We start from the raw sequence: 57,671 nt of genomic DNA, 5'->3' as shown, positions 1-57,671 counted from the left end.
GTTTCCTCTTGCATTATTATCCCCCTTTCCTACTTGTCTTTTGGTTCTCCAAACCATTCATACATTGCCTTTCGGCTTATAATCCATTCCTTACGCTTCCCTTCAGGATGCAAAAAATACTTCACTAAACCTTCTTGTAACATGCGTTCTAAATCATTTATTTGCTTCTCGTTCATTAAAGAAGGGCTATATTTATTCTTAATTGTCTCACGAGGAATCCTCCAGTAAAAAGCTGCTTCAGATGGTGTCATGTATTTATCGATTTCTTTCATGAGAATTCTCCTTTGTTTGTGCTTTTCCTTTTATGTTACAATAAATAAAGAAGGAAATGGACGAGATTTCCTTCTTCTACAGTCAATCATTAACTAAGCCCTTTGTTTGCTATTAAGCAAATGAAGGGTTTTTATTTTGCTTGTTTATATTTACTATCTATGACAGCCAAACGAATCAACTTCAGCTTAATATCCTTACTAAGAGAAAGCCATTCAGATGTACCAATTTTCATATCCTTTGCCTCCCCATTCCCTTTTTATACTTCAAGAAAATTAACCCCTTAAAACATTTGTATTTTACACTAATTTAACAACTAGGGAACCCTCATCATATTCGTGAATGTGTAAATCATAGCGCATTTCTGTTGCATCCAGTACTTTACAAAACCTCTGATAGTAAGCCGGATTACTTACTTCCATGCCAATTTCTCCATTCCTGAACAGATACTCTAAATCATCAATGATTTCTTTTACTGTATTCTCTAATATTTTCACTCCTTATCTTTATAAAATAACCTTATAAGGTTATTTTATAACAAAACAAGAAACCCTACAAGGTTATTCTTTTTGTTTTTCAGATATTTCATAAAAAATTCTTAATAACATCCCTAATGTAAAAAGACAATAGAGTTATTAAATTTTAAAACCTAAAACAAGCATAACCCCGTTCTAAATTTAGGACGGGGTTAAAATATAGTCGTTTAATTTTCGACATAAGATACTTCATTGTACTTAAAAATATAACAATAAATTCGTTTAACAACTATTTTCTCTATTTCATGTCGTGGGTTTTCATTTTATCCAATTCTTTTTGTATCTTCTTATGAAAATACTTTCTACCTAGATTCCATTCTATACATAAGAAAAACATCCCTAATAATAGATAAAGGATAAAACCACTAGTACTTTCAATACGACTCGTTATAAACAACCATGTCAGAAATACAATATGTGCTACTGGTAAAATTGCCCCCCAATAGATATTGTTTCTACTTGATAAGAAAAATTGAACAGCTAAAATACCAGCATAAATAAGAACCATTATTCCCCATCTCTTTCTTGTTTATATTTTTCAATAATCAATTTTGCATCTTCTACACTTATCCGATCATCAATCGACAGGCTCTTGATAAATTTAATAAATTCCTCGTTTTCTACGGCATCATTCATTTTTATCTTATCGATTAATCGATCAAGTTTAAGTCTTACTGTTGGGTATGATACCTCATAAACCTTTGCAATCTCTTTTAAAGAACCCGAATGAAGTACTAAGTTTTTAACAAACTCTAAATCCTCATTTTCCAAGGCTAAAATCCAGTTTGGAATATTGTTAATATCCACAGCTTTGCCCTCCATTTACTTTTATTAATATTAGTTTAACATATTTTTGAATAATATTAATAAAATATTGAATTTTATTAAAAATAATTTTTATAATTTTTTTAATTAATTTTAGATTAAAAAGAACCCATTTGAGTTAAGTTACTCAAGTGGGTATTGCTTCACAATCTGGCCCGATTGTTGAATAAAATGACTGGCGTTTTTTAAACAACTTTATTATCTCTGTACACCTAACTCACCTTAAACCGCTTATTTTCACTTACAACACATCCCTTGTTGTTTAGGTCTTATGTCATTCACTTTCAAATAAACATTTGTTATATCGAAATCTGAGAAGCCGTTTTTTGATGAGAGTATGATTTTTAAAAGTTAATTCCTAAAAATAACAAAAGAGCTGGATTTTCATCACAGCTCATGTTTTGATTGGTTCTGTATGTGTACATGTAGGATATTGAGAACAGCCAAAAAACTTATTTCCTGTTTTATTCGAATTTCGAACGACTAAATGATTTTTACATGTTGGGCATTTCCGTTCTTCAGGTTTTACCCCTTGATATACATCTTCAGCCGAATATTCGGGATTAATTTTATTAATCAATTTCTGAAGTTCTACACGATCTATGAGTTTTACATTGCATGCCTCCGCTAATTCTTTCGCTTGCCTTGTATACACGCTGTTCGTTACAACCCAGCCCTCATGTGCTTTGTAATAGGCTTGTGCTGCATATATCTCTTGTACGGCACTAATGCCGACTCTATTTTTCATCCCGTAGCGTTTCGCCTGGATTACAATACGATTCTTCCCCTTCAATACCAAATCCGCTCCAAAATCATTTGACTGCTTTGTGACTGTTGGAGAATAACCCAATTCTCGAAAGAGAGCTTTTAGGTATACTTCGAATTGATGGCCGTCCATTTTGTCTATATAGCGAATACCGGACTTAGCTATTCGCTTCAGTATTCTTCGCTCCCGAAACTTTCGGTACATAAATTTACAAATACGGAAAAGAACATAAAGGATAAAACCATACATCAAAATTTGTAATATGTTTGGCATTTCTGGTAGATTAGACACTTCTCTCCACCTCTTTAATTGGTTTTACTTTCTTTGGTTGTGCTGTTTCTTTTACCTGTTGCTCACTCACTTGTTTCTTCCGGACATCGTTCCAATCTTCTTTTTCATTCTTTGGAATATCCTCTTTAAGATCTACAAAGCATTTCATCGTTTGAATGAAGTCTCTCCCAGCCTTATCATTATCAACTGCCATAATGACCTCTTTAATATCGTGCCCTTCTTTTTTCGCATCCATTAAAGATTCAATCACTGTTTTGGACTTCAAACCATGCATAGAAACCAGGCGAGCGTTTTGGATATTATTTTGTTTAATGCTCCAATGAGATAACATGTCGATTGGATCTTCATAAAAATAAATCTTATCCGGTTTACCTACATCAACCGTAAAACCTGCATGGATTTTTTCATAATTCGGGACAATTTGTTTAAAGCTTCCTCTTTTATTCTCCATTTTTACAGTGCCTTGACGGTTCATTCCAATTACTTTCCCTTTGCCACCTTCTTCTCTCCATTTGAACACGACATTGTTTTTCTTATCTTGGGCGATGAGATCCTTTTTAATCAGCCAGTTCACCAGGCGAGGATCTATTTTCCGCTCATCAATTAAGTATTGCTTGATTTCTGTTTGTTTCGGCACCTCTAAGTGTTTTGGATAACTAAAAGGCTGCTGCTCTTTTTTGCGCTCCTCTTCAGCTTTTGAACGATCAAACTCTTTGTAGTCTCCCTTCTGAATGTCCATCACAGCTTGTGGGAATGTCATGTCATAGTACATCATCGCAAAGCTAATCGCTCCATATCCTTTTTCTCCTCGACTATTCCAGGCGTACTGATTCCCTTTTATGATGAGACTGTCATGCTCCGTATGACGATAATAGTTTCCTTCTTTCTTAAACGTTTCTCCTTTTGCTTCCAGATATGAAATCAAGTCAACTTTTCTTGCTTTCATCGCATCCTCCGTACTGACATGTGCCATTACGGAATCCCCCCTTTACTCTATAAAATGAAATAAAAAAGAGGACTATTCCATTTCCTAGTCCTCTTTTGCTACTTATAGTTGATATATTCAATTTTTAATTGCTGTCTTTAAAAAAAAATCTTTACTAACAAAACGCTTAATCATCGCATTTTTGAATGAGTATAGATTTTTTTATTTCTTACCATATAATTATCTTCGGCTTCAAATTTAACTTTTCATAGGGTTTTACTATATAGGGAAATGAATTGTTCTAATTAATATCTGTGATTCCCAACCATTGTCTCTATAAAATCATTAATAAAGTTTTTTTGATTTAATTTTAATCCAATACGAACTCCTGTAGCTTCTGCACCTGGACGGAAATCAGCAATCGTTTGTCCTCTGAAAGATTTTAAATCAACTTCTACTTTACGATACATATATTGAACAAAACTAGGATTAGCTATTGCACTCATTGCAACTACATCATGTAAAGGAGCCCCTTTAATACTTTTATTCAATTTTTTATAGGCACTGTAATAATAATCATAGATTGGTTTTATTAATGATTTGAATGGACTATTTGTATGTTCCACAATATAATTCACTTCGTTCGGGAGCAATACAGCCGAATTTGTTACATTTAAAGGAATCATTGTTAAATTTTTTGACTGATTAATTACAAACTTTGTTGAAACAGGATCACCATACGCATTGGCTTCTGCTACAGATGTGACATTTCCTGGTTGTAAGAACACTCCGGACATGATATATACTTCCTTTACACTTTGCATTAGTTCTTTCCAAATATTTAATGCCATCGCAAGGGTAGTAGATCTTCCTACATCAATAATTGTTAACTCTTCCTTGTACCTTTCAATAATTTTAGGGATTAAGCTAAAATCATGAACAGGCATAGTTGTTATACTTTCAGGGGGCCGAATAGGACCAAGTCCTTCTGGGCCATGGATTTCTGGATAATAAGTAGTAAACCCATTGAAAAATGGTAAAGTTGCACCACTTATAACAGGGATATCTTGTCTTCCAGCCAATTGCAAAAGATATAAGGCATTTCGAGTTGTTTGTTCTTTGGTAACATTACCGTAACTCGTAACAATTCCAACAATTTCAATCTTAGGATTTTGTAGACCATATATGATAGCTAAAGAATCATCAATACCTGGATCGCAAAATAACAATACTTTCTTCAAGGTATATCTCCTTTCTTACAAAAACTAATTTTATAAGACAAGCCTTATACCATTTATATGTAAGAAATTAGTGTATTTATGACGCATGTTTTGAGATATTCCCTCTAAAAGTAATTTTCTACTTAACCTCGCATAATATGAATGATAATAGGTTTGTTATGTGTGCTTTTGCGTTATTTTTCCTATATAGTAAAGAACTGTTTTATCTTGTTACATTTATAGTTGATCCATTTCATTTTTATTTGCCGAATAAGAATTTTAATCGCTTCTCCTGTACGCTGTATGATAAACGAGCGTCAAATTTCTTCCCGTTTTTATTCGAGATAAACCCTTTGATCTGATCCGTTACATTCTTTTCTAATAACTTTTTTACGTGGTTACTACTTAGATTTTTGCCAGAGAATGTACCAAAAATAATGAAGTCACAGCCTTTTTTGTATTTCTCACATAAGTAGTTACTTTTCCCTACAAGAACTCTACTCTTACATAATGGACATTTGCCAATTGTACGATCTTCAGTCGTTGGAAAACGAAATTTCAAACTTCCGTCCGCCTCCATATAGATAGCTGCCGTAAATTCTCCCTTTTCCCCTTCAAAGCCATTTATAAAATCTGTTGTTTTATACTGAATCAGCTTTTTCATTTGATTACCAGGGATTGCTTTTCCTTTCATCTTTGCTGGTAACATAAAATCACATCCGTTTTTATGCTCCGTGCATCCATAAAACGTTTTTCGATGAAGGATCTCACCTTTTTTACATTTTGGGCATTTACCATATGACAGCTCCTCTTGTGTTGGGAACTGAAATTTGATATTTCCTTCATGTAACACTAGATAAGCGGAAAACTCTTTCTCATTGGACTTAAATCCTTTTAAAAGGTCTGTTTTCTTATCCTCAAACAGCTTTTTCGCTTGTGCCTCCGGAATCGCCTTTTCTTTGATTTTCTTTGGTAGAGAAATTTTACATTCTGGATAATTACTGCACCCATAGAAATTACCTTTATGAAGGATTTTTCCTTTTCTACAAGGGCATTTGCACACCTCAATCTGCTGATTCCAAGTATTAATAATGCTATCCGACACCTTATCATCCATTGCGCCTAATTGCTCTACCGTATCCTTTACAAACGTGTTTGTCTTCTCTACAAATTCCTCATATTTCATTTCATTCTTTTCGATCATGTAGATCATCCCTTCCATTTCAGCCGTATAAGCTGGATTTTTGATTTCATCTACCGGAAAAGCATCTATAAACGCACGACCAATATTAGTGGTTCGAATCTGATTGTTGGTAACATCAATATAGCTTCGCTCTAAAAGTTTCGGAATAAACGTTTCTTCCGTTGCGACTGTCCCAATCCGTTTTCCTTTCATAAGTTCTTTCAAATGTTCATCATCCAACTTACGCCCTGCCGTTTCCATAAAGGTTAAAATGGAACTTTCCGTATGAAAGGCTGGTTTCTTTGTCCGTGACTCAATCAAGTCATACTGAACGATTCTGAAAGAATCTCCTTCTCGTAAAATAGGTATCTGAAATGCTTCAACCGATCCCTCTTCTATATCCTCTTGAAACACACTTAGAAACCCCTTCTCTTGTAGGATCTTTTCTTTTGTACTGTATGTGTTGCCCTCTTGATCTATAAAATGTACTTCTCTTACCAGGTAGATTGCTGGTTTCATAAAATTCCCGATAAATCGTTTTACAATTAAGTCATATAACTGTTTTTCTAATGGATTTCGGTTGGTCCCGACATATAATTTTGTTGTTGGGATGATGGCAAAGTGACTACTGACTAATTCATCATTAAATGTAGTGTGTTTTTGTGTGATAGAAGATGGGATTACTTGTTGTACTAGATTTACATAGGAGCTTTTTTCTAATGCTCCCATTACTTCTTTCACTCGTTCCACTTGTTCTGTAGGTAAGTGCCTGGATGAAGAACGAGGATAAGTAATAAAGCCTTTTTCATACAAACTCTGAATATGTTTTTTTGCTGTTTCTGCATTTATCTTCATCTTAGCGTGAGCATCTTTGTAGATATCCGTTAAGTTATATAATAATTTTGGTTTCTTTTTTCTCGTACTTTCTTTAAATTCCGTTACGATTACATTCGTTTCTTTCAAGCTATCTCCAAGCCTTTGTAGTGGCGATGAATCTATCAGTTGCTCTTCGGTTTTCATTACTGGTGATAAACCATTTTCCGTTAGTAGCTTTAAATTGTAATAGGTTTGTTCTTTATAGTTTTGGATAGCAATTTCCCTTTGACGAATTTCATTCAAGATACACATTTGAACACGACCAGAAGCCAATAAGAATTGGTTTCTTGCTAGTTTTGATGTACAGCCCCTTGTAACATTAATTCCTAGAATATAGTCCAGGTATTGCCGTGCTTTAGCGGATTGTGCAAGCCCGTCATAGTCTGTTCCTGGTTCTAATCGGTTCAAGGCTCCCTCTAGTTCTGCGGCTTCATAAGAAGAGATAAATAGGCGTGATTCTCGCTTGTTAGCACCTGCATATTCATATAATTCACGATAGATAAGCTCGCCCTCTCTATCTGCATCACAGGAGTTGACCACATGATCCACATCGGGACGATTTAACAACTTAACTAATATTTGAATTTGTTCGAGACTATCCGATTTCTCTTTATATTCTGGCTCTAAAATAATGGGTAAGTGATCAAATTTAAATTCTTTGTATCTCTCGTCCATCTCCTCCGGATGTTTTAGTTCTAATAAATGCCCCCGGCACCAACTAATAATGTAATTTTCATTTTCATAGTAGCCATAATACGGCTTGCTTCCTGGATGCTTTTGCGAGTTTCTAAATCTAGGTGATTTTAATAATTCAACAGCTACCTTCGGCTTTTCTGCAATAAATAATGTTTTTCCCATAAGTAGTACCTCCTATTAATCTATAATTTCAGTTTTACGCTTCCATTTCTTGTTTCTCCGCTTTTTTATCATTCTGTGACCAAATAATAGAAACATGTTCAAAAAGACCGCTACAAGGAACATACAGCCTGCAAACAGCCATACATTCATGACATTCACTCCTTTCGTTCTATAAACAAGAAAGAGGGCTTTTCCTTTTACCCTCTTTCATTTCTAGATATAAAAAAATCACTTTCCGTTTTCTCAATTGAGTAACAAAAAATGATTTAATCTGGTGTTCCTGCTATACAATTTTTCATCGTTCCATTTCCATTGTTTCTTTTTTTCTACCCGATTTCTTTGTAGACCTCGACTGATCTACATTACCAGGATCTATTTCCTTGTCTTTTTCTTTATGATTCGTTTGTTTTCCATTCAATGGCTGAAAATTTTTATCAAAATCCATTTCCTTTGAAGTTGTAGACTGATTCACCGTTATACCTTCTTTTCCAAGCTTTTCATCCACTTTATTTTCTAATTTTACTACGTGTTCCTGGCTTACCAGCTCATTATCAATCGAAACATATTTCGTTGTATAATACCGCTCTTCAGCTTTTACACGAGTGACAATACTATCAATATTATCTGGTGTTTCTTCATACTGTGAACGTCTGTATGCTTCGAATTTCCGGCTTAAGTCCTTATCTAATGTAGTTGATTCTTTTTCTTTTGTAGGTTGAATTTGTTGATCTAAAGAGACAATAGGTGCATATCCTTCCTTTTTCATTTCTTTATATAATTCCACTTCTTTTTCATTAAATGAGTAATCTTTTTGTGCCTCCGCTTTATCAACTAAGTGTCCATATCTTTCATCTTTTACGATTTCATCTAGACTCATATTTGCATCCTTTTCATAAACCACAAATGACAAATTTCCTCTTCCATCAAAGATAGAACTTTGAACCTTTTCATATAAATCTGGTTTCAAAATGTTATCTAGATAGACATTTTCTCGTTTCCCGTTCTTTTCCATGAGGGAAACATATAAATCGTCCCGATCTGTTTTATCTTGATTCCATACAGACAAATAATTTATATCTTTCGTAACAGCATCCATCATGTGGATTCTTGCCAGTTCTTCATCTTGCATACCATTTGCTAATACTTCAATTGTTACTAAGTGGTTGGGTGTCTCTTTTGATTTTTCTAATGGATTTTCTTGTACTTTTTCCATCGGTATTTCTTTGTTATTTCTATAATTCATCACTTCATCTCGTAACGCTTGTTTCACTTCATCTGATAGATACCTTTTCTCGTTTAATACTTGCTCATATGGTGTCTTGTAGTCCCCATCCCCCATATTCATACGATCCATACTCACAAGCTCCATTCTCCCAAAATCCCTATCGACTTCTTTTGGAATGGCAATATGATAACGAGCTTGATCGTAAGGGATGGTTTGACCTCTTTCTCTAGCTTCTTCTCTTGCTTTTTCAATACTTGAAATGACTTCAGCCATTTTTTCATTGGCTTCTCCAAATGGGATCAGTTGATTACTCTTAAAATTTTCGTTGTCGCTCCATTGAACTAACATAGTAGGACGATTAATTTCATTTTGATTTAGTGCTGCATACTTTTCTTGATTTGCCACGTTAAATGCATCAATAAATTCTTTATCACTCAATTTTTCTGCACCTTCTACAGGTTCAAATGCTCGATTTCTATCTGCTTGTTCCCTTAACTCTGCAACAGAGACAAGTTCTTGTGTCGTGTTACTTAAACTCATGTATTCCACCAATAAGATATTTTTTTCATCCTGTTTTTCATTTACAAGATTAGGTTGATCGTTTTTTTCTAGTCCAATTGGTGCAAGTATTTTTTCTTCTACATGTTCATATTCAATCGTTGTATAATACCCATCCTCTTTATCTAGACCTTTAAAACTTGCCTCTTCTGCTACTGTATATCCATGACCCTCAACATGAAAAACTTCTTCATTTTGCTGTAATGGCTTACCTGTTTCTTGGCAATAAATCACTTCTGATTCGTCTTTTGGATATAGTCCTTTATATTCAATATCATTATTCATTACTTCTTTATGCGCTGTTGAAATTCGGTGATTAATTACATTCAAAGCTAGGCTCACTGAATTTTGAAACCAAAAATCCTTATGGTTTTCTTTCACATACTCATTAACACAATCGACTTTTAAACTCTTTTCACGATCTAACGAAACCCTAGCAAGTGGTATATCATTGAAACTATCTCCTAACAAATCAGCTTCATAATATGGCTCTAACGTATCTGTAATTTTTTTAAGTGCATCTTGTTCTCTGTTTGTACCAAATTCATAAACGATCTGTTCCATCTCCCTTAAATTCAAACGAACATTAGGGTTTATTTCTTCTAATACACGACTATCTTCTGAAAGTTGAATTTCATAGTTTTCCCAATGTTTTTCAAAATTTATTCCTAGCCTTTCATCAATAAGTCGCTGTGCATTTTGTTGAATGCCTGTTAAAATTTCGAAATTGTCTCTTACATTTCCATCTTTATTTTCAGACACTTCTTTTGCCATATGATCTACTCCTTTTTCATTTGTTTTTTCTTTTTCTTTTTCCAACGTGCTTTCAATTGTTTCGATAAATTCAATTGAAGTTTCATGTACTTCTTTTAGCAACTTCGTTTTATCTTTCATTTCTTTTCCTTGTGTCCAGCTCGCTAAATACCCCAAAGAATATTCGCTTGTATCAATCCCAAAATAAGAAGAAACTGCATAAGCCGTCATTTCTGCTTGGAACTCTTTTTCTGGTGCTGTGTAGTTCATATGTGTCTCTACTGTATGAAGTTTGGCATGCGCCAATTCGTGAAGAAGTGTTTTTACATTTTGTAATTCACTGTTTCGCGGATTCAAGGCAACCTCTTTTGTTAGGGTATAGCTCACACCTTTTGCGACACCCAGTTCTGATTTTGGTGCAATGATTTTTACACCGTTTTTTTCCGCAATGGCTGCCATTCCTTTATACAAACTCTGGTAATCTGTAACGCTCCCTTCTAGCCAACGATTCGGAAAAATACGAGGTAGATCTTTTGCTGTTGCACTTGTTTGAGACGCATCAAACACATGACCCACAGCAAAATATAAGCGACCAGGTATCACTTCTACGTTTTTAGATTCGATTTGTTTTTTCTCTTCCTCATTTGCTTTAGTTACTGTTTTCCAAGTGCCTTCTTTGTCTTTGAATTTTGCTACAGTTCGGTTTGGAACAAGGATTTTAATTCCTTTCTCACCCTTCTTAACCGGAAATCCTTTTTCTTTCCAAAAAGAAAAGGAACCGACTGCTTGGGCTCCCTCGAATTGACTCTGTATTAATGAAATGTTAGATGGTGAATAGTGATAGAACTTTGCCATAAACGATAAATAATCTTTCAAATCTCCTGGTGTACGAAAATAGCCTTCTATGCTTTTTTCCATCTTTTTTGTTAAAGCTTGCACCGCTTCTTTCTTTTCTTCTGGTGATTTCGTTTGATACTTTTTCTTATAACTTTTACTCATGATTTTCTCCTACTCTTTCACTCGCTTTTTGCAATTCCTCCATTTCTTCTTCATTCCATCTCTCAGCTGTATCAAAGAAAAGCTCATGAGTTTTCACATTAACCGGAACTAACATATTTTCTTGATTCATGACATGGATTGCTAGTTCTCTCACTTGTTCTCTTGTAATTTTAATTGTTAGTTCTTCATCTTTTACAAGTAACACAATTTCATCTTCTCCAATTTCTTTAATGACTCCTAATGCGATATCTTCACGAAATAATAACATCTAAATAACCTCCTGTTTTTTTATAAAAAGAAACAATGTAGCTTACGTTACATTGTTCTTTGATGCCTCATGATCTAAACGTTTTTGTCTTGCATGACTAATTCGTTCTTCCACAGTTTTCTTTGCCATCTTCACACTTTCCATCTCCTGTTTATCAGTCGTAATAATGCTATCTACGCCCTCTAAAAAGAAATAACCGTTTAATAACTCAATTAAAACTTGTGTATTTCTATCCGCACTATTTGAACCAAGACGGATTTTTGTTAGTTCACTTTTCAACACATCGTGTAAGTTTTTTGATACCACTTCTGTTATATAATTTAATGACCATTCTGTGTTTTTTGCTGCTTCATGCTCCTTGCAAATTCTTCCCATTGCTTCCCCTGTATATCGAATTCCGTGTTCCTCCATGTAATCATTTATATAATCTTCTGTCTCTTGATCCATCGTTACCTGTCTTCTAATTGTACTCATTTAATAACCCCTCTCATTTTGGTATGCACTTTCTTTTTGCATACGCTCATAATACTTTTGGTTCTTCCAACTCTCATATTCACTTTTAAAAGCACGTTCCACTTTTCTCATAGAATACTGAATAGATACATTCTGTTGAAATTTTTGAAACGGCTTTGATTTTTTCATGTGATGGATTCTCTTTTGTTCTTTATCATATGCCTTCATTTCTTGTAAAAAGGCGTTACCCATTCTTTTATACAGGTCACTGATTTTATTCGTCTTGTAATTTTCATATTGCTTCTTATCATACTTTCCTTCCCCATATGCTTCTTTAAAAACTTGCACTTCTTTATCTAACTTTTGGAGAAACTGATCGTAATCCTTTTTATGATGATGTTGAATATATCTCCTGCTTAATTCATCAATTTCCGGCTTCAATGGCTGAATTGTATTGTAGCTATATTGCCACTGTCTTTTATCACTTGGTAACTGTTTATAGATTTGTAAAAACAATGGTTTCAAATGTTGATTGCGCCAATCAAAAACGGAATCTTCTTTTTTACTTCCCACCATGTTTTTTCGAATCAAATCATTAATTTGTTTTTGTTCCTGCTTACGATCTAACAAATTGTTTACGACTTTTCCTTTCATTGCATCCAATGTTTTTGGTTTTCTTTTGCCACGTTCTCTCGTTGGAAATGGTTCAACAGTTGCTACATGAATATGAATATTATCCGTATTAAAATGAATGGCTGCCGACCAGGTAGAACTTTTTTCTATCCCCTCTCTTTTTTGCATTTCCTTCATCGCAAGCCGTGTTACATCCATCAACTTTTTTTCATCCAACGTTTTCGTTTTCTCATCATAAATGCCTTGTTCCTCTAACCATGGATTATGAAAAGAAATGACATCTTGCCACATGATACTTCCATTCTCATGAGCGGTTTTAAACATTTCCTTTAAGGACTTTTTTTCACTTTCTTTTAAACGATTTGCGTGTTCTGTAAATAGTGCTGATGTCTTTTCTGAATTCCCCATATAGTCTTGATACGTTTCGAACATTTTCGGATTGAGCTTCACTTCACTTTGTGCTTCTTCCCGGTCTACATACTCAATATAGTTCTGAAATGCATCGGAACTCGGTAATACAAATTTTGTTTTTAAAACAACACCAGGTGTAACTGAAGATTGAACAGGGACTGCATTACTCATTTTCATCATCCTGCATCATGAGTTGTATAAACTCATTCATTTTTTTCATTTCGCTATAACAATCATTCATCATATGGATGTTCTTTTGGATGATATTTTCTAATTCCATTTCTCTTTTATTTTGTTGCTGAAAAAAAGCCAGCATTTCAATTTGGTCTTTCAAAAATTTCTGCCTGGATAATCCTTTCCTCTTTGCGATTTCATCTATTTTCTTTACGGCAATTGGATCTACTTCTCTAATTCTAATTTCCACTTTTCTCTCTCCTTTCTGCAATTGTGGGTAGAGATCAAAAAATAGTGAGAAGAGCATAAGGGGTTTTTGTTCCCACCTAAGGTGTGAAGCTAGGCGGAGCCTAGCGAAACGATGGGAACAAGAAAACCTCCAAGGTGAGTACTCACTGATGACACAAATCGAACTGATGAGTACTCACTGACGATACAAAAACCACCAAATGAGCACTCGGTGAGTACTCAAATTTCACTGGTGAGCACTCACTGACGACATGACTTTTTTCACTTTTTATTAATTCCTTGTGCTTTTTCTTCTAGCTTTTTGATCTTATCTCGTGCAATTTTTTGTTCCCCTTTAAACAATTCGACGTTCTTTTCTGATGACTTTATTTTAGATTCTAAGGATGCTATTTTAGATTGTGTTTCCGTTTTTTCCGCTTCAGTTTGGTACTTCATTTCATCTTTTAATTCTTTTACTTTTTCATAGACTGTCTTCGCATTTTCTTCTTCCAGTTTGATTGCTTTCCCATAATTTTTGATTTTTGTTTCGATATCTTTTTTGTCTCTTTCTATAAAATCTAGCTCATATGTTTTTTTATCTTCAGCTAATAATTCATCATTTGCTTTTATTTTTCTCTGATCGGTAAAAATCGTTTGAACGAGTTTATTCGGACTTTTTGTTGATGCATTCTCTTCTTCATATTCGTTAACATCTTGCGTGAATTTACGAATATCCATTTGTTCTTTTTCACCGTTTTCATTGTAAATATCGAAAGCTAATGCTCCCCAATTCGGAGATAACTCTGTTACTTCCACCACATAATTTCCGTTCTCTTCATACAACACTTTGACAGGTAATTGAACACCAGACTTTGCTTTTTCTTGTGCTTTAAACGTAAATCCTGTTTCCTCATACCCTTCTATTCGAAAGCGAATTTGTATAAAGTTTTTGTGTGGATTGTATTCCCTTTGTTCTACAATCAATTTCCCCATACCCGACAACTTAATTACTTTATTTGTCTCTGTATGGAATAGTTTTTCATCGTTTGGCATGTAAATTTTAGATGTCAAGAAAGCGAAAAAACCCAAAAATAGAAAGCTGATAATGGTTAAGTAGATCCACGACTTATTTTTTCTTAGATTGATTCTTTCACTCTTCTTACCAATTGCACCTATCACACTCTCACCCCACCTTTTTCGTTATAAAACTTTCATATTTAACTCTTCCACACTTGTAACTCGCCATGTTTCATTTTCTTTTTTCATGATGATTCGTAACACATTGTTTACTTTTTCTTCTCGGTTTTGCGTTGAATCTGTCGTGACATTTATAAATTCAGCTAACACATTTACTTCCTCTTTATCTGGTTCATTTTCTTGTAAATAAAACTTCATTTCTATTGGTTTCGTTTTATACGTATCTCCTAATTCGTATTTATCAGTTGGATAAAATTGTTGTAAAAGTTCTTCGCTCATAATGGATTTTGCCTTTTCTTTTCGCTCACTGTAGCCTTCTTTTTCTCGATGAAATGATAATTGTATAAACGTTTCGGCTGTCGATAAGTACGCCCTTCTTTGTTGTTCTTGTGCGGAAGGAAGCACCTTATCCAGTCGTTTTTTCAAGTCTTCATTTTGTTTTGTTAGTAATTCATTTGAAAGTTTTAACTGTTTTTCTTTGCCATCACTCATTGACTTTTTGCTCAAATAGATATTAAAAGCTGTCACACCTACAACTAAAATGACAAACACAATAAACAAAGATTTTCGTTTATCTTTCATTCTTTTAGTCTCCTATTCTTTCGGTTTTTAGAACCTTCTTACATGACCAGAAAAGACTTTTTGCCAATACGGATTATTTAAATCTTCAATGAAAACACCTTTATTAGTTTGGCATCCAATGAAAGTATTTTTATCAATTACAATGCCAACGTGTCCGTCATGTTTGTAGGTATCAAAGAAAATAACGTCACCTGGTTTCATATCGTTTGCTGATACTTTTGTACCGATTTTATTTAATGTTTCCGTACTTACAGCTCCTATCGGACTGGTATACATCCCTACTTGTTCGAATGCCCAGCGTACAAAACTTGAACAATCAAAAATTCCTCTTGCAATGTCATTTGTGTTACGTCCTCCACCAAATACATACGTAGAACGCCCTATCCATTGGCGACCTACATCGGCAACTTTTGAACCGCTACTGCCTCCACTTCCTGGATTTCCTCCTCCACCAGAAACGACAGAACCCGGCTGATAATATTTTAAAACTGCGTCAACGTACAAAATATCGCCGTAGCACGCTTGATATGGTACGGCTTCTGGTCTAAGGCAATGATACATACCAGTATTTTTTACTTTTTGATACTGTTGTTGTGAAAATTTAATTGCTAATTCTTTCGTATACTTACCACCATTTGCGCCAACAAAATCAAAAAATCCTGTTCCAAAATTGTAAGCTTGAAGTGCTGTTTTGATATGATCCATGTCACCAGGACTCGTTACACCAGCTCTTTCTATCGCATGTTTAAACTCCTGTACACCAGCCCAAATACTGTAATCTGGATCTGTAATACAGTTTGGTGATTTGCAATATTTCGTATTAAAAGCACCCTCCGATGATTGCATCGGATCGCTGCCACGCCCTCCACTTTCTTGCATCATTTGGGCAAGCATTAAAGCGACAAAGGGTTCCACGCCAAACTCTTTCGCATACTTACGAATCGTAGGTTCCCATTTCAAAACTTCGGGCGATACATTCATCACTTGCCCTTCACCTGTATACGTAATGTCACCCGTGTCTGTTCCTGTTCCACTATCACTTCCCATTGCTGCAATGAAAATACTAACGACTCCAAGTAAAAGAAAAGAAAAAAGACCCATCACAATTAACGCTAAAGTGATGAGCCATTTCTTTGGTATGATCTTTAAAACCAGATGCATGGTATTAAGCACCTCCCCCGAATAACATCAATTCTTCGTCTGTTACTTCTACATGAAAATGAATGTTTTTTACAGCCCCAATACTTAAAATGACATCCCCTGTTGGCAAATGTGGAATGGCTGCAATCTCACTTTCACTTAACTGTCCTGCAAATACTTTTCGTAACATATCTAAACTGTTATTATCTTGCTGCATGATAAATTTGTACTGTGTAAGTTCAAATAGCTTTTTAATTTCATCTATCATTTCTTGTGAAGATCCTTCTGGTACAAAATCTCGAATTGTATGGCTTGCATATAAAAGACCAGCAAAATATTTTCGGTCTTCTCGGCTAAATTTAATTAAAAATTGTAAAGCGTGAGCACTCTCTTTTCGTGTGTTGATAATATGATGTGCTTCGTCAATAATAATGAAATATCGAATGACATCTTCAAAAGCAATTTGTTTTTTGTTAAAGGCTCTTAATTGAGGAGCACCATTTGAAATCATTTCATCCCAAAGAAGATTTAACACATTAAAGATTTGCGCCTGAAACACTTCTGGTTTAGAACTGGATATATTCCGTAAGGAAAAAGATACAACTTGTTCTTTCTTGAAATCTTCAATTGTAGAATGTCCATCGAATAATTGCGCATACACTTCTACTAGGTTCATAAGATTTAATTCAATTAATTCTAAACGATGGATTCTACTGTCTCCTAAATTTTCATGGTGTTTTTTACTTTCTACATCTTGATATAACTCGTTACGAACAAAATTTAAAAAATCAGAGAAGATAGGGTATTCTTTCGGTTTTCTTGTTGTAATTTCATTTGTTACTCCCTTTTTATCATTCCATAATCCCATACGAATATATAATTTTCGAAGCAAATTTTCATACTCTTTAATTTCATCATCTTTTGCTTCTGGTGCAATAAAGCGATAAAAAGTTGTTACTTTGGATAAATGCTGAATGAAACTAACTTCCTCACTTTCTGCTGTCTTATACACTTGAAGTGGGTTAATTTGACCCTGTGATCCATCTAATGCAATTGTTTTTCCATTCAAGTCACGTACTGTTTCCTCAAATTCACCTACAATATCAAAAATACGGATAAAATGTCCCTTACTTGCATAATCCACGGCTTTCTTTTTTAGTAAGGTTGATTTTCCAGCACCAGGCTTTCCAACCATTACACCGTTATAACTCTTTCTTTGTTTGTCTTTATGAAAAATATCAAAAATAACATTTCCTTTTGTTTTCGTTGTCCCATAATACGTACCGTATGGATCGTTCAAATAAGAATAGTGAAATGGACATCCACCAGCCAAACTGACTGCCGGAATTTCTTTTCCTTTTCTTCGGTTCACATAATTTTTTTGTGTATCAAAGCTCGTCACGAGTGCATCCCATTCATACTCTTGTTCATTTAAAAAGACAGCTCCTCGAAAGTTATAAGACTCTAATGTTTCCATAATTTCTTTTACTTGTTTTTCTAACTCATCTAAAGTTCTAGCGGAAACATAGATACGGATATGAATACGTTTCATGACCTCACCTTGTTTCAAATCCGTATAGAGAGCTTCCAGCTCTAAAAATTCATTTTTTGCATCAATCCGATCTATATTATCCTTTGCTGTATCATGCCGAACACTTTGTTCACTCATGGATTTATTAATAGATTCAACAACTTCTTTTCGATCATCACTCATTACATCTAATGTTGTGATCACATTTGGCATATTCATAATTTGCTCTAACCAAAAATCATTTACTTCTGTTGGATAATCAAAAACATGGATACAAGTAGAAAACCCATCACCTGTTTGCACATAACTTTCTTTAAAACTTACGCCTCCTTGTGGCTGAACTCTAGCCACTAAATAAGGGTTGTAACCTTTCTTCTTTTTTAGTTCCTCTTGTTTTTCCTTTTTTGATTTTTTACTTTTGAACGCAAACATATTGTTTCCTCCTTACTACCATATATTTTTCGTTCCTAATTTTGCATTTTGATTAAACAATTTAAACATAAGCTCTAACTTTTTCTCTTCATCCACCTCTAATAGCTCGGTAGAGCGTTTGATATATCGCTTTGCTGCATCCACACGTTCTTTTACGATTAATTCCGTTTCTCCGTAAATAAATAAGAAGGCTTCCCGATTTGTTCTGCCCCATTCTAAAAACTGAAGTTCTTTTAACTTTTGATTTAAAATTCGTTCATACAAAGGACTGGTACATTCTTTAATTTTCTTCTCTATATAACGTTGTTGTTCGGTTGTTTGACATGGGAAGTTTAAAAAAACAAGTTTAATGGACTGTTTGTAGGCTTGATAAAAATAAGCATGTGAGAAAATGACAAATGCTTGTTCGTCGCTATTCTTTGAGAACATATCGTCACCTTCCACTTGAAGAATTTCTAAAAACTCCTCATTTTTCAGCTCAAATATGCCATCCTCCGTCATATCTACGATTTGCATAATTTCCGCAATACTTTTCTTTACCTTTGGTGGCGCTTCTTTCTTTTTTCTAGATAAAAAACCTAACAGTTTTGTATTTTTCTTTTTCGAAACATCTTTCTTTGGCTTTTCTTTCTTCTGTTTTTTTACTTTTGGTTCTACTTTTGGTTCTACTTTTGGTTCTACCTTTGGTTTTTCTTCTTTCTTTTTGTTGGGTACCACCTTCACAATTTCTTTTGGTTCAGAAAGTGATTCTTTTACATTTTTTTCATTAAATCGAAATGCTGTTTTCTTCGGCACTTCTAGTTGTTTTGGCTCTTCTTTCTCCACATCTTTTTCGCTGAATAACGCCATATGTGATCCCTCCCTTATTGATCGTTATCAATGGCGCAATATGCACCTTTCCTTCTTAACAGTGTAATAATCAACACTTCATACATTCGTTTTTGAGGATTCGTACTTGGTCGCCAAATCATAATAATTGCAATAGCTGCCATGAAAATAACAAATGGTAACTGAAAGGAATCATGTACGAAATTCCTAAGAATCATTGTTACAACTAATAAACCAATTAATAAAAAGAAATCTATTAAATAAAGCACTTTATTAATCCGTAATTCTGTACTGATTTCCTTCGGAATCCGATAGCTTCTCATCGGGATTCCCTCCTTTTCGACAATAAAAAATAAGCGCACGATTACGCTTATTTTTTATCCGTATTATTTTTATTTTTGTTCACGATATCTCTCCAACTTTTGCCTGTATTTTGCCCCATCTGATAAAAACGCTTTGTATTCTGTACCGTTTCAGAATTATGAATCTGTTCTTGCACTCCTCTTACCTTTTGTTTCACCGATGATGTAGTATTTTTAACTTTATCCGTTGTATATTGTCCTAATGTCCGTGTTTCTTGATTTCTACTTGCCGCCACTTCTTTATCACTTTCATAAGGAACAATCGGGCTACTATGTGTCACCGTTACGATGTCGGCTGATGCCGGGCTCCCTCCACTTGGCACTGATCTTGATGTTTCCACTGGTGCCGGGCTACTTCCACTTGGTACTGGTCTTGATGTTTCCACTGGTGCCGGGCTACTTCCACTTGGTACTGGTCTTGATGTTTCCACTGGTGCCGGGCTACTTCCACTTGGTACTGGTCTTGATGTTTCCATTGGTGCCGGGCTTCCTCCACTTGGTACTGGTCTTGATGTTTCCATTGGTGCCGGGCTACTTCCACTTGGTACTGGTCTTGATGTTTCCATTGGTGCCGGGCTACTTCCACTTGGTACTGGTCTTGATGTTTCCATTGGTGCCGGGCTACTTCCGCTTGGTACTGATCTTGGTGTTTCCATTGGTGCCGGGCTACTTCCACTTGGTACTGGTCTTGATGTTTCCATCGGTGCCGGGCTACTTTCACCTGGTATTGGTCTTGATGTTTGATTTCCTTCACTCACTCCTTGTCTTACTGTTCCTGGTGTTTGACTTCCTTCACTCGCTCCTTGTCTTACACCTTCTGGTGTTTGACCTCCTTCACTTGCTCCTTGTCTTACGCCTCCTGGTGTTTGACCTCCTTCACTTGTTCCTTGTCTTACTGTTCCTGGTGTTTGACTTCCTTCACTTGCTCCTTGTCTTACGCCTCCTGGTGTTTGACCTCCTTCACTTGCTCCTTGTCTTACGCCTTCTGGTGTTTGACCTCCTTCACTTGCTCCTTGTCTTACGCCTCCTGCCGTTGGACTTCCTTCACTCGCTCCATTTGATTTTCCGGCTTCTTTCATTTCATCTTGAAGACTTGTTGTTCCCGATTCTTGCCCATTTGCTACCCCAGGGTTTTCGTTCCCTTCTTTTTTCATATCTTCTTGAATAGATGGCGTACCACCATTCTTTTTATCTTCTTCCTTATTTAAGTTACCTTTTTCTTTTTCTTTTTTTGCTAAATCATTTCCATTTGCTTTCTTCTGATCCGCTTTTTTCATTTGATCTTGCAAGGACTCTTTATTTTCAGACTCATTCCCTTTTTTCAAGCCACTTATAAGACCAGTCATGCCACCTGTTGCCATCGCTGCCGCACTTGCTGTTTTAGCTGCTGCAACACCAGTTCCTTCCGCTGCACCTTTCGCCCCTTTTCCAATCATATTTCCGAGACCCTTCATTGGCTTTGAATTTGCAAGAGCGCCAATTCCTTTACCAAGTGCGAAACCACCTGCTAACATGCCCCAACTGCTCTTTAATCCAATATCTATTCCAAATAGCCTTTCTACGACTGCCGGGCCATCTAGAACTGCCATACTAAATGCGGCTAATGCAATCAGATACGGTACACCATTTAATTTGTCATGGAGAAACGCCGTCCCCATTATATATAGCTTCAAAGATAGGAATATCATAATCGTTGCTATAAATATATTGAGGATATTTGATAACACCGCTTTTAATTTTTGACCATTTGCAACATCGGCTGGTGCTAAGATGTTGGCTAACAAATAGTTAAATGCCAATTCATAAAATAATCTAGCTAATTTAATACTTACCAATAACAACGTTGCGCCAGTTATCAGTAAAGTAAAGAATATATTCCAGAAATTCCAATGCCAGCGATAATACTTTTCGGGAAAGAAATCAAACCATCCATCTTTTAATTCTGTTAAAGATGCGACTCCCATCCCATCCATTACCCTTTTATTTTTGAGGATATCTTGCCCACCTTCAGATAACTCCTTATCCTTTGCAAACTCAAAATCCGAATCTATTTTTTCTGTAATGTCTATCTGTCTAATATTTTTTTCTGGAATATGATTTTTCGGATTCATATCTTCTTTCTTTTTCCATCCATTTTGATCTATTACTGCAATATCCGTTATGTTCTTCTTAATAATTTCATCACTTAAAGAACCTTTTTGTTCAGATTTTACAACTGCTATGGCATCATCGGTGAACTTATCAACCTTTGTCATACCAGTACTTAATAAACAAAGTACACTCAGTGTTACGAAAATATTAATGATAATTTGAGAACGGTTCATTTGTTTGTTCATAATGAACATGTAGCCAATATATAAAAACGATATGGCTAAAAGAACGACAAACAATGGATATAACATATCAACAAAATTTTGTATTTCCGGTGAATTAAAGAATCCTTTAATCCCCAGTATGGCATCTGTCACACCTTCTAAAGCATCTACAACTAAAGATAAGCCTACAATTAGGAACCATCCTAGCCAACGCAATACATAATTCACGATGTCTCCTACTTGAAGATAATCCGAGAACGTTTCTAAAACCTTTAAAATCTCTTCATCTTTCACTATTTATCCTCCTCTCATGCTTACTACTGCCCTAATACTTCTTTTGCTGTCCAATTCACTCTTTCATTCAGTCTGTCAATACGAATAATCAATTTTCCTTTTTGTTCTCGATCTACTGAAAGAAAAAGAACCGCATCTTCCAGACCCAGAATGACCTCATTTTCTTCTGTTACAAACGGCGAGTAACTATCTAAAATCAATTGCATTTTATCTGTTATTGTCGGCATCTCCATTCTCGCTTCCTCCTTTATTTCTGGATTCAAAAAGGCACTCAATTATTTGAGTGCCTTTCTAACTCGTTACGTGTTCCTTTTCCTCTAAATCACGTAAAATTCGATTAATCTTATTTTCAACTGCTTGATATACACCTTTGTCGATATGGTCATTGTGAGCCAACATTTGAAATTCACTGTAAAACTCGCCCATTTCCTGATTTTCAACCTCATCTATTCCCTTACCTAACTGTGCTATAAAGAAATTATCAACCAGTTTCAAAACCGCTAAATCAGATTCAAAAAATTCATTAACCGTTTTTTCCTTCCAATTTTCTATGGAGAGGGAATTAAACGGGCTATCTTCCGGCTGAAACGCCTCTTCCGGTATATCTTCATCAATTCCCATCATTGTTGGCTCTTCTACTGGCTGCGGTGTCTCTACTGGTGGCAACTCTTCCTGTTCTGGCTCTGATGGTTCTTTCTTAATTTGTTCTTCCTTTCTTTCTCCTAGAAAATCTACAATCAGTTTTTTCGGTTCTACATCATCATGTAAGGAGTGGATATCTATATCTAAAATAGATTTATCTGTATCGAACTCTACCCCTAAGTACTCCCATCTATATTTTAAAGCTGTTTCTCCTGTATTATAAATTGGTCGTGGTCTGATGCGCTTTCGATTATTATCTTGACGTTTTATGACACGAATAACAGCACTTTCTCCTTCTTTAAAATTCATCAGTTCATTTGATGTTAACAGTGGTCGTTGATCTAGACCTTCCGTTTTATTTTTATCAGTAGAAAGACCTTTTCCACTTCGGGAAGGTAGGTTAATCGTCTGATTCCCTAGTTTTTTGGAAACCTTTTCGGCGGTTTCTTGATCGTTAGTTAGAATGTAGATCGTATTCCCACAGTTTCCATCAATCGTATCTGCATCCTCACCATACTTATTTTTCAATTGTGCATATGCCTGGATCACAAGGTTAAAGCGAACATTTCTACCGAGACAAACTGTTATAATATTCGCCATTCCTTCAATACTCGGCATATTTCCATACTCGTCGAGGCAAAAAACTACCTCACGGTGACATTTCCCTCCACGAGCAAGGGATGCACCTTTAGCCAATATAAAATAAAGCTGCCTTACAAAAATAGAAGCAATCACATGATTCGAAGAATCAAAGTCTGGTGTAATCATAAAAATAGCGACTGGTTTATCGAAATAATCCACTTTTGTTACTTGCACATCTTCATTTTCTTCTACTACATTAAATTCTGTATGACCCGTTTTTTCATCTATTTTTGTAATAGAAATAGATGCTTTGGTTTGAGGATTTTCATTTTCATTACATTGAATGGTATCTCCAACTTTTATTACTTGTTTGAAATCTAATACAAAATGTCCTGTAATATCTGCCTTGATAGACTCCTTTGAGCCATCGGGAAATACAATTTCTACTCGTTTTCTAGGTGTCACTTTTCCTTTTATTGTTTTTCCAAAACCGACACGTTTTAAATCCACACTATTTTTCGCTGTCATTTTAGCGATTTCATCAAATGTAAAAATAGAAAGTCCGTTCATTGTTTGGGTGAAAATCCCGCCTCGTGTCGTTCCTTTCGAGAAGTTTGAGGTTGCATATTGCATTTTCGCAACACTTTCCGCTGGTAAGCCTTCAAAGTATAAATCTAATGCATTTTGTGGATCAGCTTCCGGATCTACGATTACCTCTTTTGAACCAAGTTCTGATAACATATTTGCAACTGCATACATCGTGATTTTTTCTTCTGTACCTTCCGCAATGCATTTATCTGTAACTGCTAATATCATGGCATTACACAAGCTCATAGCGCACTGTTGCCAAAAAGGATCTTTTACATTTGGGTTGTAATACAAGGTGTGTGAGAGTGTCTTACATAATGCCTGTGCCGTTGAATAATCTCCATCTTTATAGGCATCTTTGACAAGCTGTAACAAGTTATAGCTCATAGAATCAAGTGGAGTTAACAAGTTCAAAACTTCAATGTGATACCCTCGCTCTTCCAGTGTTTCTTTCGATGCACTGAAGAGCTCACCTTTTGGATCATTAAAAATTAGGGATGGTTTATGTTCCGCTCTAGAATAGACATCAATTGTAGGAAATACAAAGGTTTCCCCTTTACCAGAGCGTGTTGTACCAATGATTAAATTATTTACCGGACTATCATCAATAAATACCTTGTCACCTAATCGAGAGATAACAACACCACCGCCACCTTTAAATGATTCCTCTCGATCTGGTACAGCTCGGTATTGCTTTTTCAACTCTTCAACTGTTGTAAAACGACTAGATCCTTTCTGATGATTATTTAAGTTTTTAAAGGAAGATTTCAGCTTATACACCGTTCTTGCAATGGTTCCAATTACTACAAGGAAAACAAGCATGTAGTAAATCGGATGTTCTGCAATCGGCATTTGAAAAAGAAATCCTATCTCCATATGAAATGGTTTGGGGTGTAATAAATCACTAAATGTTGTTTCTATCAGCTCTAAAGATAAATTGAGTAAAAAATTTGCGAGTAAAAACATTCCAACAAACAAAAAAGTACTCAATGGAATGAGTACTTTTTTTTCAGCTAATTTATATTTGATTGATATCTTTTCACTATACATATCAAAGCATCACCTCTGTTCAATCTAGCTTCAAATTAAAAAGGTACTCTTTTTATGAGTACCTTTTTGATAATATCAGTTAATTTTTTCTTTATTTACTCGCTACCATCTTTTCATTTTGTTTCAGAACTGGCTTTTCTTGATTCGTTGTTTTCTCTGGTTCTGTTGGCTTCTCTGGATCTGTTGGTTTTTCCGGTTCTGTTGGCTTCTCTGGATCTGTTGGTTTTTCCGGTTCTGTTGGCTTCTCTGGATTTGTTGGTTTTTCCGGTTCTGTTGGCTTCTCTGGATCTGTTGGTTTCTCTGGATCTGTTGGCTTTTCTGGATCTGTTGGTTTCTCTGGATCTGTTGGCTTTTCTGGATCTGTTGGCTTTTCTGGATCTGTTGGTTTCTCTGGATCTGTTGGTTTCTCTGGATCTGTTGGTTTCTCTGGATCTGTTGGTTTCTCTGGATCTGTTGGTTTCTCTGGATCTGTTGGTTTCTCTGGATCTGTTGGTTTCTCTGGATCTGTTGGTTTTTCTGGATCTGTTGGCTTTTCTGGATCTGTTGGTTTACCTGGATCTGTTGGTTTTTCCGGTTCTGTCGGTTTCTCTGGATTTGTTGGTTTTTCCGGTTCTGTCGGTTTCTCTGGTTTTGTTGGTTTTTCCGGCTCTGTCGGTTTCTCTGGATTTGTTGGTTTTTCCGGCTCTGTCGGTTTCTCTGGATTTGTTGGTTTTTCCGGCTCTGTTGGTTTTTCCGGCTCTATTGGTGGCTCTATCGGTGGTTTTGGTTTTTCTGTCCCTGTATTTTCCGTATTACCATTCTCACCCTCCGTTATAATTGGTGGGTTCACAATTGCCTCTGGTTTCTTCTCTGGCGGAAGAGTATCGCCTATACTCGCTACTGTAGAATCAATATTTTGATCGCCGAATGCAAAGTGATCTCCATTCACGGTGACTTGTGGCTTATTATCTGTAATAGCTGCAATCACATTATCTTTTGTTGTATCTTGAAGTGTTTTATCTGTTGTTTCTTTATCAAAGAGTGCTAGAACACGAGAAGTGGTTTCATCCCCATTTTGAAGATTACTTACAATAGATTTTTCTTTAAAATTAATTTTTGATTTATCCAGTTCTTCGATTACATAAGCAACTTCATTATCCTTACTTTGAATTGCGTTTTCTGTAATTGCTTCAAAATCATGTTTGTTCAGATCTTCTTTCTTTTCATCCGGCTTATTCTTATCTACCTTTTTTGTAATAGCTGTTTTACTTTTTGATGATTCCTTACTTCCAAACCAACTGCACCCTGTCGTACTCAATATCAACGAACCACCAAGAAAAACTATTCCCATTTTTTTGTACAGATTCTCATAATTTAAAGGCATGTTATTCTCTCCCCCTTAGATGTTCTGTAGATCTTTATCAATTTTTTCAATCTTAGCTTTCTTTTCTTCTTCACTTATCGTAGATTGTTGAATATCTCGTTTCTCTAATTCTTTGACCTCTTTCATTACGTTTTTATTTCCTTGCGTTTTGGCAAAAGAATAACAATCTTCATATTTTTTTAGATTTACAAAAGCTTCAACAATGAGTTTTTCACGTCTACCGTCCATATTGACTTTCCCCTTAAGCTTGATTACCTCCTTATATTTCTTATTAAGTGCTGCTTTTTCAAATTCGATTACATCATTTTTGACATCAATTTCATTGATTTTATTCATGTTGTCTATCCCAATAAAATAAGCAACCACACTTTCTGCAAATTTCGGCTCATATTGTAATGCCTTATTTGCCTTTCCATTTAATAAATAAGTAAATAGAACTGCCTTCTGACTATCTTTATCTAATTCTGTGTAATTGACCTTATCGAAGTATTTAACGGCTTCTCCATACTGTTGAATGGCTGCCTGTTGTAATCCTTTTACTACATATTGTTCAGAGCCAGCATTTGCACTTGAAACTGGTTCGGAAGAGAATAACTTAAAGGCAAATATGGCACCAGCTCCAATTAACACCACACTCCCTATGACACTCGCAATAATCTTGAATCCTTTTCTATTTTCCTTTCCAGGCTTTATTTGTGTTTTTACTTCATCCGATGGACTATTAGGGGGTTCTTCCTTCCTTTCTGATGATTCTTCTTGATATTCATATTCTTCATGAAAAGGAGAATCATTGATTTCTCTTTCTAATGTTTCTAACAGCTCCTTCTTTTGTTCCTCTTGTTCCGGATCTAATTGCATCACATTCATTTTTTTAGAAATGTGATCAAAAATATGATCTGCATATCTCGAACCAAGTGATAACGTACCGTTATAAATTTCATTGGAATGATCATCTAACAAATCGAAATCAATATGTTCTTGCCGCCCTGCCTCTCTATAAACTCGTTCTAATCGTTTCGTTAAGATATAAGCTTCATGAAACGAATATTGCTTACCCGACTCAATTTCTGTTCCATTGCTACTCTTAAAAATGACAAACATGGCTTCTCCTTTCTCACATTTACTTTAAATTCCATGAAAAAAGGCAACAAAAAAAGCCATACCCTTTGCATAGCTCCCTCATTGCCTTATTTATATTTGTTCACTATTTCATCCAAAGAAACGGGAATAAGATTTGACCAAATTTTACATTGCTATTTACGCTCTCTGCTAAGTATTGGCATCCCATTACGATAACAAGTCCGGCTGCCCCACCAAGGAACCACCAAATACATTTATGTCTTCCTCGTTCACCACCCCAAATTAATAGATAAGCGCCCCAGCAAAATACAATCGCTGTACTAACCATTGCCCCTCTTTGCATCCATGCAATAAATGAATTACCTGTATTAATTAGACCGTCCATCGCATCACCTAACACTAACATTTGAGCTACTGTTTCCAACATTGACATATACATTCACTCCCTTTTCATTTTTAGATGCTTATACGTTACTAAGCTGACTTGACTCATTCGGCTTGCTGTCTTCTTTTACTGCTGTTGATGTTGCTTTATAAGCTTGTAAAGCTTTCATTACTAAATCTTGATTTTCTTCAATGTATTTCTGATGATGTAAATGAAGCCAATGGTTATAATCCTGACCATTGGCTCTTAATAGGTTTGCTACCATTTCTTTTTCCTTTTTTAATTCCTTCTGTGTAATCGTCACTGTATCACCACCCTTCAATGATTATGTGATTACTTCTGATATTGTTCTTTGCAATTTTGAATAAAGAATCCCACTTCTTTTTCAAATTCAGATGGTTTAATTTTTTCAAACTTAATTGCTTTCTTCAACTCTCCTTTTTCATAGTAGGCAAGGGTATCACGTTTTTGTGACAAACCAAAGTCGTGCTGATTACTTGTTCTTGGTACATCTTCTCTACCTCCAAATAATTCTTTCACCTGGACGTTGTTTTGTTTTGCTAATTTTCCAACATTAAAGAGGATATCTTCTCTTGTTTTTTTATCATTATTCAACATAACAAAACCAGTGCCATCCTCACTCATGAACTTCTTCATTTCTAACGGACTAAGTTCCATTACTTCCCCTTTTCCCGAACTAAAGACAAATGTTGAACCAATACCAATTGCAATTAACAGTCCAACAACAGCGGAAATGATCCACCCTTTACGACTCATACATGTTCCTCCCTATGTCATATTTTTATAAGCGATTTTGAAGTGTGATGAGACACGTTTAAACTTCAACATCTGTCTTTATTTTATAACATTTAAAGGAAAGTGGGATAGAAAATGGAAATATCATTTATGGCTGGAATGACGAACCCTGTATTGGTATGCGTATAGAAACTAACCCCGACCTAGCTTCTATATGCCCAATACCGCACTACGTATTTTGGCATGAACGTAGAACCTTATGTATCTACTGTTTGTATGGTTTATCGCTTCTTTAGAATGTCAAAATGGGATATTCCTCACGATCACTAGCGCAAACAGATTTTTGATACAATGCATTTCCAATGGTCACAGATATGAGTTTTACGTACGCACTCTTCTAACGATAATCGTATACCTAACCCCTCTAGTGACCGTTTCAAGGGAGGCACGCATATATATTGAAAGCTGTATATCATCCTTCTACATCATTACTGAAAGGAAGATATACGCAATATATATCTAAATTGTCAAAGAGCAAATTACTTTGTGCTATGTTCTCAGCACACTTCAAAATCGCTTTTTTTATTTACACTTTTGTTTGACAGCTACTAGTTCCGCTTGTTTATGTTTCCGTTTGGCAATTAAATTTTGATGTTCATCCCTCACCGAACGAACTTGATAATAAATTTGAGCTACATTTTCAATGCTTCCTGTGCTATTTTCAATTGCAATGGTTCCTTTCAATTCGTATGTTTTTCCATCAAAAGTTTTGACACTATGAGCTTGTGATGCGGCAATATCATAGAATGTGAGCCTTTGTTCTTTTCCCATATGAACGCCTCCTATTTTTGATAAAGAAGGGAGAAAAGCGCTTCTCCCTTGTATAGTTTTCTAGCCATCTAGATAGGATGAAATAGTGAACGAGTGCTTCATATCATGCTAGGATTGTTGTGTTGTACGAAGTGATAATGCGTTGTGCTGCCTCTTTTCCGTATATGTGCTGTAATGCGGATTGAGATTCAACTACGATTGAATGCTGAATGTGGTATGTTGCGCTTTCTTTTAAAAACTGCTCCATATGAGGGATCGGGTACAAATCATATTGATGAAATACCAGGTGAATTGGTCTTATATTCTTGAATTCTGTTAGATACAGAAGAAAACTTGATAATGCTTCTCCTCTATCTTGATACGTACTTGTTTCCGTTTCTACACTGATATACACAACCGCTTTTTGCTTTATATCCATTTGAAGCGTTTCATAACCAGTCAGTAAATCATGTTTGAGTATGTGATACCCTTGTTCTCGTTTTTCATGATGTGTATCTTCATAAAAGTTGCCTTTCGGATCAAAAATGAAAATAAAATCATCTGTTGTTTCTTTCACACCTTCTATGACTGATTTGTACGCCCCAAAACGAGCTTTTATCACACCTGCAACCTTTTCCCCTTCATTCAGTTCTTTCAACGCTCTAATCACCTTTGTATACTTCTTAGCTACGCCTAACATGCGTTGCACTCCTTCCTATTTCATTTCCCTCTTATAACTACTACTGAAACCAAAAATACTCTTTTTGTTCCCCTTGCTTTTCACGTTGATGTTTTTCAAGAATGTATAGCAATGTGATAGTTATCGCATCCCTTGTTTCTTTTGAATAAAGACCTAGCTCATGGAAGATATGATAAGCTGGATGCTCATTCTCAAGCGAATTTACTACCTCTACCAAGTTTGCTTCACTCTCATACATTTTTTCCGTGAACTCAATAACTTTTTTCACATCTAGGTAATATAGGTTTTTATGCCGTTGATCCAGATACAAAATACTTCCTGCCAATAATTTTCTAGCGGATTCTATCCAATAATCATGTTGCTTTAATGGTTTCATTACAGTTTGAGCGATTGAAATTGCTTGCATCAATTCTTCAGGTAACCAAGCACTCTTGCGCCGCATAACGCCTTCCCCAGGTTTCCCTAAATTTTTCATTTTACCGACGTAGATTTCTGACATCTCATATCATCTCCCTCTCGGTTTCTTATATCTTGCTCCCTATCCAAAAAACAACTGTCCAAATGGGCATTACGAGTATACATGCATTCCGACATCCAATAGCAAAGCCTAACGAATTTTCATCTACTTCACTAAAATGAGCTTCATACTCTTTCATATCACGATTGAGCTTTCTTACGATTTCTCATTGCAAATACGAATGCTGTTAATGCAAGAGCGATACATGCAAAGCCGATCCATTTCAAATATGGATTTTCGTCTTTACCGCCTGTTGTCGGAAGATAAGTGATTTTCTTTGGTGTTTGTTCTAGTTGTGGTTTCATAATAATCTGTTGTGGTGTCTCTAGTTGTGGAATAACAGGTTTTTCGGTTACTTTTGGTTGTTCCGGTACCTGTGGTTGTGGTACTTCTGGTTGCTCTGGCTTTTGTGGTTGTTCTGGCTGTTCTGGTTTTGGTGTCTCTGGTGTATGTGGTGTCGGTTTCTTCTGATCCTTCACCGTGTGCTTAATAATTTGACCATCCTCTTTAATTTCAAAAGAGAATATTTCTTCATTCAGTAAATAGCCGTCTGGTGCGAATGTTTCTTTATACGTGTACTTTCCATATGGAATCTTGAATTTTGCAATGCCGTTTTCATCCGTTTTTCCTTTTGCAACTTCTTTTCCTTGTTCGTTAAAGATAGTAAATTCAGCGTTCGGAAGTTTATTGTTACCATCTGCAATATCTACCTTACTAATCTCCAACTCTCCTATGATTCGCTTATTTTGCGCTGTTAGCATGACTGTCTTTCCTTGTTCAGAGATACTAAAAGGAATAGTTTCTTTGCTTAACACATAGCCAATTGGTGCTTGCTTCTCAACAAATGAATATGCTCCAAATGGTAAGTCTTTCACTTCAATCAAACCGTTTTTATCAGTTTTGTGTTCACTAATTTTCTTCCCTTTACTATCTTGAAGAACGAACACCGCACCTTCTAATTTTCCACCCGGATTCTCTCCATCTAATTTTATAAGTCGCACATTTCCTTTTACTTCTTTATTTTCGACTGTGAAAGTTAGCGTTTTTCCTTGTTCTTTAATCTCGAATGGATATTTTGTTTGATTAAGAAGGTATCCTTCTACCCCTTTTGTCTCAACAAAATAATACTTTCCATACGGAAGATCCTTCACTTGTGCAATCCCTTGCTCATTTGTAGTTGTTTTTGTAATCTCTTTTCCCTCAGCTGTATACACTGTGAACTCTACTTTTGGAAGAGTTTTTCCGCTGTCACTTAATTTCTTAATCTCGATATTTCCTTTTACTTTAGTATTTTGTACTGTAATAGTTGCAAACTCACCTGTTTTAACTTCAATTTGTTGTGGCTGCCCATTCAGTACATAGCCAGTAGGTGATTTCACTTCTTTAAGAGTATAAGTTCCGATTTCTAAACCAGAAAGGCTTGCTGAACCTTGCTCATTCGTAGTCATAGTGCCTACTTTTTGATTTGCACTGTTCGTGACTTCAAATACTGCACCTTGTAGCAATTCTTTTTGTTCTCCCACTTTTACAACTTTCAATCGACCAAGAGATTTCCAGTTTACTTGTAGATCGGCACTCACTTTTTCCTCATTTTTTTCTAAAAGGACTGTTGCATCTTGGACTTTATCAGTTCCTTGATAAGCGACTGCCTGCAAATTAGAAAGATTAGATGTTACTTTTAAGGAAAAGTTACCTGTTTGAGAGGATTTTGGTATTAAAATACGGAATTGTTCTCCTAAATTGAATTGTTGTTTCGCTTCACCTTTTGTAGAAACAACTTTCGTTCCATTCGGTGCATTAGCTAGTTGAACTGTAAAGACACCGTTCTTAGCGTTACTTTCAATTTGATACACTGTCGTTTCAAAGTACTCACCGTTTAGCTTTGCTTCTTGATTGTCTGTTGGTGTTACATTCATGTACAGGTTTTGTGTTTCCTGGCTTGCATTCGCACCACCAATAATAGCTTTTACAGCTTTCGCAACATTTCCATTACGATGCTGAACTTCGTTAATGTCAATTTGACCCAACGCTGCCCAAACACTTAGCTGTGTTGCGTAATGCGCTTCATTCCAGTTAGAAACTCCTAATTCTTGTGGACTCTTTTGCGGATATCCATTTAGAAGAACCCGATACACAACATCATCTGTGCGCCCCATCTCTGGAAGATCATTACCGTTGGGACTTAATTTCCCATAAGTTAAACAATACGCAATTTGCCCATTCGCATTCTTCAATAATTCTGTCCGTAGGTCTTTCCCGTACATGGGACTAAAACTCCAATTTATTTCGTATTTCTCACGATTAATGACTTCAGCACTCGCTTTCGTAAGTGGAAATACAAAATTCAAGACAATTAGAAGCATACTCATGACAATGAGTAACGTTTGATACGATCGTTTCAACATACTAACAGCTCCCTCAAATGATATGCAGTTTTCAAAGAATAATTTAATCTGAATTTTCTGATTTAAAAACTTAAAAAATAACAATAAAATTGTACCTTTTTTACATGGTTCATTTACAATATAAATGTATAATTATTTTTTGTGAAAATGGTTTATTCCAACTTTGCTCGATAGTAAGTTGCAAAAAAAATGTTCTCAATTGGTTCTTCAAAAAAATCCGCAATGTTTTTTGCCCTGCTAAAAATTAAACCTTTTCTCCCTGATTCTACATCGTATAAAGTACTTGTAGGAATTTTGGAACCCTTTGAAACTTCTTTAATTGTATAACCCTTTGACTCACGAATTTCTCTTAGAACTGTCAAATATCTCCCCCCTTTTTTTACAGTTTATTAGTCTTTAAGCCGAAAGTCAACACTTAATATGTTAACTTTTTTAAATTTTAACACAAATATAGTTATAAGGAGCTAAAAACCATGTTTGGAAAAAGATTAAGAGAATTAAGAAACAAAAAAAATATGAGCGCTACCGCTCTTGGAAAAGCATTAGGGATTGCTCAAACAACAATTTCCAATTGGGAAAATTCAGGAGCTGAGCCAAATTATGAAATGCTAGTAAAAATCTCACGCTTTTTTGGTGTATCAGTTGACTATTTAGTTGGAAATGACGGTGATTCTAATAAAAATGAAATAAGTAGATTAGCAAAAGAATTATATGAAGACCTTAATTCAGTCTCCGAAGATGAACGTCAAGAAATAGAAAAAGGATTATTAGAGTACATAGAGTTCCTTGGGTATAAAGTAAAAAAAACAAAGAAATAAATCCTTTGCCTTTTAATTTGCTCTCTTTCTTAGACTAGATTTTGAATTTTTATTTTGCTGTATATAAGTTTGTAATTTACTATGTAGTTCAACATAATTACTTGTTTGTGACAACACCGATACCAAGAAATCGTAATCAACTCGTTTACATATATTTTTCTTTTTCATCAAATAGGCACTCTCCTGTAAAATGGATTTTCTTTTATAAATTCCTATTTTTACGCATTAGTGGAACGAAACATTAAAAATTACCAACAAATGTTCCACCCCTTAAACAACAAATGACACTACAATGTTTTGTAGTGTCATCTTTTAACAAGCCTATCACCCAGCACCGCCACCAGGATCTACCATCATATATTGAATGATTTTAGCAATACTCCCTTGCATGGGGAGCATTGCTAATGCTGTTATTGTAATTAGCAAATAAGTTTTCTTTGTCCAATTTTTCACTTGTACCACTCCTACTTCAATTTTAGTACATTTTTAGGAAGTTCTGCATAGAACAAGTCGTTATTTCTCTCAAATGCCAATAATGCTTCTCTCATTAAATTCATATCATCTCTTGCAAGAGCCTGAATGAAAACTTGTAACGGTGTCAAGAAACCATTTTTCCTTTTGATTTCTTCAATAAGATTATCTGCTTTTTGATTCAGACCTCTTTTGACATACAAATATGCAAGTTCTGCCGGATTTTTTGGTTCTATATTATCTAGATTCTTTTCAAGATGTATGTTAAGAAAATCTAGAGTTGTTTGTATCATTTGTTTCTTCTTGAACATCTTTTTGTTATTTGGGGATATCATAAGTTGCAACCCTTTATCCAAGTAGTACTTAGATAATTCATAATCGCTTAGTATATATGTCTCACCCATGATACAGCATGCTGTTGCTTTTGGTATTAAAGCTACTCTCCCTTGTCTAGCAATCATTTCATTACATAATTCTCTTGCCTTTTCCAGCTCGTTATTCCTATGATAACTTGTAGCAAGCAATTCCATAGTTCGTAATTCATAAGAAGAACGTAAAAATGGATTTTTCAAATTTTTAATTTGTGATGATAAATCATTTGTATATTCACTTACCAAATTATAATTTCGATAATCAAAAAAAGCGTAGATTAGTGAAAAATCCATTGGGATTTTGCTAATATCATCTGTACTCTTTCTTTGTTCCATTTTCTTTTTTACTGTTTTTAAAAAAGTTTGCGGATTTATTTTTCCATCATTTCTTAAATGAAGTAATTCATAAGCATTTGCAAATTTACGATTCAGTATATTGTTAGATTCTTTTTCCTTATCAATTAAATACTGTAATACATCTAATTCTCCACACATATCTAAATATTCAAAAGCAACTCTCAAATTCACTTTACGCTTTGCTTTTTCACAATATTTCAGTACTTCCGTTTTCCTAAAATTATAATCATGTGGGTATAACATATTCAATATTTCAGTGTAAATATAAAAATCAAACTCCCTTTTCCTGGTAAATGACTCATTTATTTTAGAATGACTGGTATCAAACATTGCTGCAAGCTGTCTATTAGTAATACCTTTATCATTTAGATCTTTATGGATTTTTTCTAGAATCATGGTATATTCTCACATCCTCTTGAAATGCTAATGTATGGGAAAATACATGCGTATAGAATATTCTGTAAATACATTCTACCAGAAATTAGTGAAACTTTCGTTCCAATATACATTTTTCTATATTTCTATATAAATTTCAGAATTTTCAATAAAAATAACGCGTTTTCTTATTCAACTTCTAACTTATTCTTAGTTGATATTTCAAAAAACTATGTGTAAAATAGTTTACAAAGACATTATTAATTACCTATATTAAAAACGGTTCAATTAATGATACTATTATTAAGTTTATATAAAAAAATAAAACCCCACCGCACGGTTTTTAATTAGTCTAGGTCGGCAAACTTCGAACTAATTAAAAACTCCTCTGGATAGGGTTTTAAATTCACATTATAAATGTATGTGTTTTTCTTTAATGTCATACTTGATGTTAAAATTATACCATAAGTTGCATACAATGTGAATATAAAACCTCTGTTTTCCTGTTTATTTGTGGTGGGAAAATTAGGAGGTTTTTTCTGTGTTATTGCACAATTTTTTGCTCAGTCGAGCGAAAGCCGAATTAAGTCCCCACATCAATCACCTATCAAAGAAAACCGGGGCTATTAATCAATCAATTAAGAAAGTTATTACTTACATTGATAATATTGTCCTAGAATATGAGGGTGTTACTACGAAGGATTACCTCACAAAACGTAAATATGAAGCTGTAGAAACAGTTTTATCGTACCTAGTACAAGAAGGTTATTCCCAAGTAAAGCAAGATCATATCAGCAAAAAGTCAGGGATTTCAAAACCAATTATTAACTACGTGTTTAATTGGTTACAAGACTTGGGAGTGTGCCAACAAATCAAAGTACGAAGATATGGTAAAATTGCCCCTTCAATTTACATTTTAACTTTACATAACAATTATTTAAAAATCATTGAATATTTCAAGCTGAAATGGGCTGTAGCAATTGATGTCTGTTCTACTTTTACTAAACTTTTAAAGAAAAAACTCTTTAAAGAAGTTGTTGAATCCAAACATGAGGAAAAGAATACTTTATTTAATGGCATAGATATTTTAAATTTTGAAGAACTAGAAAGATCAAATACTATTTCACAAAACGCTATTGATAGATTACAAGATTTAAATGATTATTTAAGTGAAGATCAGAAAAAAGCATATCGATATATAACAAGTCAACCAGTAACATATTTAACAGAACAGGACGCTTATACTATAGCCTTAAGAATGCCGAAAAAAATTGATCGTTATCAAAGATGGGATTTTGAAAAATGCGTTGAATGGTTTTCATATAATCAAGCTGAAATAAGTAATCCCGCTCATTTTATGAAAATGTTCGCTGAAAAATCTAAACAAAGAAAAGAGCGTAACGATTATGAAGCGAAAGAAGCCTTAACTAATATGGAACATGCACAAAAATATGAAAGCATACTTCCAATTATAGACTGGCTTAATAACAAGAAAATAGATTCCATTCTGCAAAAAATGGGTGTTCTAAGGCCCTAATAAAAAAACATCTAAAACTTAGCCTTGCTCAAAAATAATATAATTAGCAAGGCTATTTGTCATGTATTCTTATAATCCCCAAGCAACGTACTATTTTTCCCAAAAAAGAAATTCAAAACACCTCTCAGATCTTATAATTATTTCTCTTTTTCTAAACTAATCAGCTATGAAATTTCCACTCATATGAAACTGAAATTTCTATCATTTACTCACAAATTAACCTTGTAATTTACTAAGGTAAAATCTTGAATCCCTTGATACATCTAGCCTAGCACCTCTAAAATAGATTCTAATGTTTATAATGATTTTATTTTTTAAACAAGATTTAATAAATACAGTATTCTATCCTAAAAGGGAAACATTATAAGTATGTTCTTTATCATTTTCTGACAGAAGACTCCCTCTTAATTTTTGTGATTATTTGAGGAAATATATCAAATTTACAAAAAGTAGGGAAGCTTGTATGTTTTTACAAGCTTCCCTACTTTTTTTGTATTATTTAAGTTATTTTTTAAATAATTTAGCGAACCATGATTTTTCTTGTTGAGTAGATGCAACTAACTTCTTAGTTTCTTGTATTTCACGAATTACTTCTAATAGCTGTTGATCCCTGTTATTTATTTTCCCATCAATATTCTTGTGTTGTTCATCAATCTTATTCAATAACATATGATTAGTTTGTTCTAAATGATCTATGCGCTGTAAAAGTTCCATGTTCATGGATTTTTGCTCTTGAAAATATATAGAAACCTCTTTCATACTTTCATACATCGTCTGAATAATTGGCTTCGTGATTTCGTCGTCTTCATCGCTCTCTTCTACTACAATATAATCTACATTTTGTTTTAACATCCGTTCTATTATTTCTGGTGGCTCTTGTGCATCTTTCATATTAGCAATTAATTTAAAAAGCTCTAATGCTTCCTGTTCATATCTCAGCGTTCGCCCCTTCGTCCCAGCGACGGTTGGTAAATATGGTTTGAATTGATCCCGCCAGGCCTGAAGTGTTGTCCGTGGCTTCCCAAGCATCCTTGCTATATCTGCAAGGGAATATGTTTTCTTATAAGGTTCTTCCCTATCCATTCCATCGTCCTCCCCTCATCGTCATTTGTTGTTATCGATGTCCGACATGTTGTCATTACATTGTTATTGATTATCATCCATGTCGGTCATGTTGTCATTGTATTGTTATTGACCATCATCCATGTTGGTCATGTTGTCATTACATTGTTGTTGACCATCATCCATGTTGGTCATGTTGTCATTACATTGTTGTTGACCATCATTCATGTCGGTCATGTTGTTGTTTTACTGCTATTCATCATCATTTATGTTCGACATGTCGGCGTCTAACTGTTATGTGTTTAATTCGTTTGAAAGAAGGTATTTCCTTGTTTATTTTGAATTTTTTAAGTGTATAGGTTAATTAAATAATAAGTGTGATTCAAATCGTACTTATTATTTAAAGTGTTCTTATTTTTGATTAAATGTGCTAAATCATAATCAAAAGTAGCACTTAAGTCGTACTTAATGTATAGAGGGGGAATTATAAATGAAAATTGGAAGAAAAGCAGCGGATTTCGGAAATAGTTTTAATAATTTCATGGTTGATGGTTATTATATTGAACTTGCAACGAATGTAGTTAAAATTTCAAAGAAACAAGCTGAGGATTTACTTGTTGATCGTATTTCTAAACCAGAAGATTTACTGGATAGATTACTAATTTCCACTGAAATCGAAGGTGAAGAGTCTTACTATTTAGTTGGGCAATTGGCTGAAGATAATCAGTTAGCAAACTCACATGTAAATAAGATGCACGATAAAATAAATAGTCCTATCCCATACGTATGCTTTTTAGGAGCAATTGCATATTATCATGCCCTTAATGCTGATCAAGAAGATAATGAAATTGAAATTGAACACATGAGTATGATGCTTCCAATTTGGCTTTTAAAACGCGAAGAGAAATTTAGCATTGCCCATAAAAAAATGGAAGAAAGATTTAACGGTGAACATAAAGTTAAAGTGTTAACACCAGGAATGGAGAAAGAACTAACTATTACAGTCCAATCAGCAAAATGTAGAAATGAATCAGAAGTTGCTAGACATTCTTTAAAATATAAAATGGTTTCAAAAGATCAGAATACAAATGTAATTAGTATTGAAAAGCGCTATGAATCTGAGAGATTCGATGACTATGAAGTAGTTTTAACTGACATTGGTGGCGGTTCTACAGATGCTGTGCGATTAGGTAAAGGGCTTACTACACCTAAGCACAGAGATTCTTTCCAAGTTATCGATATTGAGCCATTCTTGGGATACCTAGAACGCTTTAGAAAAGAAAAATTGATTCAATACTTTAAGGATCTAAGAACATTAGAGAAATTTATAGTTAATAAATATAAAGTACAAAAGTATGTACTATCGAATGAAAATACTGGTGAAGAATATGATTTTACAAATGAAATTGTAGAGGCACTGAAAGAATATGCAAGAATTTTAGTTGCTAAAATTCTTGATGTATTCATCCCATCTAGTACGAATACAGTATTGAAATTCATTTATATCGGAGGCGAAGCACCCGTTTTAGAACCATACATCCGTCTCGCTTTATTGAATCATATGTCTGAAATGGCTGCTAAAAACAATCACTTCTTCTTGAACGATATTATTCAAAATAGCGACAAAGAAGTATTTGCTCCAACTTCACGTACAATTAATCTAACTGCATTAGAATTAAAAGTAATTGATGAAATGAAGGGACAGCTAGCTTAAAATAAAAGGACGTGCTGATAATGGCTAAAAATAGAAAAATGGCATTACATGCTGATAATATGCCTGAAGATGTATATAGGATCCTTAATGAAAAAGCTAATAGTAGACAATTAACAGCATTTATTGTTGAACTGGTACAAAATGAAAAATGCTATGAGCAACTACTGCAGAAATTAGATACTGTAGAACAGAGATTAAATCTTTTAGATACAGTCGAAAATAAATTGGATCTTCTACTTACTAATGGATTTGTTCCCGCACAGAGACAGGAAGATTTTAAAACAGAGGAGCCTGTTCTCCAAGAAGGTAAAATTATTGACGCTAAGGAAGTACTTGGTGGTATTTCTGAAGAAGATAACGAAGAGATTGATTTCTAACTTATAAAAAGACCTTTAGGTTCCATCCTGAAGGTCTTTTTGTTTACTTAAATATAGAAATGAAAAAGGCTGAAGCTGCCGTTTTCTGAGCTTTTTTTGCTGCTTTATGAGCTTGGGCTAAATCTTGTTCTAATACCTTAATTTTTCTATTTGATTGAGCCTCTAATGCAGTGATTTTATTTAACTGTTCTTGGTGTTGCATTTCAGCTACATAAAGATTAATTGCCTCTGGTATTGTACTTGCTCTCCTCTGCTTAATCACCTTATTTAAAAACTCTAAAATTTCCAAGTCCTGAAATTCTGTTGGAATATGTGAATTTAACAACACATGATTTAGTTCATTATATTTATCTTGAAGGACCTTCTTTTTATGCGATATTTCATTTAATTTTAATTGATGTGCTGTAGTTCTTCGAATAAACAGTCCAAAAATATAATTTAAGAGTTTTACAAGTATACCTACTACAAATAAAATTAGTGCTAATATAATATATGCTATTACAAATAATATAATATACCCAATAGCATAAAAAACACTTCCTAATAAAGAAGTTGTAGATAAAGTTTGAAAAAAATCTGACCCAAGAACTAAAACAATAAAAATTAAACCAATAATCCCCAAAACTCCCAAAGTCCAATATGAAGGAATAACATTACATGGTTTTTCAGAAGCAACTAAATCAGAATATTCCTTTTCAAGTTCCTTCCGTTCATACACTGCAGTATAAGTTTGTAATAAATCAAACATATCCCGATTCCCCATTTCATTCAAAATTCAAATGTTACAATTTGGATTTCTATATTTTTAAACTTTTAGCTTGTATACTTTTATAAATAAACTCCAAGATTTCAATTTTGAGATTGGATGTGAATGAGTATTGAATGGTATCGTAGGTAGTCTAATTTGATATGAAGATATTCTTAAGAACAAGGGGAGTTCCTGCGTTTAATACATGTTTTTGGCGATAAGCAATTATATCACTTTAACTTAAATCTTGTATGATCCTTATTTTATATATTTATTGTTATACAAGTCTATCTTAGAATACATATTATACTAAATTATGGATAGTGCTACAATTAAATAGTTAGAATCTTTAGTTATAATTTATCTGAAGTGAATTAATATAAATTTTTCTGGGGGAATTAACTTGCCACGAATTAATCTGTGTGTGCCTTACGCTCAGAAGGAAATAGTAAAAGACCTTGGTGGAAAATGGGACATGAAAAATAAGACATGGTACATCTTTGCAAAAACCTACAAAGAAATAGAGCCTTTTTCAAAATGGATTTATACTGCACAATCATCTGAATTTTGGATTATAGAATTACATAGAGCATGCTGGAGATGTGGGAAACAACCTCCTATTTTTGCTTATTGTTTTCCTAACGGATATATTTCATTAGAATTTGAAAATGAAGATGATGAAGACTGTTCATCTTTTGGGGAATCTATTCAATTTTTCACACTATTAACCTATGTAGATTGTATCAGTCTTAATGCATTACAAAATATGAAAGAAATCACAAATAACTATTACCTAGATTCTACAAAGATGGGCGGAGAATATTATTTAAATCATTGCAAACATTGTAATGCAAAATTAGGGGATTTTCCATCTTTTGAGGATAACCCACTGCATACACTAGAAAATAATAAGGATATAAAAATTCATAAATTTTCTGCAGCCATTGAGGTTAGTGCTTGTTATTCCTGGTATGTGTAAAACAAAAAGATACAACGGTGCAATTTTTATAAATAGTTAATCTTTTTTCAAATCCAAAGCTGATTCTATTGTATGTACTAAATATCACCGCTAGAAATCTCTTTACAATATAGAAATTTCCCTATTTCTATAATTAGATATTTCCCTATACTTCTACTTTTTTTATAAAAATGGGGGTTTATGGGGAGCCTTTGAAAATTACTGATTCCATTGTATGTAACACATATCACTGCTATAACTTTCTTTACAATATAGAAATTTCCCTATTTCTATAATTAGATATTTCCCTATGCTTCTACTTTTTTTATAAAAATGGGGGTTTATGGGGAGCCTTTGAAAATTACTGATTCCATTGTATGTAACACATATCACTGCTATAGTCTTCTTTACAATATAGATATATCCCTATTTCTATGATTAGGTATTTCTCTATATCTCTACTTTTGTTATCAGAAATGAAGGTATAAGGAGAGCCTTTGAAAAATTACTGATTCCATTGTACGTACCACTTATCACTACTATAATCTTCCTCGCAATATAGATATATCCCTATTTCTACATTTGGATATTTCCCTATATCTTTACTTTTATTATTAGAAATGGTGGTATAGGAGGAGTCTTTCAACAAATTACTGATTCTATTTTATGTAACACATATCACTATTATAATCCCTCGTGAAATATAGATATATCCCTATTTCTATAATTGGATATTTCCCTATATCTTTACTTTTATTATTAGAAATGGTGGTATAGGAGGAGTCTTTCAACAAATTACTGATTCTATTTTATGTAACACATATCACTATTATAATCCCTCGTGAAATATAGATATATCCCTATTTCTATAATTGGATATTTCCCTATATCTTTACTTTTATTATTAGAAATGGTGGTATAGGAGGAGTCTTTCAACAAATTACTGATTCTATTTTATGTAACACATATCACTATTATAATCTCCCGCGTAATATAGATATATCCCCTATTTCTATAATTGGATATTCCCCTATATCTCTACTTTTGTTATCAGAAATGGAGGCATAGGGGGAGCTTTTGAAAAAATAATGATTCTATTGTATGTACCACATATCACCATTATAATCCCTCTCCAAATATAGATATATTCCTATTTCTATATTCGGATATTTTCCTACGCCTCTACTTTTATCGTTTTCTGACAGAAGACTCCTTCCTCAAAAATGTGAAGGTGTGAAACACCAATTTTAGGTGGGAGATGAATGTCAGTAGGTAAGCCTACGTTTTTTGTATACTGTAGATATACTATAAAAAAGTGAGGTGCAACCTATGTTAGTAAATAAAGCATATAAATTTCGTATCTACCCAAATAAGAAACAAGAAATATTAATTGCTAAAACGATTGGTTGCAGTCGCTTTGTATTTAACCATTTTCTTGCTCTTTGGAATGATACGTATAAAGAAGCTGGAAAAGGATTAACCTATCCTTCTTGCTCTGCCGAGCTTACGCAATTAAAAAAACGACAAGATACGCTTTGGTTAAAAGAAGTAGATAGTACCGCTCTTCAATCCTCATTAAAAAACCTCGCAGATGCTTTTTCACGTTTTTTCAAGAAACAAAATGTACGAATCATAATATCGCCATTGTAGGTCATACAATAAAGTTACCGAAGCTCGGTTTCGTTAGATTTGCCAAAAGTCGTGAAGTGTCAGGACGTATCCTAAATGCCACGATTAGACGAAATCCAAGCGGTAGACACTTTGTGTCTATTCTTACAGAAACAGAAGTGCAACCAGTAGAAAAAACAGGTTCTTCTGTTGGTATCGATGTGGGGTTAAAAGATTATGCCATTCTTTCAGATGGCATAACATACAATAACCCTAAATTCTTCCGTACATTAGAAGAAAAGTTAGCGAAAGCACAGCGTATCCTTTCTAGAAGAACAAAAGGTTCTTCGAACTGGAATAAACAACGTGTGAAAGTTGCACGAATCCATGAACATATTGCAAATGCAAGAGCTGATTACTTACATAAACTTTCTACTGAAATCATCAAAAACCACGATGTTATCCGTATGGAAGACTTACAAGTCCGTAATATGCTCAAAAATAGAAAGCTTGCAAAAGCGATTGGTGAAGTATCTTGGTCACAATTTCGAACGATGTTGGAATATAAAGCGAAATGGTATGGCAAAAAAGTTGTTATGGTATCTAAAACATTTGCTTCTAGTCAATTATGCTCCAATTGTGAATACAAAAACAAAGACGTTAAAAATCTAACCATTCGTGAGTGGGATTGCCCTTCTTGTGGCGCACATCACGATAGACATCGAAACGCAGCGCTCAATCTTAAAAACGAAGCAATTCGTCTCTTAACCGTAGGAACTACGGGGATAGCCTAATGAATTAGAAACCGTTAGGTTTCTGTACTTAGGAATCTCCCACTTCAAACAGTCCTCGAGGATGTTAAGTGGGGAGTAGTTCAATATAGAAATGATGATATAGGGGGGCGCTCTTGAAAACTACTGATCCCATTGTATGTACCACTTATCATAACTATAATCCTCCTTTCAATATAGAAATATCCCTATTTCTATACCTCTGCCATCAAGTTACACTTATACAACATTAATTATAGGAATGGGTGTTTCTTTTTTAAAAAGCCTCCAAAACAAAAATTTTATACAGCTCACCTGGTAATATCAATTCTTTCGTTTTGGGGTATTTGCTTTTCTTAGCTTGATGAGCATGGGATATGGGGATATAAGGACTTTTTCAAAAAATGAATGGAGTGGTAGAAATGACAGATTCTATTGCATGTACCACATATCACTGCTATAATCTTCTTTATAACATAGAAATATCCCTATTTCTATAATTAGATATTTCCCTATTTTTCTAATCTTTTCACTAAGATATAGAAATAGGGATATAGGGAAATATTCCAGAAAATAAATGGAGTGGTATAAATGGCTATTACAATTACTGTTGGGAATTACAAAGGGGGCGTTGGTAAAACCACTAATGCTGTATTAAACTCTTATGAATTCGCAAAAAAGGGGAAACGAACTTTACTCGTTGACCTTGATCCACAGAGTAATGCAACAAAATCTCTTATGTTAACAAAATCTATCCTTAATCCTGACGAAAAGGTAACTTTAACTAAAACATTGATGAAAGGAATTCAAGAGGGGAATTTAGATGGATTAGAAGTTGAAATAATGGAAAATTTACATTTAATTCCTTCTTATGTTGATTTTCAAGATTTCGCAAAATTTCTATATAAATCGTGTTCTTCGGAAGAAGAAGAAGATTTCTACTTTAAGGAATTACTTGAGAAAATAAAACATAAATACGATTACATATTTATCGATGTTCCACCTATGTCAATTGAAGTTACAAAAAATGCAGTTGTAGCTTCTGATTATGTTCTTATAACTCTACAAACACAAGAACGTTCTCTTACAGGTGCAGAAAACTACATTAACCAACTAATAAAATTAAAAGAGCAATATAATCTTGATATTGAAGTTGTAGGTATTCTTCCAGTGCTATTAAAAAATAATGGTAAAGTGGATGAATACATTATGGAAAATGCTCGTGAAATTTTTGGTGAAGAAAACCTATTTAAAAATATCGTTCCACAGATGGAACGTATTAAAAGGTTTGATGTTAACGGTATTACTGAAAATGATAGACACGATTTAAATGTAATAGAACTATACGAAAAAATTAGTGATGAATTATTATCTCGTATTAATGTTTTTGAAAGTATGAAGGTTGGTGTATAACATGGTAAGAACTCCTGGATTATTAGGCAGAAAAAAGAGCAATTTTGACCCAATAGATCCTTATATCCCAAACGAGGATTCAGTTGTAACAAAAAGTGGCGAAGATACTCCTACTTTTCCTCCTAAAAATGAACAAGAACAAGTAAATCAGCAGGAACAAAAGACGGAGCAAACACCAGAGAAAAAGAAATTTAAAAACCAACAAGGTAGTATTAAAATTTCTAGTCAATCTAAGGAAGAGCTTGGAGCACTAATGAAACTTACTAATACAAAATATGCTCATGAAATAATAGATTTACTTATACATCATTATGTAGAAAATCAATTAACTCCCGAACAAAAAAGGAAATTTAAATTATTAACAGAGATTTAGAAATATAGAAATATCCCTACGTAGAAATAGGGATATTTCTATATTTTTTTGATTTTTAAAAATAGCCTCACCAGAACTTCCTCCACAACCTTTCCTTCTCTCACCCCACTGCAACATCCTTATGTAAATTGATAATAAAGTTATTTAACTTCGATATAAAAATATAAGAGCCTTGCTATATTTTTTTATAGTAAGTCCCTTTAAAGTTGTTTAATTCATGTTGAACTAAAGTACCCGTTACTCTATTTAGTTAGATAAGTAATTTATTAGAAAAATTATCAATTGCCTGAATAGCTAATTCCAACGCTTTTATCTATTCAAGATCAGAAATATCCCTATTTCTATATATCCCTGATATTTTTTTAAAAAAATAGCGAAGATACTCCTGTTTCTTCACCTGAAAACGAGTAAAGACAAGTGAATGTATGGAATTTAAAAACCAATAGGGCGGTTTTAAAACTTCTAGCCAATCTCATGACTCATGAAGAGCTTGGAACACTAATGAAGCTCACTATTAAGAAATATACTCATGAAATAATAGATTTACTTATACATTATTATGTAGAAAATCAATTAACTCCCGAACAGAAAAGGAAATTTAAATTATTAACAGAGATTTAGAAATATAGAAATATCCCTACGTATAAATAGGGATATTTCTATATTTTTGCAGTTAAAATAATATCATTACCAGAACTTCTTCCACGACTTTCTCTTCCCTCTCATCACCGCAATTCCCTTATGATATTCCCTCATCAATCGCTTTGTCACTTAAGCTAACTATTTAATATCTTCTTTGTACTTGGCTACATTAACACACCATTACTTTTGAGCTAGTAGCGTCATTCTTTTTATTTCTTCAAATGTAGCTTCGAAATACTGTTTGTTCAAATTGATACTAATAACCTTGATAAATTAAATAAAGAAATGAAGGTATAGGAGAGGGCTTTGGATAAGTTACTGGAATAATATACATTACTGTTTCTATTTTATATACCATATAACACTACTATAATCTCCTTCTTAATATAGAAATATCCCTATTTCTATAAGTGGATATTTCTATATCCCGTTGCTTTTGTTACAGAAATGAAGGTATAGGAGGGGCCTTTTGAAAAGTTACTGGAATAATATACATTACTGTTTCTATTTTATATACCATATATCACTCTATAATCTCCTTCTTAATATAGAAATATCCCTATTTCTATAAGTGGATATTTCTATATCCCGTTGCTTTTGTTACAGAAATGAAGGTATAGGAGGGGCCTTTTGAAAAGTTACTGGAATAATATACATTACTGTTTCTATTTTATATACCATATATCACTCTATAATCTCCTTCTTAATATAGAAATATCCCTATTTCTATATCCCGTTGCTTTTGTTATAGAAATAAAGGTATAGGAGAGAGCTTTGGATAAGTTACTGGAATAATATACATTACTGTTTCTATTGCATATATTACATAACACTACTATAATCTCCTTTTAAATATAGAAATATCCCTGTTTCTAAATAGGGATATTTCTATATTTATTAGTATATTTTAAAACAGGCAAATTCAATAACTACATTAAAAAGAGTCCTATTTCTAGGACTCTTTTTAATACTAATTTTTAGCTTTAACTTACATTTTATCGATGATCATTTGTCTTTTATACCATTGATTTAATTTGCTTCTCGCCGTACTAGAGAGACGTTTTGTTTTTTTATTATAGAATCTAGAAAGAGTAGGCTGCGATATACCTATCTCTATTGAAAGTTCTCGCATAGTTATATTCTTTTTCATATGCATAAACTCTATTTTCTCTCTGATTACTTGTTCATTTTCATTCGTATCTAATGGTTTTTCTACAATTTTTATTTGCTGACTTTCCTCATGTATTGTATCAATTGTTTTCTTTTTCGCTAAGTTTTCCATTGAACTAATTAATTCTTTGGGTGGCAATATTACTATTCCTAACTGTGAATAATAGTTTTTAAACCAATTCTTCTTTGTCAGTTTTTCTTCTTCTAAACCATTATGATATTCCCAATGAGAAATTACTTCTTCTTTTTCTAAATCAATAAGCACATTTTCTAATTGTTCGCGGATACGGTTAGGTTTTTGTTTCTGGTTTATACCCATAACTGCTAACAAACCTTTATCTCCACCTATAGAATAAGGTCTTTGTAAGCTAGAAAACATTTGACGTATTCTCCATTGCCATGTCAAATATCGAATTAATCTTTTATGATATTTGTGTCTATAACTATTATATTCAAGTGCCTTTTTTGATAATAATGCGGTAGTACTATTAGATCCATATAGATATCCGGATAAGAAACTTCCCGGTTTGATTCGGCACGATTCTATCCCCATGTATTCGTTTGTGTTTTTATCTCTCCATAGAACTACGGAATCTAATACAAATAGTCTTTTAATTACCTCGCGTTTTACTTCATAATGCTTACCTGTTTCAGCGCGATCATTTAATACGACTACTTCATTGTCATCATTTAGATATATAAAAATACTCGCTAGGGCCGCAATCCGCTTCGCTACCTTAATTTTATCTTCCACTCTATAATATTCGACACCATTTGCCTTAGCTTTTGAAATACTGCACATTTCTAAAACTTGTTCATATGAAAAATCAATAAATTCATCCGGCGATTTTGCTTCATTCAACCATTGAATTGTGATGGTATCTAAACAATCTGCAGTTAAATCATCCATATTACTCATTACGCCGTCTACTAAAGTATTCCATCTTGCTGTCTCTTCAATATTCGTTAACTTTAGATCTTCATCTTTATGAGAGGAAAGCTGTGCCACTCCATTACTATCCTTTGTTTCAATAGGATAAGATTTTAACCGTGTGTTTTCATCTTCTTCAAATTGATTTTTAGCTATTCCATCTCTTAACTTATAATAGACCGCGGAGTTATTTACTTCTAAATAGTTTTCATTCAATATGTTCGCATCTGATTCACTTGTTGCTGTATGCACTATAGTGCTAGCTGTCTGATTTTCACGAAACTCTTGTTCAATAAAGACACCTATTTTCTCATGAATAATTAATCTGTAAGTATCTATATTTTTAAATATATCTAGAGAAGAAACACCTTTTCTTTGTTGTTGCTCTAGCCACTGTACAAGCATTGAAAATGATGGAGAAAGGTATTCTGAAGTCACAATTTTACTTTTATCTGCTTCAACCTCAACATAATAGGAAACCCATTTATGCCACAATTGCTCATCTTGTTTATACAGTGGTTCTGTTATTGATAGTGCATCTCTAAACAATTGTAGAACGTCTTCCATATAAATTCGGCTCCTTATATACATTTAGTTATTATTGATCTTAATTTGAAAATAATTAGCTATATGATGTTCCTTTTTATAAAACTAGAAATAAATTCGGAATATTTCATTCTTTCATTTCACTGTTAACATGGTAAGGGCTCTATTTTGCATACTTATAGCCCTCTCTGTAACTGATTATACAAGACTCAATCAATTTGTAAAATCCAAATAGCAATTATACAAGTACTTATACAATAACCTATCTTTCATTCATTAACTCTTTTTCTATTAGATTTACAGTACTATTATTCATATTTATCTCCCTAAAGTTCCTCTTACATTTAACAGAGAAGTAAAAGCCAAAAATGTAAAGATGAAAATATATATGTTACTTCGAATACCCCAAATTCATCAAAAATGAAAATTTATAGTCATATCATTCCCCTTTCCATCAAAACATGAAACAAAAATGACATTATGTAACTCTTTTTACTAACTCGAAATTTTTTTCTAAAAGTGCTTAAAGCTTGATATATAAGCGTTTCTATTACAGCTATACTATTAGTTATGAAAATTTATAGCTATATGATGTCCCTTTTATTTTAGATGAAAACCCCATAAACCTTTTTATATTAAGGCTTTACACGTTTATAACCCTATTTTCACGTATTTATGCAACATGAAAATCGATAGCTGTATGATGTCCCTTTTTTTAACCAAACATGAAAACCCACCTAGCCACTTCATGTTCCTTTTATAATTGTAAAATTACAGATAAAGCCCATTAACATCACTGTTTAAAGGGTTTCATCTGTTTAATTCACAATTATAAACATGAAAATTCATAGCCATATCATGTCCCTTTTAATTTTTTAAAAATCGATATAACTGTTGATTTAATCATGTTTACAAGGTTTTTTTGCTATTTTCCTTCTTTTCTACCAATATGAAAATTCATAGCCACATCATGTCCATAAAAAAAATTTCAAGAATCCTGAAACCCCTTGATACACAAGGGATTAAAGGGCGTTTCATCTTTTTATTTTTTCTCTTAAAGGGACGCATTTCAACAAACTTCGATTTGGTATAATCAAAATTGGTATATTTTATAGTGTTTTGGCATTTATTTCTGAATTTATAGGTAGGAGGTGAAAGAGATGGGAAAATCATTTATTATTCGTAATCAACGTAGTCTAAATGGACAATCTACAAATGCAGTTTTAGTAACACTGAAGTCTTGGCAAAAACTTGTTGAAACTTTCGAAGAGAAATACTACAGCTATAAAGATACATACCTTGAAGATATTGTTGATCATATGACATATGAGGAGCGTATTGCCGATGTGGATGGCTTCGTAGCACAGGCTAAACCATCTTTTTCACGTCGTACACTATCTGCTATTTCGGAAACAATGGGAAGAAAGCATAAATTATATGGCATTACAAACGCAGATTTGGAAGTCTTCTTATATCTACATAAAAAATGTTACACGAATGGAGTCATTCCAAATGTAACAATACATATGATGTGGGAAGATTATAAACTATATAAAGAAGAATTTGCTTACATACAGCATTCTCAATTCTATATTGCATTAAAGAAATTAAGTATACATAAGATTATTACGATTGAAAATGAATTAGATGGTCGATATACAATTAAATTAACTCATTTTATGAATGAAGAAACTGAAAAGGCCAATGCATATGTTTATATTAGCCCAGTGGTATTTACGAAAGCTTTCTTTGAGCTATCAGTTGCATCTAAGAAGCTATTCTTAGATATTGCTATGCAACAGCACAGTGAAACTACATTAAAACGTTCCTTAGACAAACAAGATGAAAGAGGGAATAAAACTCATTTTGGTGGGATGTACCGCTTTTTACATAAAAAATATCCACATCAAATCCGCGCAGTTATGACAGAATTAACAACTGCATTATCATGTACAGGGACTCCGCTATTCAAAATTTGTAAATTACAAAAAGGGGTTAAGAATAAAAAAAGATATACGACTCTATATCTATCCTTACATACGGATTTCTTATGTACAAAAGAAACAGGAGAAGTACAGTATCGCAATCCATTCACACCAAGGCTTACTTATGCTCGTAAAGCTCGTTTTATCGAATCCGTGCTACAAGAGATGAATATTGGTGAGTTTACACAAGAGATGAACAAATTTATTCATGTATTTAAATATACATGCCATCGACAAATTCGAAGCGTAATTCATAGCTTACGTGACATGATAGATCGTAATGAAGAATATCCAAGCAAGTTGGTATATACACTGAAGAAATTACTAAATCAAACATCACAATATCAAATTCTTGATACAGCGGCTAAAGAAGGTATTTATCCTCTTATTACACAACGTGTTCCAAAAGAACAAAAAGAACAGGCTGTATTTGATTTCGGATTACATTTCTCTATGTACTCTCTTCGAAACATCAAAAAACTGTTCCGCAAAACGTATGAGTTACTAAACTACAAATTTGCTGTACCTGTTACAGAGGAATCGTATCACCGCAACTATCTAAAGTATCAAGAAGAAACGTTGTTTAGAAAGTACGCCTATGAACAAGGTACAAACCTAAACGCTTATATGGCTTTAGAAATAGAAATACGTGAACTCTTAAAGGCAAGAGGACATAAAGAGCGCTTTATTCCTAGTGATGTTCGGGAATTGTTCATTGAAAAGATAGATAGATTACCGAAAGAAAAGCTTCGCGTTATTGAAGTACCAGATAACTTTAATTTAATTACATTTATGCGTGCCTTTGAACAGTTAATACGCGCTGGTATCCCAGTAACAACAGCTGAGCAAGTACTCACAGTAATGCAAACGAACTAATCATAATCAGCTCTCTATTTTTGAAAAAAATTCAAGATAGAGGGCTATTCGTGTTGATACGTTTATTTAAAAGACTATTACTCATTCTTCGCAATAAGTAAATTTACTCGATTCTATTTATATTAGAGTCTTTTTTTATGCAACCATATACAAAAATAGTATGGCACTCATCTAAATTTCCACATATACTTTCATATAAACACGTTATGAGCTGTCTAAATACATTCAAATATCTACAAGAAATCATAAGAAAAAAATTAAATTTCGTGGATAAGTAGATAAATAACACATAATGTGAGTAATTTAGTGCAATTATCATTGATATAAATAGCTTAAACCCCTTTATCTATCAAAAATCATCAATATTAATGTGAGTTATGTGGTAGATTTGGATAATGTTGATTAATTAACACATAATGTGAATCATTTGTGGGTAAATACAATAAGATTGTGGAGATTCAGTGAATTCATATGAAATTTTACGATTGAATAAATATGTTTAACAATGTATCAATTTGTTTCATTTTTTATGTAGGAATACTAAATTTCATTTATGATTATTTGTAGATTTTAGATCATAGTTTTGCCTGATTTTCCGTTGTAAGATTCTACTATTTATGATTTTTTACGCTATGAGATGTTAAAAAGCTTTGTTACAGTAAGGATATACGTATATTTACCCGTCCTATATAAGTTTTATCTTTATATTTTAAATATATATAAGATATATATTTAAATAAGATTTTATTAACTTCCATTTAGCTTTGAAATTAGTTTTTATAAATTGTTCTACGATATAATATATTTTTGTAATTTCCAAAGTGACATTATTTGAGTTTTGAAGCCTATTTATAATTAGATATTACTGTAAAGTGATTTCTAATTATAAATTGAGCATCTAATGCATTATTCAATATTCAGGTTCTGGTGCAAATATATGAAGAAGAACATAGATGATAGTAGATTCTTAACGGAATCGTATTTTATGCTATAAGTCCAAACACTCGGTGGATGAACTCTTTCTGATTTTAGACAGACTGGTTCTGTAAATCAATTTGTCCCTTTTTTATCATATGCATAGCTTCCACACCACTCACTATAGAAGTTGCTGTTTTATACGACTTAAATCCCAACATAGAAAGCACACGTTTCTTGATAAAACGATGATCTTGTTCCACTATATTATTAAGATATCTAACTTGCCTTAGTTGTATGCATTCAAGCATATGGTTCTCCTCTTTCAATTCTTGCATCGCTACAGGATAGCCAGGGTCTTATCTACCGTTATCACACGGGGTTTAGAAACATACGAAAAAGCGCTTGGCTGCTTGTTTATCTCTTGATTTACTTAGATAAAAATCAATGGTGTTCCCTTCGGAATCTACAGCACAATATAAATACATCCATTGACCTTTTACTTTGATATAGGTTTCATCGACTCTCCATGAGTCATTTGTTGATTTAAGATGATATCGTACTTTCTCTTCTAATTGAGGCCCATATTGATGAACTCAGCGCATAATTGTTGTATGAGCGATTGATAAACCTCATTCTTCCATCATTTCCACCAGGTTACGGAAGCTCAAATTGTACCGTAGGTACCACCTTACTGTTAATAAGATTAGTTCAGGCTGATAATGTTTCCACTTGAATAAGTTTTGTTTTTCCATACTGATCACATCCTTTTTAGAGTACTAGTATCAGTATGTCCAAATTTCAGAGATTAATTACATAAGTCTTATAGTTTTTGCACCAGAACCGACAGACTTGTCCAGTAAAACAAGTTGTCCTTTTTTCATCATATGCATGGCTTCAACACCACTCAATATAGAAATTGCTGTTTTAAACGACTTTAACCCTAACATAGAACGAACTCGCCTTTTAATAAACCGGTGGTCTTGTTCCACTATATTATTGAGATATTTAGCTTGCCTTAGTTGCATGCCTTCAGGCATATGTTTCTCTTCTTTCAACTCTTGAATCGCTACAGGATAAGCAGGGTTCTTATCTACTGTTATCACGCGAGGTTTAGAAACATACGAAAAAGCCAAGGCTTTCTTGAAAAAACGCTTGGCTGCTTGTTTATCTCTTGATTTACTTAGATAAAAATCAATTGTATAACCCTCTGAATCAACTGCACGATATAAATACATCCATTGACCTTTTACTTGAATATAGGTTTCATCGACTCTCCACGAGTCATTTGTTGATTTAAGATGATGTCGTACTTTCTCTTCTAATTGAGGTCCATATTGATGAACCCAGCGCATAATTGTTGTGTGAGCAATTGATAATCCTCTTTCCTCCATCATTTCCACCAGGTTACGGAAGCTCAAATTGTACCGTAGGTACCACCTTACTGTTAATAAGATGAGTTCAGGCTGATAATGCTTCCATTTAAATAAATTTTCTTTTTCCATACTGATCACGCACCTTTTTTAGAGTCATACTATCAGTATGTCCAAGTTTAGGAGATTACTTGCAAGAGTCTTGCGATTTTTGCACCAGAACCTGTGCCAGAATCCCTTATATATCAACACATTTCATGTTCCTAAAACATATAAACAATTATTATGTAAAACAATCAAACATAGAATAGTATGTTGTATATACTTATTAATAAATTTTAAAGTCCTATTTGTAATAAACATAGATCTAATGAACAAAAAAGACAAGAGTGAAACACCCTTGTCTTTTTTTATTATAGTCATAAAGAAATGGCTACAATATACCCACTAAAAATATAACATAATGAGTTACTTTATAAAATGATTTCAAACCTCTGCTACAGAGTAAACGTAAAGCAACTTCAAAATTAACTTTTATTTATATTTTGGAGTCGCTTTACGTTTACGTTATTGTTTTAATTAGTCTCCTGTTTTAAAGGTCTAAATGCAAATGCACCTGAAATGATTTGTAAAACCACTGGAAGGAATAAAATAAAAAAACCTAAAAACAATGAAATTATACTTAATACAATCATGCAAATACCATAAGCTATATTATTTATTTTGTTAACACAACAAGCTAATACTAATAGGCCTATTTGAATAATTAAGGCGATGCTAGAAGTAATGATAATATATTCTGCAATACCTCCAGAACTAGTATTAGAACTTGTGTAGGAAATACAACCAATTACAATAAATAAAGAAAGTAAGAGTCCTAAGATTCCTCCGATTAAGCCAATTACAAATTCTACAGTTCGTTTCAAATTAAAATACCACCCTTCAAAAATATTATTTAAATTAGCCCTTATATATTTACCATGATTTTGGAATTGCTAAATATTTTATTTAGATTCTTGTTTTAAAGGTCGAAACGCAAATCCGCCAGAAATAATTTGAAGAATTACTGGAATAAATAAAAGGAATAATGACATAACCAATGTTACTAATGGGAGTAATATCATACAAAGTCCGTAGACTATATTGTTAACCTTATTTACTGAACATGCTAAAACTAACAGCCCTATTTGAATAATTAATAAAATAGAGTAATAAGTCAAAGCTTTATAATCAATATCACCATCCAAAACGGTAATAGCTATCATCGATATAATAAGAGAACCTATAACCCCCAAAATACCACCAATTAAACCCAGTATAAATTCAGGTGTTCTTTTCATTTCTAATACCTCCCTAACTATTAATATATTATGTATTTAACGTCCCTTTATCTATATTATCAAATGTAATTTGGAAAAACTATGCATAAATGTATTGGGTTTAATATTAGATGTAGTTTTGTTTCACAATAAAAACACCCCTTTAGATAAACAGATCCAAGGGGGCAAAACGTTGCGTCTTTCTTATAAACATCGTGACTTTATTTAAAAGCAACAATTGAAACATATTTCGTTGCTTAATAAATAAAAAAGGGAGTTATAGTCATTAGATGTCCTAGCAAATTGTCACAATAAGCTATTTTCATTTCGTAATCTGGATTTTCAACGTTTTAAAAGGGTTCTTTTTCCATGAAAGAACCTTTTTTATTTGTCTTTTTTTAGGTACAAATTCAAAAAGCTGTATTGCAAACATACGTATTTAAGGAAGCTGGAATTTTATATGGATGGTGAGAAAAAATGGACCATTATCAAATGTTGTATACTACCCCTTATTTATATTCTTCAAGCACTCTGAAAGAAATGTACAAAAGCACCAAAAAGGAAATTGACATTTGCGCCATACAAGAGCATATGCTACGTCACGAAGTATACCTGGCCCAACAATATCGAGGTTACTATTATTTAAGTCAAAAAATTGAAGACGATCTATATGGCGATGAACAGGCATTGTCATGGAATGAGCTACTGGATGATTATCAACTTTATAGAGATCGTAAGGGGAATTTATCTATCAAACCGAAAGGATGAGATAAACATGACAATCATTGGAGAGCTAGGGATTGTATATGGCGTGACCGGAGCTTCAGTTTTAGGAATAAAATTGTTGAAGAAGAAAGGTCTTTATCTTCCAGGTTGGTTGCTACGTGCGGGTCTTAAATGCTTGTTGATTGGGAGTGTTTGGTACGTTCTAATGGATATACTAGATGTGTTTCTAGGTTAGTATTACACCTGGTAGTTGAAAGTGATTATAATAGCGCATCTTAAACCGCTTTTTCTAAGCTTCCATACAGGCTCAACTACCTTAAGGAGGTATGGAGGGAATGTTGTCACTTTTATTAATTCCAGCAACCTTTATAACTGTAGCTTATTTTTATCAAAGTAACGGAATGAGTGATAAGAAAAAAATTGCAACGTTTTTTGAAATTGCAAAGATATGTGTTCAACATAAAGGTGAATTACAATACCCCATTTTTATAAAAGAAATTAAAGATGATATAAGTATGAATTATGTTTACAAGTTACCACTTGGTGTACCTAGTCAACTTATCCAAAAGTTATCGGAAGTATTAGAAGAAGGCCTATATAAACCTGTTAAAATATCGTTCCATCAAAGAGAGCTTCATATTCGCGTATTTAAGCAACAGATACCTGAAATGTGGAATTGGTCTAAGGATCTATTAAAAGAGCATACATGGAGAGTTATGATGGGGAAAGCGTTAGATAAACATGTGTATCATGATTTCGAGAAAACACCGCATATGTGCGTGTCGGGTATGACACGGTTTGGAAAGACAGTATTTCTAAAAAATGTGATGACGAGTTTGATTTTACAACAATCTCAACATGTAAGTTTTTTTATTATTGACTTGAAGGAAGGATTAGAATTTAGCCCCTACAAGAATTTGTCCCAAGTAATAGAAATAGCTGAAAATCCGGAACAGGCGTTAGAAATGTTGGCTAAAGTACGTGAGAAAATGGTTAAACAAATTGAAGTAATGAAGAAGTCCTACTTTACTAATATCATAGATACATCCATAAAAGAGCGATGTTTCATCATAGTAGATGAAGGAGCAAATCTTTGTCCCACACAAGGATTACCTAAAAAACAACGTGATGTATTATTTTTGTGCCAGGAGATGTTATCTGAAATCGCAAGAATCGGAGGTGGTTTAGGATTCCGGCTCATATTTTGTACGCAATATCCTACTTC

General features: G+C 33.7%; 52 protein-coding genes and 3 pseudogenes (1 of these 55 only partly in view). 13 read left to right on the top strand and 42 right to left on the bottom strand.

What is annotated here, in order from left to right:
• Positions 1-29 precede the first annotated feature (29 nt).
• From NSS97_RS28665 to NSS97_RS28510, 32 genes are all read right to left on the bottom strand, one after another.
• Positions 30-272 carry a DNA-binding protein gene (locus tag NSS97_RS28665; RefSeq protein ID WP_341114956.1) on the bottom strand — a complete coding sequence of 81 codons (243 nt, stop codon included), beginning with the start codon at positions 270-272 and terminating at the stop codon, positions 30-32.
• A gap of 772 nt (positions 273-1,044) precedes the next feature.
• The gene (locus NSS97_RS28660; RefSeq protein WP_070146077.1) at positions 1,045-1,314 is read right to left on the bottom strand and encodes a hypothetical protein; all 270 of its coding nucleotides are present in this window, start codon (positions 1,312-1,314) and stop codon (positions 1,045-1,047) included.
• Positions 1,314-1,613 carry a DUF2089 family protein gene (locus NSS97_RS28655; protein ID WP_016104021.1) on the bottom strand — a complete coding sequence of 100 codons (300 nt, stop codon included), beginning with the start codon at positions 1,611-1,613 and terminating at the stop codon, positions 1,314-1,316. The genes NSS97_RS28660 and NSS97_RS28655 overlap by 1 nt, the downstream gene beginning before the upstream one ends.
• A gap of 412 nt (positions 1,614-2,025) precedes the next feature.
• Positions 2,026-2,688, bottom strand: a complete 663-nt coding sequence (locus NSS97_RS28650) for a restriction endonuclease (RefSeq protein WP_341114953.1) — start codon at positions 2,686-2,688, stop codon at positions 2,026-2,028.
• Positions 2,681-3,661: a DUF3991 and TOPRIM domain-containing protein gene (locus NSS97_RS28645; protein ID WP_341114951.1), complete on the bottom strand. Its 981-nt coding sequence runs from the start codon at positions 3,659-3,661 to the stop codon at positions 2,681-2,683. Before NSS97_RS28645 ends, NSS97_RS28650 begins: the two co-directional genes overlap by 8 nt.
• A gap of 257 nt (positions 3,662-3,918) precedes the next feature.
• The gene (locus tag NSS97_RS28640; protein ID WP_341114949.1) at positions 3,919-4,854 is read right to left on the bottom strand and encodes a nucleoside hydrolase; all 936 of its coding nucleotides are present in this window, start codon (positions 4,852-4,854) and stop codon (positions 3,919-3,921) included.
• Between the two features lie 238 nt (positions 4,855-5,092).
• A complete protein-coding gene (locus tag NSS97_RS28635) occupies positions 5,093-7,750 on the bottom strand; it encodes a type IA DNA topoisomerase (RefSeq protein ID WP_341114946.1) in 2,658 nt (885 codons plus the stop codon).
• Between the two features lie 15 nt (positions 7,751-7,765).
• On the bottom strand, positions 7,766-7,900 hold the full coding sequence (locus tag NSS97_RS28630) for a hypothetical protein (protein WP_256487075.1): 135 nt from the start codon (positions 7,898-7,900) through the stop codon (positions 7,766-7,768).
• Positions 7,901-8,045: 145 nt separating this feature from the next.
• On the bottom strand, positions 8,046-11,285 hold the full coding sequence (locus tag NSS97_RS28625) for an LPD25 domain-containing protein (RefSeq protein WP_341114943.1): 3,240 nt from the start codon (positions 11,283-11,285) through the stop codon (positions 8,046-8,048).
• Complete coding sequence (locus NSS97_RS28620; RefSeq protein WP_341114939.1) at positions 11,278-11,553, bottom strand: hypothetical protein; 276 nt, start codon at positions 11,551-11,553, stop codon at positions 11,278-11,280. The genes NSS97_RS28625 and NSS97_RS28620 overlap by 8 nt, the downstream gene beginning before the upstream one ends.
• A gap of 42 nt (positions 11,554-11,595) precedes the next feature.
• Positions 11,596-12,027 (bottom strand): hypothetical protein, encoded by a 432-nt coding sequence (locus NSS97_RS28615; protein WP_282915238.1) that lies wholly within the window; start codon positions 12,025-12,027, stop codon positions 11,596-11,598.
• Complete coding sequence (mobP2, locus tag NSS97_RS28610) at positions 12,028-13,221, bottom strand: MobP2 family relaxase (RefSeq protein ID WP_341114932.1); 1,194 nt, start codon at positions 13,219-13,221, stop codon at positions 12,028-12,030.
• Positions 13,214-13,474: a hypothetical protein gene (locus NSS97_RS28605; protein WP_016102512.1), complete on the bottom strand. Its 261-nt coding sequence runs from the start codon at positions 13,472-13,474 to the stop codon at positions 13,214-13,216. The genes mobP2 and NSS97_RS28605 overlap by 8 nt, the downstream gene beginning before the upstream one ends.
• A 260-nt stretch (positions 13,475-13,734) precedes the next feature.
• Positions 13,735-14,631, bottom strand: a complete 897-nt coding sequence (locus NSS97_RS28600; protein WP_088265973.1) for a hypothetical protein — start codon at positions 14,629-14,631, stop codon at positions 13,735-13,737.
• Positions 14,632-14,652: 21 nt separating this feature from the next.
• Positions 14,653-15,231: a hypothetical protein gene (locus NSS97_RS28595; RefSeq protein WP_017674551.1), complete on the bottom strand. Its 579-nt coding sequence runs from the start codon at positions 15,229-15,231 to the stop codon at positions 14,653-14,655.
• Positions 15,232-15,258: 27 nt separating this feature from the next.
• On the bottom strand, positions 15,259-16,392 hold the full coding sequence (locus NSS97_RS28590) for a bifunctional lytic transglycosylase/C40 family peptidase (protein ID WP_105590259.1): 1,134 nt from the start codon (positions 16,390-16,392) through the stop codon (positions 15,259-15,261).
• A 4-nt stretch (positions 16,393-16,396) separates the two neighbouring features.
• Positions 16,397-18,334, bottom strand: coding sequence for a VirB4 family type IV secretion system protein (locus NSS97_RS28585; RefSeq protein WP_199627341.1), 1,938 nt, complete (start codon positions 18,332-18,334; stop codon positions 16,397-16,399).
• Between the two features lie 15 nt (positions 18,335-18,349).
• Entirely contained in the window at positions 18,350-19,183 is an 834-nt protein-coding gene (locus NSS97_RS28580) for a hypothetical protein (RefSeq protein ID WP_088031961.1), read from the bottom strand.
• A gap of 14 nt (positions 19,184-19,197) precedes the next feature.
• Positions 19,198-19,485: a DUF5592 family protein gene (locus NSS97_RS28575; RefSeq protein ID WP_002130425.1), complete on the bottom strand. Its 288-nt coding sequence runs from the start codon at positions 19,483-19,485 to the stop codon at positions 19,198-19,200.
• Between the two features lie 47 nt (positions 19,486-19,532).
• Entirely contained in the window at positions 19,533-22,133 is a 2,601-nt protein-coding gene (locus NSS97_RS28570) for a pLS20_p028 family conjugation system transmembrane protein (RefSeq protein ID WP_341114925.1), read from the bottom strand.
• Between the two features lie 23 nt (positions 22,134-22,156).
• Positions 22,157-22,366 carry a hypothetical protein gene (locus NSS97_RS28565; protein ID WP_002187856.1) on the bottom strand — a complete coding sequence of 70 codons (210 nt, stop codon included), beginning with the start codon at positions 22,364-22,366 and terminating at the stop codon, positions 22,157-22,159.
• 58 nt (positions 22,367-22,424) lie between these two features.
• Positions 22,425-24,995, bottom strand: a complete 2,571-nt coding sequence (locus NSS97_RS28560) for a VirD4-like conjugal transfer protein, CD1115 family (RefSeq protein WP_341114923.1) — start codon at positions 24,993-24,995, stop codon at positions 22,425-22,427.
• Positions 24,996-25,086: 91 nt separating this feature from the next.
• Positions 25,087-26,358, bottom strand: a complete 1,272-nt coding sequence (locus NSS97_RS28555; RefSeq protein ID WP_341114921.1) for a hypothetical protein — start codon at positions 26,356-26,358, stop codon at positions 25,087-25,089.
• A gap of 15 nt (positions 26,359-26,373) precedes the next feature.
• On the bottom strand, positions 26,374-27,459 hold the full coding sequence (locus NSS97_RS28550) for a hypothetical protein (RefSeq protein WP_341114919.1): 1,086 nt from the start codon (positions 27,457-27,459) through the stop codon (positions 26,374-26,376).
• Positions 27,460-27,562: 103 nt separating this feature from the next.
• The gene (locus NSS97_RS28545) at positions 27,563-27,871 is read right to left on the bottom strand and encodes a hypothetical protein (RefSeq protein WP_098769634.1); all 309 of its coding nucleotides are present in this window, start codon (positions 27,869-27,871) and stop codon (positions 27,563-27,565) included.
• A 31-nt stretch (positions 27,872-27,902) separates the two neighbouring features.
• Positions 27,903-28,127 carry a hypothetical protein gene (locus tag NSS97_RS28540; protein WP_341114917.1) on the bottom strand — a complete coding sequence of 75 codons (225 nt, stop codon included), beginning with the start codon at positions 28,125-28,127 and terminating at the stop codon, positions 27,903-27,905.
• A 29-nt stretch (positions 28,128-28,156) separates the two neighbouring features.
• The gene (locus tag NSS97_RS28535) at positions 28,157-28,600 is read right to left on the bottom strand and encodes a hypothetical protein (RefSeq protein ID WP_000087507.1); all 444 of its coding nucleotides are present in this window, start codon (positions 28,598-28,600) and stop codon (positions 28,157-28,159) included.
• A gap of 561 nt (positions 28,601-29,161) precedes the next feature.
• A complete protein-coding gene (locus tag NSS97_RS28530; RefSeq protein WP_033728777.1) occupies positions 29,162-29,410 on the bottom strand; it encodes a hypothetical protein in 249 nt (82 codons plus the stop codon).
• A gap of 103 nt (positions 29,411-29,513) precedes the next feature.
• Positions 29,514-30,089, bottom strand: coding sequence for a hypothetical protein (locus NSS97_RS28525; RefSeq protein WP_341114914.1), 576 nt, complete (start codon positions 30,087-30,089; stop codon positions 29,514-29,516).
• A 40-nt stretch (positions 30,090-30,129) separates the two neighbouring features.
• Positions 30,130-30,588 (bottom strand): TRAG family protein, encoded by a 459-nt coding sequence (locus tag NSS97_RS28520; protein WP_090835455.1) that lies wholly within the window; start codon positions 30,586-30,588, stop codon positions 30,130-30,132.
• 158 nt (positions 30,589-30,746) lie between these two features.
• The gene (locus NSS97_RS28515) at positions 30,747-33,011 is read right to left on the bottom strand and encodes a SpaA isopeptide-forming pilin-related protein (RefSeq protein WP_341114912.1); all 2,265 of its coding nucleotides are present in this window, start codon (positions 33,009-33,011) and stop codon (positions 30,747-30,749) included.
• A gap of 152 nt (positions 33,012-33,163) precedes the next feature.
• On the bottom strand, positions 33,164-33,373 hold the full coding sequence (locus tag NSS97_RS28510; RefSeq protein WP_002187883.1) for a helix-turn-helix transcriptional regulator: 210 nt from the start codon (positions 33,371-33,373) through the stop codon (positions 33,164-33,166).
• 111 nt (positions 33,374-33,484) lie between these two features.
• On the opposite strand from NSS97_RS28510, the gene NSS97_RS28505 reads away from it, so the two are divergent.
• Positions 33,485-33,829: a helix-turn-helix domain-containing protein gene (locus tag NSS97_RS28505; RefSeq protein ID WP_002187884.1), complete on the top strand. Its 345-nt coding sequence runs from the start codon at positions 33,485-33,487 to the stop codon at positions 33,827-33,829.
• A 324-nt stretch (positions 33,830-34,153) separates the two neighbouring features.
• Here NSS97_RS28505 and NSS97_RS28500 read toward each other — a convergent pair whose 3' ends face one another.
• Together NSS97_RS28500 and NSS97_RS28495 are read right to left on the bottom strand one after the other, a co-directional pair.
• The gene (locus tag NSS97_RS28500) at positions 34,154-34,282 is read right to left on the bottom strand and encodes a hypothetical protein (RefSeq protein ID WP_002187888.1); all 129 of its coding nucleotides are present in this window, start codon (positions 34,280-34,282) and stop codon (positions 34,154-34,156) included.
• 11 nt (positions 34,283-34,293) lie between these two features.
• Positions 34,294-35,424: an AimR family lysis-lysogeny pheromone receptor gene (locus tag NSS97_RS28495; protein WP_090835451.1), complete on the bottom strand. Its 1,131-nt coding sequence runs from the start codon at positions 35,422-35,424 to the stop codon at positions 34,294-34,296.
• Positions 35,425-35,944: 520 nt separating this feature from the next.
• On the opposite strand from NSS97_RS28495, the gene NSS97_RS28490 reads away from it, so the two are divergent.
• Entirely contained in the window at positions 35,945-36,940 is a 996-nt protein-coding gene (locus NSS97_RS28490; RefSeq protein WP_090835450.1) for a Replicase RepFR55, read from the top strand.
• Between the two features lie 504 nt (positions 36,941-37,444).
• Here the strand turns inward: NSS97_RS28490 and NSS97_RS28485 are convergent.
• A complete protein-coding gene (locus NSS97_RS28485; protein ID WP_341114911.1) occupies positions 37,445-38,023 on the bottom strand; it encodes a DUF3967 domain-containing protein in 579 nt (192 codons plus the stop codon).
• A gap of 469 nt (positions 38,024-38,492) precedes the next feature.
• On the opposite strand from NSS97_RS28485, the gene NSS97_RS28480 reads away from it, so the two are divergent.
• Together NSS97_RS28480 and NSS97_RS28475 are read left to right on the top strand one after the other, a co-directional pair.
• Positions 38,493-39,716 (top strand): ParM/StbA family protein, encoded by a 1,224-nt coding sequence (locus NSS97_RS28480; RefSeq protein ID WP_090835448.1) that lies wholly within the window; start codon positions 38,493-38,495, stop codon positions 39,714-39,716.
• A 20-nt stretch (positions 39,717-39,736) separates the two neighbouring features.
• A complete protein-coding gene (locus tag NSS97_RS28475) occupies positions 39,737-40,093 on the top strand; it encodes a hypothetical protein (RefSeq protein ID WP_090835445.1) in 357 nt (118 codons plus the stop codon).
• Positions 40,094-40,136: 43 nt separating this feature from the next.
• Here the strand turns inward: NSS97_RS28475 and NSS97_RS28470 are convergent, their stop codons facing one another.
• Positions 40,137-40,841 carry a CvpA family protein gene (locus tag NSS97_RS28470; protein WP_090835443.1) on the bottom strand — a complete coding sequence of 235 codons (705 nt, stop codon included), beginning with the start codon at positions 40,839-40,841 and terminating at the stop codon, positions 40,137-40,139.
• A gap of 403 nt (positions 40,842-41,244) precedes the next feature.
• Here NSS97_RS28470 and NSS97_RS28465 point away from each other — a divergent pair, with 403 nt between their 5' ends.
• The 5 genes and pseudogenes from NSS97_RS28465 to NSS97_RS30560 all read left to right on the top strand — a co-directional run.
• Positions 41,245-41,820: a DUF5710 domain-containing protein gene (locus NSS97_RS28465; protein ID WP_341114907.1), complete on the top strand. Its 576-nt coding sequence runs from the start codon at positions 41,245-41,247 to the stop codon at positions 41,818-41,820.
• Between the two features lie 1,308 nt (positions 41,821-43,128).
• Positions 43,129-44,201, top strand: a pseudogene (gene tnpB / locus NSS97_RS28460) (IS200/IS605 family element RNA-guided endonuclease TnpB).
• Positions 44,202-44,768: 567 nt separating this feature from the next.
• Positions 44,769-45,590, top strand: a complete 822-nt coding sequence (locus NSS97_RS28455) for a ParA family protein (RefSeq protein WP_016128138.1) — start codon at positions 44,769-44,771, stop codon at positions 45,588-45,590.
• A 1-nt stretch (position 45,591) separates the two neighbouring features.
• Positions 45,592-45,963: a hypothetical protein gene (locus NSS97_RS28450; protein WP_016128139.1), complete on the top strand. Its 372-nt coding sequence runs from the start codon at positions 45,592-45,594 to the stop codon at positions 45,961-45,963.
• Between the two features lie 401 nt (positions 45,964-46,364).
• Positions 46,365-46,584, top strand: a pseudogene (locus NSS97_RS30560) (hypothetical protein); the annotation flags it as partial.
• Positions 46,585-47,593: 1,009 nt separating this feature from the next.
• Here the strand turns inward: NSS97_RS30560 and NSS97_RS28445 are convergent.
• The gene (locus NSS97_RS28445; protein ID WP_016128140.1) at positions 47,594-49,273 is read right to left on the bottom strand and encodes a helix-turn-helix domain-containing protein; all 1,680 of its coding nucleotides are present in this window, start codon (positions 49,271-49,273) and stop codon (positions 47,594-47,596) included.
• A gap of 1,139 nt (positions 49,274-50,412) precedes the next feature.
• Here NSS97_RS28445 and NSS97_RS28440 point away from each other — a divergent pair.
• Complete coding sequence (locus NSS97_RS28440) at positions 50,413-52,113, top strand: hypothetical protein (protein ID WP_002187898.1); 1,701 nt, start codon at positions 50,413-50,415, stop codon at positions 52,111-52,113.
• Between the two features lie 1,028 nt (positions 52,114-53,141).
• On the opposite strand, the pseudogene NSS97_RS28435 reads toward NSS97_RS28440, so the two are convergent.
• From NSS97_RS28435 to NSS97_RS28415, 5 genes and pseudogenes are all read right to left on the bottom strand, one after another.
• Positions 53,142-53,516: pseudogene (locus NSS97_RS28435) on the bottom strand (IS6 family transposase).
• 144 nt (positions 53,517-53,660) lie between these two features.
• A complete protein-coding gene (locus tag NSS97_RS28430) occupies positions 53,661-53,783 on the bottom strand; it encodes a hypothetical protein (protein ID WP_265113330.1) in 123 nt (40 codons plus the stop codon).
• Positions 53,784-53,840: 57 nt separating this feature from the next.
• The gene (locus NSS97_RS28425) at positions 53,841-54,533 is read right to left on the bottom strand and encodes an IS6 family transposase (protein WP_341114900.1); all 693 of its coding nucleotides are present in this window, start codon (positions 54,531-54,533) and stop codon (positions 53,841-53,843) included.
• Positions 54,534-54,976: 443 nt separating this feature from the next.
• The gene (locus tag NSS97_RS28420) at positions 54,977-55,327 is read right to left on the bottom strand and encodes a DUF4064 domain-containing protein (RefSeq protein ID WP_002187902.1); all 351 of its coding nucleotides are present in this window, start codon (positions 55,325-55,327) and stop codon (positions 54,977-54,979) included.
• Between the two features lie 78 nt (positions 55,328-55,405).
• Positions 55,406-55,741 carry a hypothetical protein gene (locus NSS97_RS28415; RefSeq protein WP_002187903.1) on the bottom strand — a complete coding sequence of 112 codons (336 nt, stop codon included), beginning with the start codon at positions 55,739-55,741 and terminating at the stop codon, positions 55,406-55,408.
• 456 nt (positions 55,742-56,197) lie between these two features.
• Between NSS97_RS28415 and NSS97_RS28410 the strand changes: the two genes are divergently transcribed.
• From NSS97_RS28410 to NSS97_RS28400, 3 genes are all read left to right on the top strand, one after another.
• On the top strand, positions 56,198-56,488 hold the full coding sequence (locus NSS97_RS28410; RefSeq protein WP_002192010.1) for a hypothetical protein: 291 nt from the start codon (positions 56,198-56,200) through the stop codon (positions 56,486-56,488).
• 7 nt (positions 56,489-56,495) lie between these two features.
• Complete coding sequence (locus NSS97_RS28405; protein ID WP_016128141.1) at positions 56,496-56,681, top strand: hypothetical protein; 186 nt, start codon at positions 56,496-56,498, stop codon at positions 56,679-56,681.
• A gap of 100 nt (positions 56,682-56,781) precedes the next feature.
• On the top strand, positions 56,782-57,671 hold the 5' portion of the coding sequence (locus tag NSS97_RS28400) for an FtsK/SpoIIIE domain-containing protein (protein ID WP_341114893.1). It continues 292 nt past the right edge of the window; 890 of the gene's 1,182 nt are visible here — the first part of the coding sequence; the start codon lies at positions 56,782-56,784; its stop codon lies off the right edge, out of view.

The sequence above is a fragment of the Bacillus sp. FSL R12-0074 genome, from assembly GCF_038005725.1.
Classification (GTDB): domain Bacteria; phylum Bacillota; class Bacilli; order Bacillales; family Bacillaceae_G; genus Bacillus_A; species Bacillus_A mycoides.
The sequence above is the reverse complement of the archived record's forward strand: the minus strand, read 5'-3'. Positions and strand labels throughout refer to the sequence as shown.

What these genes read in the sequence shown, in the direction of transcription:
- NSS97_RS28665 (WP_341114956.1), bottom strand. Translation starts at nt 272, where the DNA reads ATGAAAGAAATCGATAAATACATGACACCATCTGAAGCAGCTTTTTAC.
- NSS97_RS28660 (WP_070146077.1), bottom strand. Translation starts at nt 1,314, where the DNA reads ATGGTTCTTATTTATGCTGGTATTTTAGCTGTTCAATTTTTCTTATCA.
- NSS97_RS28645 (WP_341114951.1), bottom strand. Translation starts at nt 3,661, where the DNA reads ATGGCACATGTCAGTACGGAGGATGCGATGAAAGCAAGAAAAGTTGAC.
- NSS97_RS28635 (WP_341114946.1), bottom strand. Translation starts at nt 7,750, where the DNA reads ATGGGAAAAACATTATTTATTGCAGAAAAGCCGAAGGTAGCTGTTGAA.
- NSS97_RS28630 (WP_256487075.1), bottom strand. Translation starts at nt 7,900, where the DNA reads ATGAATGTATGGCTGTTTGCAGGCTGTATGTTCCTTGTAGCGGTCTTT.
- NSS97_RS28625 (WP_341114943.1), bottom strand. Translation starts at nt 11,285, where the DNA reads ATGAGTAAAAGTTATAAGAAAAAGTATCAAACGAAATCACCAGAAGAA.
- NSS97_RS28620 (WP_341114939.1), bottom strand. Translation starts at nt 11,553, where the DNA reads ATGTTATTATTTCGTGAAGATATCGCATTAGGAGTCATTAAAGAAATT.
- NSS97_RS28615 (WP_282915238.1), bottom strand. Translation starts at nt 12,027, where the DNA reads ATGAGTACAATTAGAAGACAGGTAACGATGGATCAAGAGACAGAAGAT.
- mobP2 (WP_341114932.1), bottom strand. Translation starts at nt 13,221, where the DNA reads ATGAGTAATGCAGTCCCTGTTCAATCTTCAGTTACACCTGGTGTTGTT.
- NSS97_RS28595 (WP_017674551.1), bottom strand. Translation starts at nt 15,231, where the DNA reads ATGAAAGATAAACGAAAATCTTTGTTTATTGTGTTTGTCATTTTAGTT.
- NSS97_RS28590 (WP_105590259.1), bottom strand. Translation starts at nt 16,392, where the DNA reads ATGCATCTGGTTTTAAAGATCATACCAAAGAAATGGCTCATCACTTTA.
- NSS97_RS28585 (WP_199627341.1), bottom strand. Translation starts at nt 18,334, where the DNA reads ATGTTTGCGTTCAAAAGTAAAAAATCAAAAAAGGAAAAACAAGAGGAA.
- NSS97_RS28580 (WP_088031961.1), bottom strand. Translation starts at nt 19,183, where the DNA reads ATGGCGTTATTCAGCGAAAAAGATGTGGAGAAAGAAGAGCCAAAACAA.
- NSS97_RS28575 (WP_002130425.1), bottom strand. Translation starts at nt 19,485, where the DNA reads ATGAGAAGCTATCGGATTCCGAAGGAAATCAGTACAGAATTACGGATT.
- NSS97_RS28565 (WP_002187856.1), bottom strand. Translation starts at nt 22,366, where the DNA reads ATGGAGATGCCGACAATAACAGATAAAATGCAATTGATTTTAGATAGT.
- NSS97_RS28560 (WP_341114923.1), bottom strand. Translation starts at nt 24,995, where the DNA reads ATGTATAGTGAAAAGATATCAATCAAATATAAATTAGCTGAAAAAAAA.
- NSS97_RS28555 (WP_341114921.1), bottom strand. Translation starts at nt 26,358, where the DNA reads ATGCCTTTAAATTATGAGAATCTGTACAAAAAAATGGGAATAGTTTTT.
- NSS97_RS28550 (WP_341114919.1), bottom strand. Translation starts at nt 27,459, where the DNA reads ATGTTTGTCATTTTTAAGAGTAGCAATGGAACAGAAATTGAGTCGGGT.
- NSS97_RS28545 (WP_098769634.1), bottom strand. Translation starts at nt 27,871, where the DNA reads ATGTCAATGTTGGAAACAGTAGCTCAAATGTTAGTGTTAGGTGATGCG.
- NSS97_RS28535 (WP_000087507.1), bottom strand. Translation starts at nt 28,600, where the DNA reads ATGAGTCGTAAAGGGTGGATCATTTCCGCTGTTGTTGGACTGTTAATT.
- NSS97_RS28530 (WP_033728777.1), bottom strand. Translation starts at nt 29,410, where the DNA reads ATGGGAAAAGAACAAAGGCTCACATTCTATGATATTGCCGCATCACAA.
- NSS97_RS28525 (WP_341114914.1), bottom strand. Translation starts at nt 30,089, where the DNA reads ATGTTAGGCGTAGCTAAGAAGTATACAAAGGTGATTAGAGCGTTGAAA.
- NSS97_RS28520 (WP_090835455.1), bottom strand. Translation starts at nt 30,588, where the DNA reads ATGTCAGAAATCTACGTCGGTAAAATGAAAAATTTAGGGAAACCTGGG.
- NSS97_RS28515 (WP_341114912.1), bottom strand. Translation starts at nt 33,011, where the DNA reads ATGTTGAAACGATCGTATCAAACGTTACTCATTGTCATGAGTATGCTT.
- NSS97_RS28505 (WP_002187884.1), top strand. Translation starts at nt 33,485, where the DNA reads ATGTTTGGAAAAAGATTAAGAGAATTAAGAAACAAAAAAAATATGAGC.
- NSS97_RS28495 (WP_090835451.1), bottom strand. Translation starts at nt 35,424, where the DNA reads ATGATTCTAGAAAAAATCCATAAAGATCTAAATGATAAAGGTATTACT.
- NSS97_RS28485 (WP_341114911.1), bottom strand. Translation starts at nt 38,023, where the DNA reads ATGGATAGGGAAGAACCTTATAAGAAAACATATTCCCTTGCAGATATA.
- NSS97_RS28480 (WP_090835448.1), top strand. Translation starts at nt 38,493, where the DNA reads ATGAAAATTGGAAGAAAAGCAGCGGATTTCGGAAATAGTTTTAATAAT.
- NSS97_RS28475 (WP_090835445.1), top strand. Translation starts at nt 39,737, where the DNA reads ATGGCTAAAAATAGAAAAATGGCATTACATGCTGATAATATGCCTGAA.
- NSS97_RS28470 (WP_090835443.1), bottom strand. Translation starts at nt 40,841, where the DNA reads ATGTTTGATTTATTACAAACTTATACTGCAGTGTATGAACGGAAGGAA.
- NSS97_RS28455 (WP_016128138.1), top strand. Translation starts at nt 44,769, where the DNA reads ATGGCTATTACAATTACTGTTGGGAATTACAAAGGGGGCGTTGGTAAA.
- NSS97_RS28450 (WP_016128139.1), top strand. Translation starts at nt 45,592, where the DNA reads ATGGTAAGAACTCCTGGATTATTAGGCAGAAAAAAGAGCAATTTTGAC.
- NSS97_RS28445 (WP_016128140.1), bottom strand. Translation starts at nt 49,273, where the DNA reads ATGGAAGACGTTCTACAATTGTTTAGAGATGCACTATCAATAACAGAA.
- NSS97_RS28440 (WP_002187898.1), top strand. Translation starts at nt 50,413, where the DNA reads ATGGGAAAATCATTTATTATTCGTAATCAACGTAGTCTAAATGGACAA.
- NSS97_RS28430 (WP_265113330.1), bottom strand. Translation starts at nt 53,783, where the DNA reads ATGGAAAAACAAAACTTATTCAAGTGGAAACATTATCAGCCTGAACTA.
- NSS97_RS28425 (WP_341114900.1), bottom strand. Translation starts at nt 54,533, where the DNA reads ATGGAAAAAGAAAATTTATTTAAATGGAAGCATTATCAGCCTGAACTC.
- NSS97_RS28415 (WP_002187903.1), bottom strand. Translation starts at nt 55,741, where the DNA reads ATGAAAAGAACACCTGAATTTATACTGGGTTTAATTGGTGGTATTTTG.
- NSS97_RS28410 (WP_002192010.1), top strand. Translation starts at nt 56,198, where the DNA reads ATGGACCATTATCAAATGTTGTATACTACCCCTTATTTATATTCTTCA.
- NSS97_RS28405 (WP_016128141.1), top strand. Translation starts at nt 56,496, where the DNA reads ATGACAATCATTGGAGAGCTAGGGATTGTATATGGCGTGACCGGAGCT.